The sequence below is a fragment of the Kitasatospora sp. NPDC114501 genome, from assembly GCF_055633695.1.
On the sequence record NZ_JBVKDS010000010.1, the window covers coordinates 64,718 to 122,388 of the forward strand.

40 protein-coding genes and 1 pseudogene are annotated in these 57,671 nt (G+C 74.6%); 18 read left to right on the forward strand and 23 right to left on the reverse strand.

The window, feature by feature from the left end; translation table 11 throughout:
- Positions 1-683 (forward strand): DUF8189 domain-containing protein (locus ACZ7RU_RS19865; protein ID WP_470342238.1); only part of this gene is annotated, 683 nt, incomplete at its 5' end.
- A gap of 86 nt (positions 684-769) precedes the next feature.
- A complete protein-coding gene (locus tag ACZ7RU_RS19870; protein WP_470342239.1) occupies positions 770-2,263 on the forward strand; it encodes a S1 family peptidase in 1,494 nt (497 codons plus the stop codon).
- Between the two features lie 552 nt (positions 2,264-2,815).
- Here ACZ7RU_RS19870 and ACZ7RU_RS19875 read toward each other — a convergent pair.
- Together ACZ7RU_RS19875 and ACZ7RU_RS19880 are read right to left on the reverse strand one after the other, a co-directional pair.
- Positions 2,816-6,532, reverse strand: coding sequence for an RICIN domain-containing protein (locus ACZ7RU_RS19875; RefSeq protein ID WP_470342240.1), 3,717 nt, complete (start codon positions 6,530-6,532; stop codon positions 2,816-2,818).
- 139 nt (positions 6,533-6,671) lie between these two features.
- The gene (locus ACZ7RU_RS19880) at positions 6,672-7,130 is read right to left on the reverse strand and encodes a peptidase inhibitor family I36 protein (protein ID WP_470342241.1); all 459 of its coding nucleotides are present in this window, start codon (positions 7,128-7,130) and stop codon (positions 6,672-6,674) included.
- 335 nt (positions 7,131-7,465) lie between these two features.
- Between ACZ7RU_RS19880 and ACZ7RU_RS19885 the strand changes: the two genes are divergently transcribed.
- Entirely contained in the window at positions 7,466-10,309 is a 2,844-nt protein-coding gene (locus ACZ7RU_RS19885; RefSeq protein WP_470342242.1) for a helix-turn-helix transcriptional regulator, read from the forward strand.
- Between the two features lie 48 nt (positions 10,310-10,357).
- On the opposite strand, the gene ACZ7RU_RS19890 is transcribed toward ACZ7RU_RS19885, so the two are convergent.
- Together ACZ7RU_RS19890 and ACZ7RU_RS19895 are read right to left on the reverse strand one after the other, a co-directional pair.
- Positions 10,358-11,620, reverse strand: a complete 1,263-nt coding sequence (locus ACZ7RU_RS19890) for a hypothetical protein (RefSeq protein WP_470342243.1) — start codon at positions 11,618-11,620, stop codon at positions 10,358-10,360.
- Between the two features lie 290 nt (positions 11,621-11,910).
- A complete protein-coding gene (locus ACZ7RU_RS19895; RefSeq protein WP_470342244.1) occupies positions 11,911-12,150 on the reverse strand; it encodes a hypothetical protein in 240 nt (79 codons plus the stop codon).
- Positions 12,151-12,345: 195 nt separating this feature from the next.
- On the opposite strand from ACZ7RU_RS19895, the gene ACZ7RU_RS19900 reads away from it, so the two are divergent.
- Together ACZ7RU_RS19900 and ACZ7RU_RS19905 are read left to right on the forward strand one after the other, a co-directional pair.
- A complete protein-coding gene (locus tag ACZ7RU_RS19900) occupies positions 12,346-13,566 on the forward strand; it encodes a sensor histidine kinase (protein ID WP_470342245.1) in 1,221 nt (406 codons plus the stop codon).
- Positions 13,563-14,303: a response regulator transcription factor gene (locus ACZ7RU_RS19905; RefSeq protein ID WP_470342246.1), complete on the forward strand. Its 741-nt coding sequence runs from the start codon at positions 13,563-13,565 to the stop codon at positions 14,301-14,303. The genes ACZ7RU_RS19900 and ACZ7RU_RS19905 overlap by 4 nt, the downstream gene beginning before the upstream one ends.
- Before the next feature lie 66 nt (positions 14,304-14,369).
- Here the strand turns inward: ACZ7RU_RS19905 and ACZ7RU_RS19910 are convergent, their stop codons facing one another.
- Positions 14,370-15,782 (reverse strand): amidase, encoded by a 1,413-nt coding sequence (locus tag ACZ7RU_RS19910; protein ID WP_470342247.1) that lies wholly within the window; start codon positions 15,780-15,782, stop codon positions 14,370-14,372.
- A gap of 119 nt (positions 15,783-15,901) precedes the next feature.
- Between ACZ7RU_RS19910 and ACZ7RU_RS19915 the strand changes: the two genes are divergently transcribed.
- The 7 genes from ACZ7RU_RS19915 to ACZ7RU_RS19945 all read left to right on the forward strand — a co-directional run bounded on the left by ACZ7RU_RS19915 (position 15,902) and on the right by ACZ7RU_RS19945 (position 23,770).
- The gene (locus tag ACZ7RU_RS19915; protein WP_470342248.1) at positions 15,902-16,531 is read left to right on the forward strand and encodes a TetR/AcrR family transcriptional regulator; all 630 of its coding nucleotides are present in this window, start codon (positions 15,902-15,904) and stop codon (positions 16,529-16,531) included.
- A 183-nt stretch (positions 16,532-16,714) separates the two neighbouring features.
- Positions 16,715-17,962 (forward strand): 3-phosphoshikimate 1-carboxyvinyltransferase, encoded by a 1,248-nt coding sequence (gene aroA, locus ACZ7RU_RS19920; protein ID WP_470342249.1) that lies wholly within the window; start codon positions 16,715-16,717, stop codon positions 17,960-17,962.
- Positions 17,963-18,045: 83 nt separating this feature from the next.
- Entirely contained in the window at positions 18,046-19,068 is a 1,023-nt protein-coding gene (locus ACZ7RU_RS19925; protein WP_470342250.1) for an RNA ligase family protein, read from the forward strand.
- A 179-nt stretch (positions 19,069-19,247) separates the two neighbouring features.
- The gene (locus ACZ7RU_RS19930) at positions 19,248-19,625 is read left to right on the forward strand and encodes a YciI family protein (RefSeq protein WP_470342251.1); all 378 of its coding nucleotides are present in this window, start codon (positions 19,248-19,250) and stop codon (positions 19,623-19,625) included.
- Positions 19,622-20,884 carry an RNA polymerase sigma factor gene (locus ACZ7RU_RS19935; RefSeq protein WP_470342252.1) on the forward strand — a complete coding sequence of 421 codons (1,263 nt, stop codon included), beginning with the start codon at positions 19,622-19,624 and terminating at the stop codon, positions 20,882-20,884. The genes ACZ7RU_RS19930 and ACZ7RU_RS19935 overlap by 4 nt, the downstream gene beginning before the upstream one ends.
- A gap of 193 nt (positions 20,885-21,077) precedes the next feature.
- Positions 21,078-21,989, forward strand: a complete 912-nt coding sequence (locus ACZ7RU_RS19940) for an AurF N-oxygenase family protein (protein WP_470342253.1) — start codon at positions 21,078-21,080, stop codon at positions 21,987-21,989.
- A gap of 62 nt (positions 21,990-22,051) precedes the next feature.
- Positions 22,052-23,770 (forward strand): 4Fe-4S binding protein, encoded by a 1,719-nt coding sequence (locus tag ACZ7RU_RS19945; protein ID WP_470342254.1) that lies wholly within the window; start codon positions 22,052-22,054, stop codon positions 23,768-23,770.
- Positions 23,771-24,231: 461 nt separating this feature from the next.
- Here ACZ7RU_RS19945 and ACZ7RU_RS19950 read toward each other — a convergent pair whose 3' ends face one another.
- A complete protein-coding gene (locus tag ACZ7RU_RS19950) occupies positions 24,232-25,224 on the reverse strand; it encodes an aromatic ring-hydroxylating oxygenase subunit alpha (RefSeq protein WP_470342255.1) in 993 nt (330 codons plus the stop codon).
- Between the two features lie 7 nt (positions 25,225-25,231).
- Positions 25,232-26,086: a class I SAM-dependent methyltransferase gene (locus tag ACZ7RU_RS19955; RefSeq protein ID WP_470342256.1), complete on the reverse strand. Its 855-nt coding sequence runs from the start codon at positions 26,084-26,086 to the stop codon at positions 25,232-25,234.
- A 167-nt stretch (positions 26,087-26,253) separates the two neighbouring features.
- Between ACZ7RU_RS19955 and ACZ7RU_RS19960 the strand changes: the two genes are divergently transcribed.
- Positions 26,254-27,417: a hypothetical protein gene (locus ACZ7RU_RS19960; RefSeq protein ID WP_470342257.1), complete on the forward strand. Its 1,164-nt coding sequence runs from the start codon at positions 26,254-26,256 to the stop codon at positions 27,415-27,417.
- A 4-nt stretch (positions 27,418-27,421) separates the two neighbouring features.
- On the opposite strand, the gene ACZ7RU_RS19965 is transcribed toward ACZ7RU_RS19960, so the two are convergent.
- The 5 genes from ACZ7RU_RS19965 to ACZ7RU_RS19985 all read right to left on the reverse strand — a co-directional run bounded on the left by ACZ7RU_RS19965 (position 27,422) and on the right by ACZ7RU_RS19985 (position 37,142).
- A complete protein-coding gene (locus tag ACZ7RU_RS19965) occupies positions 27,422-32,143 on the reverse strand; it encodes a DNA repair ATPase (protein WP_470342258.1) in 4,722 nt (1,573 codons plus the stop codon).
- A 29-nt stretch (positions 32,144-32,172) separates the two neighbouring features.
- A complete protein-coding gene (locus tag ACZ7RU_RS19970) occupies positions 32,173-34,191 on the reverse strand; it encodes a flotillin family protein (protein ID WP_470342259.1) in 2,019 nt (672 codons plus the stop codon).
- Between the two features lie 65 nt (positions 34,192-34,256).
- On the reverse strand, positions 34,257-34,955 hold the full coding sequence (locus ACZ7RU_RS19975) for a hypothetical protein (RefSeq protein ID WP_470342441.1): 699 nt from the start codon (positions 34,953-34,955) through the stop codon (positions 34,257-34,259).
- A gap of 226 nt (positions 34,956-35,181) precedes the next feature.
- Complete coding sequence (locus ACZ7RU_RS19980; protein ID WP_470342260.1) at positions 35,182-36,297, reverse strand: PucR family transcriptional regulator; 1,116 nt, start codon at positions 36,295-36,297, stop codon at positions 35,182-35,184.
- A gap of 77 nt (positions 36,298-36,374) precedes the next feature.
- Positions 36,375-37,142, reverse strand: coding sequence for a GntR family transcriptional regulator (locus ACZ7RU_RS19985; RefSeq protein WP_470342261.1), 768 nt, complete (start codon positions 37,140-37,142; stop codon positions 36,375-36,377).
- Between the two features lie 276 nt (positions 37,143-37,418).
- Here ACZ7RU_RS19985 and ACZ7RU_RS19990 point away from each other — a divergent pair, with 276 nt between their 5' ends.
- Positions 37,419-38,174: a tyrosine-protein phosphatase gene (locus ACZ7RU_RS19990; RefSeq protein ID WP_470342262.1), complete on the forward strand. Its 756-nt coding sequence runs from the start codon at positions 37,419-37,421 to the stop codon at positions 38,172-38,174.
- Positions 38,175-38,321: 147 nt separating this feature from the next.
- Entirely contained in the window at positions 38,322-38,885 is a 564-nt protein-coding gene (locus ACZ7RU_RS19995; RefSeq protein WP_470342263.1) for a DUF4291 domain-containing protein, read from the forward strand.
- A gap of 9 nt (positions 38,886-38,894) precedes the next feature.
- On the opposite strand, the gene ACZ7RU_RS20000 is transcribed toward ACZ7RU_RS19995, so the two are convergent.
- Positions 38,895-39,734, reverse strand: coding sequence for an ABC transporter permease (locus ACZ7RU_RS20000; protein ID WP_470342264.1), 840 nt, complete (start codon positions 39,732-39,734; stop codon positions 38,895-38,897).
- A complete protein-coding gene (locus tag ACZ7RU_RS20005) occupies positions 39,731-40,642 on the reverse strand; it encodes an ABC transporter ATP-binding protein (RefSeq protein ID WP_470342265.1) in 912 nt (303 codons plus the stop codon). Before ACZ7RU_RS20005 ends, ACZ7RU_RS20000 begins: the two co-directional genes overlap by 4 nt.
- 134 nt (positions 40,643-40,776) lie before the next feature.
- On the opposite strand from ACZ7RU_RS20005, the gene ACZ7RU_RS20010 reads away from it, so the two are divergent.
- Both ACZ7RU_RS20010 and ACZ7RU_RS20015 read left to right on the forward strand, forming a co-directional pair.
- Positions 40,777-41,991, forward strand: coding sequence for a sensor histidine kinase (locus ACZ7RU_RS20010; RefSeq protein ID WP_470342266.1), 1,215 nt, complete (start codon positions 40,777-40,779; stop codon positions 41,989-41,991).
- Complete coding sequence (locus tag ACZ7RU_RS20015; RefSeq protein WP_470342267.1) at positions 41,988-42,644, forward strand: response regulator; 657 nt, start codon at positions 41,988-41,990, stop codon at positions 42,642-42,644. Before ACZ7RU_RS20010 ends, ACZ7RU_RS20015 begins: the two co-directional genes overlap by 4 nt.
- Positions 42,645-42,665: 21 nt before the next feature.
- On the opposite strand, the gene ACZ7RU_RS20020 is transcribed toward ACZ7RU_RS20015, so the two are convergent.
- The 8 genes from ACZ7RU_RS20020 to ACZ7RU_RS20055 all read right to left on the reverse strand — a co-directional run bounded on the left by ACZ7RU_RS20020 (position 42,666) and on the right by ACZ7RU_RS20055 (position 52,376).
- Complete coding sequence (locus ACZ7RU_RS20020; RefSeq protein ID WP_470342268.1) at positions 42,666-43,340, reverse strand: hypothetical protein; 675 nt, start codon at positions 43,338-43,340, stop codon at positions 42,666-42,668.
- A gap of 127 nt (positions 43,341-43,467) precedes the next feature.
- The gene (locus ACZ7RU_RS20025) at positions 43,468-44,487 is read right to left on the reverse strand and encodes an N-acetylglucosamine kinase (protein ID WP_470342269.1); all 1,020 of its coding nucleotides are present in this window, start codon (positions 44,485-44,487) and stop codon (positions 43,468-43,470) included.
- Between the two features lie 172 nt (positions 44,488-44,659).
- Positions 44,660-45,949: a 6-phospho-beta-glucosidase gene (locus tag ACZ7RU_RS20030; RefSeq protein WP_470342270.1), complete on the reverse strand. Its 1,290-nt coding sequence runs from the start codon at positions 45,947-45,949 to the stop codon at positions 44,660-44,662.
- A complete protein-coding gene (locus tag ACZ7RU_RS20035; RefSeq protein ID WP_470342271.1) occupies positions 45,949-46,857 on the reverse strand; it encodes a carbohydrate ABC transporter permease in 909 nt (302 codons plus the stop codon). The genes ACZ7RU_RS20030 and ACZ7RU_RS20035 overlap by 1 nt, the downstream gene beginning before the upstream one ends.
- Positions 46,858-46,877: 20 nt before the next feature.
- Complete coding sequence (locus ACZ7RU_RS20040; protein ID WP_470342272.1) at positions 46,878-47,891, reverse strand: carbohydrate ABC transporter permease; 1,014 nt, start codon at positions 47,889-47,891, stop codon at positions 46,878-46,880.
- Positions 47,892-47,917: 26 nt separating this feature from the next.
- A complete protein-coding gene (locus ACZ7RU_RS20045) occupies positions 47,918-49,273 on the reverse strand; it encodes an ABC transporter substrate-binding protein (protein WP_470342273.1) in 1,356 nt (451 codons plus the stop codon).
- Between the two features lie 118 nt (positions 49,274-49,391).
- The gene (locus ACZ7RU_RS20050; protein ID WP_470342274.1) at positions 49,392-50,582 is read right to left on the reverse strand and encodes an ROK family transcriptional regulator; all 1,191 of its coding nucleotides are present in this window, start codon (positions 50,580-50,582) and stop codon (positions 49,392-49,394) included.
- Between the two features lie 624 nt (positions 50,583-51,206).
- Entirely contained in the window at positions 51,207-52,376 is a 1,170-nt protein-coding gene (locus ACZ7RU_RS20055; protein ID WP_470342275.1) for a mechanosensitive ion channel family protein, read from the reverse strand.
- A gap of 493 nt (positions 52,377-52,869) precedes the next feature.
- Here ACZ7RU_RS20055 and ACZ7RU_RS20060 point away from each other — a divergent pair.
- A pseudogene (locus ACZ7RU_RS20060) lies at positions 52,870-53,373 on the forward strand (HNH endonuclease); the annotation flags it as partial.
- A 299-nt stretch (positions 53,374-53,672) separates the two neighbouring features.
- On the opposite strand, the gene ACZ7RU_RS20065 reads toward ACZ7RU_RS20060, so the two are convergent.
- Positions 53,673-57,599: a beta-N-acetylglucosaminidase domain-containing protein gene (locus ACZ7RU_RS20065; protein WP_470342276.1), complete on the reverse strand. Its 3,927-nt coding sequence runs from the start codon at positions 57,597-57,599 to the stop codon at positions 53,673-53,675.
- Between the last annotated feature and the right edge of the window lie 72 nt (positions 57,600-57,671).

Here is a 57,671-nt window from a genome sequence, read left to right on the forward strand (position 1 = left end):
TCGCCCTGCGCAGCGACGGCGTCATGGCCCACCTCTACAACACCGACGGCGCGGGCTGGCACGGCCCGTTCGCCCTCAACCCCTCCGGCGCGTTCGTCGGCGCACCGGCCGTCCTCCACAACCCCGTCACCAATACCCTCGAGGTGTTCGCCGTCGGCACCGACGCCTCCATGTACCGGGCGACGTGGAGCCGTGCCGCAGGCTGGACGTCCTGGATCATGGCCGGCGACTGGAAGTACAACGGCGCCCCTGTCACGGTCTACAACCCGGACACCAGGACCGCCGAGGTCTTCGCCCTGCGCAGCGACGGCGTCATGGCCCACCTCTACAACACCGACGGCGCGGGCTGGCACGGCCCGTTCGCCCTCAACCCCTCCGGCGCGTTCATCGGCGCACCGGCCGTCCTCCACAACCCCGTCACCAATACCCTCGAGGTGTTCGCCGTCGGCACCGACGCCTCCATGTACCGGGCGACCTGGAGCCGCGCCACCGGCTGGACAGCCTGGGCCATGACCGGCAGCTGGAAGTTCCGTGACTCCCCCTCCGCGGTCTACAACCCGGACACCAGGACCGCCGAGGTCTTCGGCCAGGGCACCGACGGCGTCATGGCCCACGCCACCAAGGTCGCCGACGGGGCCTGGTCCGGCTGGTCCATCGTCGGCCAGATACCCACCACCGGCTGAGCCGATCCGTCCCGCGATCCCCGCGGGGCCGTCGGCGCGAAGCCGACCGCCCCGCGGCCCGCATACTCACCCGAAGAGGAAGTCCCATGACCCGCAGCACCCCGCCCCGCTCATGGCGGGCCGGTGTACTGGCCGCGACCACGGCCGCCGGCCTGCTGAGCACCCCCACCCCGGCCAGCGGCGTGGTCGGCGAGGCCGCCGCGGCGAACTCCTATGCCTTCACAGTGAAGCTGGACATCGGCGAGGGCAAACGCGCTTGCACCGGCGCCCTGGTCGACCCGTACTGGATCGTCAGCGCCGCCGCCTGCTTTGCCGACGACCCCGGCCGGCCAGGCACCGTCCCTGCCGGAAAGCCCGCGCTCAGGACCACCGCCACCATCGGCCGCACTGACCTCACCACCACCATGGGCCAGGTCCGGGACATCGCCGAACTCGTCCCCCGCACCGACCGCGACCTCGTCCTCGCCCGCCTCACCACCCCCGTCACCGACATCACCCCGCTCGCCGTAGCGGCCACCGCACCCGTCCAGTCGGAAAGCCTACGAGTCGCCGGATACGGCCGGACCCACACCGAGTGGGTACCCGACAAGCTCCACACGGCGACCTTCGGCGTCAACACGGTCACCACCACCGGAATCGGGATCACAGGCACCGCACCGGCCGGAGCCACGGTGTGCAAAGGGGACACCGGCGGCCCCGCCGTCCGCGGGAGCGGCAACACCGTCCAACTCGTCGCCGTCATCAGCGCCTCCTGGCAGAAAGGCTGCCTCGGCAGCACCGAAACCACCCACGACGGCGCCACCGCCACCCGCACCGACGACATCGGCGACTGGATCCAGCTCGTGCGGTCCCGCCCGTTGCCACCCCAGGCACCCGGCGTACTGCGCTGGTTCCTCTCCGACTCCGCCCAGTCGAACATCAACACCCGGCCGGTCTTCGACTTCGGGGAAAGCCCGATGATCCCGCTGACGGGCAACTGGGACGGCATCGGCGGGGACACCCCCGGCGGCTACGACCCCACCACCGCCCACTTCTACCTGACCAACTCCCTCGACGGCACCCCAAGCAGCACCGACTTCGGGTTCGGCAACCCCGGCGACCTCCCCGTGGTCGGCCGGTGGGACGGCGGACGCACCACCGAGGTCGGGATCTACCGCCCCAGCACCGCCGAGTTCCACCTCCGCCACCACGACGGCACCGTGACATCCTTCATGCTGGGCGACGGCGGCAACTGGAAGCCGATCGCCGGAGACTGGACACACAAGGGCTACGACACCCCGGGGCTGTTCAACCCCAACACCGCCACCTTCTACCTCATGAACTCCATCCACAGCGGCGATGCCGACATCAGGCTCACATTCGGCAACCCGGGGGACACGCCCCTCGCCGGCGACTGGAACGGCAGCGGCACCACCCAGGTCGGCGTCTACCACCCCGCCGGCAGCATCTTCCGTCTCCGCGGCGCCGCCCCCGACGGCTCCACCGTCTCCGTCTCCTACGGCGACGGTGGCCTCCCGGTCACTGGTGACTGGAGCGGAAGCGGCAAGTCGACCCAGGGCATCGTCGTCCCGGGCCGCTGACGTACGCGGCACGCCCGGCCGGGGCGGCCTGGTGGTCACGGCAGGCGGTCACTAAACCACCCGACAAGGAATCCCCATGTCCCGCAAGACTCCGTCCCGTTCCTGGCGGGCCGGTGCGCTGTTCACCGGCCTCCACGCCGGGCACCCTCGCCGTCCCGGCCGGTGAACAGCGGAAAGTGAGGAGAAGGCCCCACAGGCACAGCGCCCCTCAACACCATCGCCCGCCCAACCATCACCCACGAAACCAAGGACAGGGAGGGAAGCAACGGGAAGGCCCCAGGCGCCGGCATGCCGCTTCCGTCCGATGGCCGACCAGCTGAACGAGCGCCCCGGGAAAAGATCTCCGGCGACGTGGGAAGCGGTACTCGGTAGACCAGGCATCTCCGCAGTTCTACGCATTGTGCCGGTTGGCCACAGCGAACGGCCGGTCGATCTTCGGATCGCCCGGCCGTTCTGTTTACCCGCGCCCCGTACGGCACGGGTCGGACCGCACGGAGGCGGCCGGCCGATCCGGGGATCGGCCGGCCGCCGGGGCTCACCGGAGGGGGCGGGTCACTGGGTGGCCGTCCGGAAGATCCAGTGGAGCCAGGCGGCACCGGAGGTGGGGGCGGTGACCGTCGTCGTGTGGTTGAACACGCCGTCGCCGAGGTTCAGGTGCTCCTCGGGCGTCGTGTGGTTGGTCAGGAGCGTTCCGTTCGCGCCGTCGGGGGTGGCGCACCACAGGTAGCCGTCGTCGTTGGGACGGTAGCCGCCCATGGTGACGGCGCTGCCGTTCGACGGGTTCCCCGGACTGGTCGCCGTCGAGTTGACGTACTGCCCCTGGTTGATCAGGTAGAAGCAGTTGTCCGAGCCGCTCCGCCCCGCGGAGACGATGCCGAACTGCTGGGTGCTCCGGTGCGAGTCGGGGGACAGGACCACCGGGTGCGGCGCCGCCGCCTGGTCGTCGACGGAGAGCGCGGAGGCCCCCGCGCCGCTCTCCTGCGAGACGATCTCGCTGAGGTCCGCGGCCTCCCGCGGGTCCTGGAGGAACCAGCGCTGGTCGGGCGAGCCGTTGTAGTCGCGGCCCGCCAGCGGCTGCCCCTGGCCCGCCGCGGTGAGGAACTGCCGGGTGACGTAGTTCTGCAGGGTCCAGGTGCCGTCGCCCTGGGGGACCGGGGCCCAGAGCTGGTCCTGGGCCGCGTTCGGCCACACCACCGTCCGGGCGTCGCGGGCGCCGCCCTCCTGGCCGAGGTAGTGGCCGTAGTAGGGCGCGCTGTTGTTGACCAGGCGGTAGTAGCCGGTGTACTCCGGGTCGGGTTCGACCGAGTACACCTGCGTCGCGATGGTGGCCCGGTTGACCGGCTGGTCGGTGACCACGTGACTGGTGCGGGTCGGGGAGGCCACGTTGGTGCTGGTGGCACTGCGCAGCACGACGTGCGTCGACAGGCTCGGCGTCGGCGACGGGGTGACCGACGGCCGGGCCGGCAGGTTGTCGAGGGTGTACACGACGGGGTAGTGGTCCGACGAGTTGATGTTGGCGCGCTCGATGTCGACGACGCGGGGCTGCCGGGGGCTGTTGTTGGGCGCGACGGCGTAGTCCAGGACCCGGGGAGTGCCGCTGCCGACCCGGTCCGTGGGGTGCGTGGGCCGGTCCTGGGCGTGGACGGAGAGATCGGTGCCGATCGCCGCGCGCAGGCTGTCCGGGGCGCGGTTGTAGTCGCCCAGGGCGATCCAGGGCAGGTGTGCCTGGGACATCTGGTCCTGGATGTTGCGCAGCAGCATGGGGTCGTCGTTGCCGCTGCCCGACCAGCCGTGCACCGTGAAGTACACGACGCCGTCGACGTTGACGCCCAGCGCGGGCCGGGAGTCGTCGCCGTTGGTGAGGATGCCTTCCCGGGCGACGTAGACGTCGTTGCGGTCGACCCGGGTGCGGCTGTAGACGGCCAGGTTGACCCGGCCGTACTCCCCGTTGCCGGTGTCCGTGCGCAGCCAGTACAGCCAGCCCGTCGGGCGGCTCGCGGTTCCCAGCCGGTACTCCTGGACCGGGATGGTGTGGAGGCCGTCGTCCGTCCAGTAGTGGATGTTGGGGGTGTCGATGTTCTGCTGGAAGGTGGCACCGCCGGGCGGGGCGCCGGCCTCCTGGAGCGAGACGACGTCGGCACCGCCCTGCCGGCTGCCGCGCCCGAACAGCTGGGGCAGGTCGTTGGCGTACTTGTTGCCGTTCGCGTCGGCGGTGTTCGCGCCCTGCATGTTCCAGGTGGCGACCTTGCGCTCGTTGGCGCTGCGCGGTTCGAGACCGCCGGTGTCGGCGAGGAAGAGCGAGGGGCGCTTGCCCAGGTCGACCGGCACCACGCCCTGGCCGGTGTAGTCGAGGGTCTCCCGGCCGGTCCAGTCGGGGATGTTCTGGCCGCCCTGGGCCAGCGGCTGGAACTGGCCGGGGGCGCCGTTTGCGGAGCCGAACTGGTAGGCGGTGCCGGTCTGGCTGCCGTACGGCGCGTACGGCTCGAACGGGCCGCCGGGCGTCGCCTGCTTGACCATCGTGTTGTTGTAGAAGACGTTCTGCGGGCCCGAGGAGCCGGACCACTTGACCGCCTTGGGGCCGGCCGCCCACCACACCGGGTACCAGGTGCCCGCGTCGACCTCGCCGCCCTCACCGCCGCAGTTGGTCTGGCAGTTGCCGGAGCGGTGCTCGTACGGGACCCGCAGGGTGTTCTGCTCGAACAGGTTGTCGTGCTCCCACCCGCCGTGCAGGTTCAGGTCCGAGTCGAGGTCGTTGCGGAAGGCGACGTTGCCGCTGGCGGACCACTGGAAGGTGAAGTGGCGCAGGTTGCGGCTGAGGTTGTAGGCGTACAGCGAGTCCCAGACGCGACTGCCGCGCAGGTAGCCGTTGCCGCCCTTGCCCTTGTTCCAGGCGCCGTCGAAGCTGTTGCGCTCGATCTGCAGGTTGCGGGCGTCCTCGGTGACGATCGGGTGCGAGCCGGTCATCTCGGCCTTCAGCCCGCGCGCCCAGTCGTTGGCGGTCCACTTGAAGACGATGCCGTGCATCGCGTACTCGGGCGCCATGTTGCCGTAGTTGTGGACGGCCTGGGCGGGGGTCAGGTCGTAGGTGCCGCCGCCCAGCTTGGGCAGGCCGGTCATGTCCTGGGTGAAGGCGAAGTCCTCGAAGCCGACGCCCTGGACCACCTTCAGCGGGGTGACCTTGCTGGGGTACGGCTTGTCGCCCAGCGCGGGGGAGCCGTCCGAGGTGGAGTCGACCGGCACGTCCCACTCCAGCGGGCGGTCCAGGTTGACGGTCTTCGCGGTGCCGTCGAAGCCGGTGACCCGGAACATCTGCTGGCGCATGTGCAGGTTGTCCATCTGACTGCGGTCGGAGACGCCCTGCTGCTCGTAGAACTTGACGCTGTTGGCCGCGCCGACCCAGACGTAGCCGCCCGGGGAGAACTTCTTCATGTCGGCCTTGGCGTCCAACTGGACGGTGCTCTGGCCCTGCCGGGCCGCGTAGCCGGGGTCGTCGGCCCGGGCGGCCACCTTGATGCCCGAGGCCCAGTGCTGGTTGACGCTGCCCTCGAAGATGTCCTTGCGGTTGGCCGGGGACGCCGCCCAGTCGTCCTGGTAGCGCTCCGCGATGTCCCGGGTCTGCACCCGGAACATGCCGCGGCCCGGCCAGATCCAGCCACCGGTGCCGACGTCGCTGCCACTGCCGGCCTTCATGCCGTCCTGGTCCCAGCGGCCGTTGACCAGGGTGTCGTAGCGGGTGTTGACGTCCGGCCGGAACACCAGCCGGGTGCCGCCGTCGCCGGAGCCCTGGCCGCGCAGGACCAGGTAGTCGGCGTCGACGTAGACCTGCCGGGAGACGTCGATCCGGCCCGCCGGGAGGGAGATCAGCGAGAGCCGGTTGAAGCTGGCGTTCGGCGAGCAGTCGGCCTTGACGTCGTCGACGGCCTTCTGCAGGCCGGTGGTGTCGTCGGCGCCGTCGTTCGCCTTCACCCCGTACCTGGCGGCGAGCACGTCCGGGGTGATGCGGCAGCCGGGGGCGTCGGTCAGGTCGTTGTCGTCGGGCAGCTCCTGCCCGCCCCGGAAGCCGACGCGGGACCAGTCCGGCATGCCGGCGGCCGGGGAGGTGCGGTTGGCGTGGGTGAGGTCCGGTCCCTCGGCGCCGGGGCCGGCGGTCACCGCGGTGACGGCCGCCGGGGCCGCCTCGACGGCGGGTGCGGCCTCGGCGAGGGTGGGCAGTGCGGCGGAGAGCAGCAGGCCGGACAGGAGCGCGGCCGCTGGTCGTAGACGTTTCATGGGACTTCTTTCCGGGTCGTCGGATGGTCCGGCTGCGGATCGGGGAGCAGGGAGGGGGCACGGCGACGCCCCCGGCCCCTTGACGGGTGCCGGGGGCGGTGGGGCGGATCGGAGGCCGCGCCCTCGACCGGGGTGGTCGCTACGGGCAGTAGAACTGGATGGACGAGATCCGGTCGTTGACGTAGGACCTGGAGGTGCCGGGGCCGTAGTCGCCCTTCGCGCCCCAGTGCCAGGTCTCCGTGTAGTCCAGGTCGGACGGGTGGAGCTCGCCGTAGGGGTCGTCCATGAACTTGGCCGAGCACTGCGAGTTGTTGATCCAGGAGGACACCTGGTTGTCGGCGATCTCCCCGTTCAGGAAGTGGACCGAGTGGAGCCGCACGATCGCCGAGTTTCCACCGGCCGGGGGAGGCGTGACGATCGCCTTCGAACCCGTCCCGCCCTCGTGCTGGTAGAGGCAGAGCGCCCACGCCGGGCAGCCGTCGTAGGGGGCGTTCGCCGCGGCGGCCGGGGTCGCCGGGGCGGCCACGGCGAACAGCGCCGCGCCGGCGAGCGCGCTCGCCACGGCGGCGGTCTTCAGCCGGAGGGATTTCAGGGCCATGGTGGAACTCGCTTTCGGGGTCGGCCGGAATCGCCGATGCGGACGGGAAACCTGCGGTGCAACTGTGTTCGACGGTGCGGCGTCGGCGCATCGGTCATTCGACTGCACTGAGTGGACGACCGCTCGCATCCCCGCAGGTCGAGACGTAGGTCATGCGGCGCGGCGAGCGGCCGGAAACGGACCGGCAAGTCCGGAGAACGACTGCCCGTCGACCGTCATAATGGTGTGCGGCCGGGGCTGTTCACGGCCGTGTCGAAGCGATTTCCCACCGAGGAGATCCGGCCTCGGCGCGCGCGTGACGGTGGCCGGAATTGCGCGGGAGGGGAACGGTAGTGGTGGGCGGGGTGGGGACCGGCGTGCTCGGGGGCGGGCCGTTGGTCGGCAGGGACGGCGATCTGCGGCTGGTCCGGGACCGGCTCGGCATCGGGACCGGCGGCGGGGCGCTGCTGCTGTCCGGCCAGGCCGGCATCGGCAAGAGCGCCCTCCTGGACACGGTCGCCGCGACCGCGCTCGCGGACGGCGCCCGGGTGCTCAGGGCCTCGGGGGTGGAGTTCGAGGCCGACTGCGGCTACTCCGGCCTCCACCAGATCCTCTTCCCCCACCTGGGCGCCCTGGAGCAGCTCGACTCCGCGCAGCGCGACGCCCTGCGCGTCGTGCTCGGCTTCGAGAGAGGCCTGCCGCCCGAGCAACTGCTCGTCTCCAACGCCGTCCTGCGGCTGCTCCAGACCGTCGCCGGCGCGCAGCCGCTGCTGCTCGTCGTCGACGACCTGCACTGGGTCGACCCGGCCAGCACCGCCGTGCTCGGCTTCGTCGCCCGGCGGGTGACCGGCCTGGGCGTCGGCTTCGTGGCGGCCGCCCGCTCCGGCGAGCTGGGCCCCCGGGAGGCCGGAGCCTTCCCCACGTACGAACTCCCGCCCCTGGACGAGGAATCGGCGGCCCGGCTGCTCGCCGAGCGGTTCCCCGGCCTCGGGCGCGGAGTGCGCCGACGGCTGCTCGCCGAGGCGGGCGGCAACCCGCTGGCCCTGCTGGAGCTGCCGACCGTCGTGCCGCCGGCCGCCTCCGCCGACTGCCCGGCCGTACCGCCGCTCAGCAGCCGGCTGGAGACGCTGTTCGGGACCCGGATCGCCCGGCTGCCGGCCGGCTCCCGGCACCTGCTGCTGCTCGCGGCCCTGGAGGGCACCGGCGACCTGGGCGTGCTGCACGCGGCCGCCCGTCAGGCCGGGGCCGGGTACGGCCTGGACGACCTCGCCCCGGTCGAGCGCGACCGGCTGGTGGAGATCGAGGAGGGCGAGCAGCGGCTGCGGTTCCGGCACCCTCTCATCCGCTCGGCCATGGTGCTCCACGCGCTGAGCGGCGAACGGCGCGCCGCGCACGCGGCGCTCGCCCACGCCCTGGCCGACCGGCCGGAACGCCGGGCCTGGCACCTGGGCGAGGCCACCCTGGAGCCCGACGAGGAGGTCGCCGCGCTGCTGGAGCAGGCGGCCGGCCTCACCCTGCGGCGCGGCGACGCCGCCGGGGCCATGCGGACCCTGATCCGGTCGGCCTCGCTCTCGCCGGAGGGGCCGAACCGGGCCCGCCGGCTCGCGGAGGCGGCCTACCTGGGGGCCGAGTCCACCGGGGCGCTGTCCAGTGCCCGCAAACTCCTGGACGACGCGCGCCAGGCCGCCCCGGAGCGGGAGGACTCGCTGCACTCGGCCACCGCGTCGGCGCTGCTCGTGCTCAACGGGGACGGGGGCGGGAACCCGGCGGACGGAACCGTGGTCGGCGGGGGCGACGACGTGGCCACCGCGCACCGGCTGCTGACCACCGCCATCGAGTCCGCGGCCGGCGCCCACGGGTACCGGGCCGACGACAAGGCACTCGTCGACGCGCTGCACGTCCTGGCGGTGGTCTGCTTCTTCGGCGCCCGGCCCGACCTGTGGCAGTTCTACGACCGGGCCGTCGAACGCCTCACCCCGGAGCCGCCGGCCATCCTGACCGTCCTGGGCCGCACCTTCGCCGACCCGGCCCGCACCGGGGCCGCGGCGCACGGCCGACTCGACGCCCTCATGGCCTCGTTGACCCTGGCCGGGGAGGAGGCCGACCCGGTGCTGATCACCCGCGTCGGCACCGGGGCCCTCTACCTCGACCGCCTCGGCGAGATCCGCGACGCGGCCTGGCAGGTGGTGCGGTCCGGCCGCGACGGCGGCCCGGCCAGGCGCTACCTCTCCGCGCTCATCCACCTGTGCCTGGAGGACTACCTCACCGGACGCTGGGACGAGGCGCTCCACCTCGCCGGAGAGGGGTTGCAGGCCTGCGAGGACCACGGGTACCGCGCCTTCGCCTGGTACTTCCTGTTCATCAGGTCCATCGTCCTCGGCGCCCGCGGGCACACGGACGAGAGCCTCGCGACGGCCGGGTACGTCATCGACTGGGCCGCGCGCCACGGCGCCCCCTGTGCCGCCCACTACGCCCACCACGCCGCCGCCGTGGCTGCCCTCGGCCGCGGGGACCACCAGCTCGCGTACCGGCATGCCGAAGCCGTCAGCCCGGCCGGCACCCTGGCCTCCCACGTCCCCCACGCGCTGTGGGTGGCCGCGCACCTGGTGGAGGCCGCCGTCCGCAGCGACCGGCGCGAGGAGGCCGCCGCGCACGTCCGGGCGATGCGTGAGGCCGGCCTCGGCGCGGTGTCCTCCCGGCACGCCATGCTGCTGGAGGCGTCGGCCGCCCTGTGCACCGACGACGACCAGGAGGCGCTGCGCGGCTTCGCCCGCGCGCTGGACACCCCCGGCGGCGACCGGTGGCGCTTCGACCACGCCCGGATCCTGCTCGCCCACGGCGAACGGCTGCGCCGGGCCCGGGCCATGACCGAGGCCAGGGCCCGGCTCGGCGCCGCGCTGGCCGTCTTCGAGGAACTGGACGCCCTGCCGTGGGCCGAGCGGACCAGGAACGAGCTGCGGGCGACGGGCTGGAACCGGCCTCGGCCGGACGACTCGAACACCCACGGGCTGAGCGCCCAGAAGCTGGAGATCGCCCACCTCGCCGCCTCCGGCCTCACCAACAAGCAGATCGCCGAACGGCTGTTCATCTCGCACCGGACGGTCGGCGCGCACCTGTACCAGATCTACGAGAAGCTCGGCATCACCTCGCGCGCCATGCTGCGCGACGCCCTCGGCCCGCGGGAGCCGGGGCGGAACTGAGGACGGCCGGGCGGTCCGCGGACCGTCCGGCCGTCCGGCGGTGCGCCGTCAGCGGGTCCAGACGATGGGGCGGGCCGAGACCGGTTCACCGGCCGCGTCCAGCTCGACGGCGGTCCCGGCGACCACCCCGTCGTCGTTGATGAACCTGGCGTTGGCGTACGGGCTGAGCGGGGACGGCGGGAGCGGCACGGCCGTCCCGTCGGGCCGCCACAGCAGCGCCGTGGTCCGGTTCCAGTCCGGCCCCTGCGCGACGCCGACCGCGGTGCCCGCGCTGTTGACGGCCATCGCCTCGCTCTGCCGGCCCGCCGGGCCGTCGAGCAGGGTCCGCGTGCCGTCCGGGTTCCAGCGGGCGGCGAGCGTGGAGCGGGCGGCGTCGAAGGCCGCCCCGACGACGGTGCCCGCGCTGTTGACGGCCCTCGTCCGGCCGGTCCCGGCGTCCCGGACGGTGCCGTCGGGCGTCCAGACCAGCACCCGGTCGAACTCCGTGCCGCCCGCGCGCCGGCCCTGTGCGAGCACCACGCCGCCGTCGGTCATCCGGGCCACCCTGGCCCCGTCGACCCCCGGCGGCAGCGGGAGCGCGGTCACGGCGCCCGCCGGGTTCCAGAGCACCGGGGTCTCCTCGTAGCGGCCGTCGGCGAGGCGCCGCTCGGAGGTGCCGGCGACGACGCCCGCGTCGGTGACCGAGACGGCCGAGCCCATGGTGTCGCCGGGCAGCACCGGCAGGTCGACCCTGGTTCCGTCGGGCTGCCACTTCAACGGCTTGGACTGGTAGACGGCGTCGTACCAACCACCGACCACCACACCGGCGTTGTTGACCGCGCTGGCGCCGCCGCCGCGGGCCCCGGCCGGCAGTTCCAGGGCCGTCGGAGTGCCGTCCGGGGCCCAGCGGACCGGGTGGTTGTCGCCCAGCGCGCGGTAGGACTCCCCGACCACGGTGCCCGTGTCGTCGAACCCGGCCGGGCGGCTGGACAGGTCGCCGGGCAGTGCTGCCAGGTCGGTGTAGCCGAGGTGGTCGGGATGCCAGCGGATGGCGTGCGGGCCGACTCCACCGGGGGTGTTCCGGTAGTACTCGCCGACGACGGCGCCGTCGCGGCCCAGGCCCCACACCAGGCTCCAGGCGGTGTCCGGCGGGGTCGGCAGGAACCGCGGGGTGGGCAGCGGGGCGGATGCTGCGGCCGGGGTGGCCGCTGTTGTGGCGGGGGCGGCCGCTGCGGTGGGGGCGAGGCCGAGCAGGAGGGCGGCGGCCGTCGTTGCGGCGCCGAGGGCGGCGGGGCGGAGGGCGGCGGGGCGGAGGGCGCGTAAGCCGGTCATACGGCGGGCTCCTGGCTCATCGGGGTGGGGAGTCGGGTATGGACGAGGCGCGGCTCTGCCTGGGGTGGCTCTTCGTGGCATGGGGGAACCAGCCATCCGGAAACTCCTGTCTCGTGAACGATCTTTTGGATCAAGGGAGTTGGTTTTCCATCGGATACCACGGCTGGTCGGGTGCCCGGTCCGGTGGCCAAGTCTCGCCCACGTTCCGTTCGTTGGCAGGGGGATCGGCGGAACGGCCGGATCCCGTCGGCCGGTTCGCGCGCCGGCCGTCGGTCCCCGCCGGGACCTCGCTACCGGTCCGCGCCTCCCGGGCCGCCTCCGCCGCCGGTGCCCCGGACGTGCACGGTGAAGGAGGCCAGGCCGGGAGGCGGTGCCCAGGTGCCGGCGGCCCGGACGGACACCCGGTAGAGGTGCGGGCCGTCGTTCCGCTGGGCGGGTGCGGCCTGGGCGGTCGCCGCGGCCAGGGCGGTGAGGGTGGAGGCGGCTGTCGCCAACAGGCCCTGCCGGAACAGCTTCTGATTGATCGTCATTGCTGCGATGGTCTGGAACTCCGGAGCCGTGGAGGCGGCTTCGCGTCGGATTCATGCGAACGAGTGGTCGCGTTCCGGCCGAATCCGGGCCGGCGGCGCCGGGTCGGGGCTCGTCGCCCGACCGTCGAGGGCCGTCGGAGATCCTCCCTCGATCGGGGGAGGGCCGGGGCGGGGCGGCCGGTGATACTGACCAGCATGATCAAGGGAATGCGGTTGCTGCTGCGCAGGTCGACGTACACGGGAGTGCTGTTCGCGGTGCTCGGGGCGCTGGCGTCGCTGCCCGTGGCGATGGTGGCGCTCGGGGCGACGCTGGGGGTGTCCGGCCGGCCGGACGCGGTCTGGGCGGCCCTGCCGCTGTGGGCGGTGCTGATCGCGGCGGCCGGGCTGCCCCCGGTGGTGCGCCGGGTGCTGGTGAAGGCGGCGCGGCGGCTGCTGGGCGTCGCGGTGCCCGACCCGGTGAAGGGCGCCACGGGGGAGCGGTGGCGGACACCGGTCTTCCTGCTGGCGCACGTGGCGCTCGGGTGGACGGTGCTGGTCACCGGCAGCACGCTGCTGGTGATGGCGCTGGCACTGCCGGGGCAGTGGGCGTCCGGCGAGGCGCGGGTGAGCCTCTTCGGGTGGTCCGCCGAGGTGACGGGTGTCTGGAGCTGGGTGGCGGCGGTGCTCAGCCTGGCGCTGGCGGCGGCCCTGTTCGCCGGGGCGTCGGGCGCGCTGCGGGCGCTGGCGCCCCGGCTGCTCGGGCCCTCGCCGGCCGAGCGGCTCGCGATGGCCGCCGAACGGGAGCGGCAGCTGGCCGAACGCAACCGGCTGGCGCACGAACTGCACGACTCCATCGGGCACACCCTGACCGCCGCCACCATCCAGGCGGCCGTCGCGGGCGAGGTGCTCGCCGCCGACCCGGCGGCGGCGCGGGCCGCCATGCGCAGCATCGAGGAGTCCACCCGGGCCGCGCTGGAGGACCTCGACTACGTGCTGGGCGTGCTGCGCGAGGAGCAGTCGGGCACCGCCCCGACCCGGACCCTCACCGACCTGCCCGAACTGATCGACCGGCTGCGGCACGCGGGCGCGGTCGTGGAACCGCGCACCACCGGGGACCTGGCGCGGGTGCAGGGCACGCTCTCCCGGGCCGCCTACCGGATCGTCCAGGAGGGGCTGACCAACGCGCTGCGGCACGGCGCCGGCGGGCCGATCGAGCTGCGGGTGGCGGCGGGGCCGGAGACGCTGGAGCTGAGCGTGGTCAACGGGGTGGGCGGCGGCGAGGCCGGGCCGGGGTCGGGCGGCTTCCCGACCTCCGGCCACGGCCTGCCCGGCCTGGCCGAGCGGGTGCGACTGCTGAACGGCGAGTTCGAGGCCGGGCCGTACGGGGAGCGGCAGTGGCGGCTGGCGGTCCGGCTGCCGATGCGGTGGTCGGCGTGAACGGGCCCGGCGCCGGCTCCGACGCGGGTGCGCCCGGCTCCGACGCGGGTGCGCCCGGCCCCGACGCGGGCGCACCGCCCGACGTCACCGTGCTGATCGCCGACGACGACCCCGTCACCCGCAGCGGACTGGGCACCCTGCTGGGCGCCCAGCCGGGCATCACGGTGGTCGGGACGGCCGCCGACGGCGTCGAGGTGGTCGAGCAGGTCCGGCGGCTGCGGCCGGACGTGGTGCTGATGGACGTGCGGATGCCGCGCCGCAACGGCATCGACGCGACCCGCGAACTGCTGCGGGAGCACGCCGAGCCCCCCAAGGTCGTGGTGATCACCACCTTCGAGAACGACGCCTACGTCACCGCCGCGCTGAGCGCCGGGGCCAGCGGCTTCGTGCTCAAGCGGCGGCCCGTCCCGCAGATCGCCGAGGCGGTGCGGGTGGCGGCGGCCGGGGAGGCGGTGCTGTTCCCCGCCGCGCTGCGCCGGATGGTCGCGGCCCGGCCGCTGGACTCGGTCGAGGCGCTTCCCCGGGCGGCGCTGACCGGGCGGGAGGAGGGGGTGCTGCGGCTGATGGCGACCGGGCTGTCCAACCCGGAGATCGCCCAGGCCCTCGCGGTGAGCCAGGAGACCGTCAAGACGCACGTGGGGAACGTGCTGGGCAAGCTCGGCGCGCAGAACCGGACCCACGCGGTGGTGATCGCCTACGAGAGCGGGCTGGTGGTGCCGGGGCTGCCGGGGGCGTAGCGGCTCCGGTGCCATGGCCTTACGACCCCCTCACCGTCCCTCACGGCCTACGGCCCCGGCACCGCTTCACGGCCTCGGGTCGATCGGGGTGAGGGTGCCGAGGCGGCCCTCGACGGCCTGGGCGGCGGCGAGGCAGAGGTCCTCCCGGAACGCCCGGCCGACCAGCTGGACGCCGGTGGGCAGGCCGTCCGCGGCGAGGCCGGTGGGGACGGCGACGGCCGGGACGCCGACGAAGCTGGTCACCGAGCAGAGCCGCATGGCGGCGGCGACCCGGTCACGGCCCGCCTGGTCCCGGGACTCCAGACCGGGTTCGACCGGCGGCTCGGTGAACACCGGGCCCAGCAGCAGCGGGTACTCCTGCAGGAACTCCGTCCAGGAGCGGCGGATGCCCATCCAGGAGCTCATCAGCCGGATCAGGCCGGGGGCGTCCGCGGGCGGGGCGACGCGCATGGTCAGGTCGATGTAGCGGTCGCCGCCCTGGCCCAGCAGTTGCCGGACGACGGGCCAGCTCGGGGCGAACTCGGTGTTGGTGAGGCGGAGATAAGCGTCGAGCGCCTCGTCCAGCCGCGGGACGTCGGGGACCTCCCGGACGTCGTACCCGGCGTCGCGCAGCGCGTCGGCGGCGGTCTCGACGGCGCGGCGGACGGTCGGGTGGACGCCGTGGCCGCCGGGATCGGCGACGACGGCGACCCGGACCGGGCCGGCGAGCGGCTCCCCGTCCAGCGGGGCGGGCACGGCGCGCGGGTCGCGCGGGTCGGTGCCCGCCAGCGTCTCGTAGGCGAGCCGCAGGTCGGCGACCGTACGGGCCAGCGGGCCGTCGGTGACCAGGACCTGGGAGGCGGGGCCCGGGTCGTCCGGGCCGATCAGGCGCTGGTCGGCGGGGAAGCGGCCGGTGGTCGGCTTGAGGGCGGCGACCCCGCAGAAGGAGGCCGGGACGCGGACCGAGCCGCCGGAGTCGTTGCCGAGCCCGAGCGGGACCATCCCGGCGGCGACGGCCACGCCGTCCCCGCCGCTGGAGCCGCCGGGGGTGCGGGCGCGGTCCCAGGGGTTGCGGGTGTCGCCGTAGAGCTCGCTGCGGGTGTGCATCCCGGCGAGGATCAGGGTCGGCAGGTTGCTGTGGCCGATCGGGATCGCCCCCGCCGCGCGCAGCCGGGCCACCGGGACGGCGTCCGCGGCGGCGACGTGGTCGCGGAAGCGCGGGGTGCCGAAGGTGGTGGGCACTCCGGCGATCGGGGTGCACTCCTTGACGGTGAACGGCACGCCCGCGAGCGGGCCCAGCTGCTCGCCGGCGGCCCGGCGGCGGTCGAGCTGCCGGGCGTCGGCGCGGGCGCGGTCGGCGAGGAGCTGGGTGACGGCGTTCAGGCCGGGGTTGACCTCGGCGATCCGGGCCAGGTGGCCGTCCACCACGTCCAGGGCCGACACCTCGCCCGAGCGCACGGCGGCGGCGAGTTCGGTGGCGGGCTTGCTCCACAGGGGCATGGGGGTCTCCTCGGCGGCTCGTCGGCCTTGTACCGATGCGGTCGCATCGGTACGGAACCCTAACCCGGGAACCGATACGCTTGCATCGCAATACCGACGGCGGGACGAGGAGGCCGGCGATGCCGAAACAGGTGGACCACGAGGGCCGGCGCCGGCGGATCGCCGAGGCCGTCTGCCTGCTGGTGGACGAGCACGGCCTGGAGGGCGTCACCCTGCGGGACGTCGCCACCCGGGCGGAGGTCTCGATGGGCGCCGTCCAGCGCTGCTTCCGCACCAAGGAGGAGATGCTCCTGTTCGCGCTCACCCACGTCGGCGAGCGGGTCACCGAGCGGGTGCGCGGCCGGCTCACCGCAGACCCGGCGCAGTCGGCGGCCGGCGAACTCGGGCTGGTGGCGGGCGAGGTGGCGCTGCTGCGCGAGGAGCACCGGGCCGAGGCCAGGATCTGGCTCGCCTTCCTCGCCGGCGCCGCCGTCAACCCGGCGCTGGCGGCGGCCCTGCGGAGCAGCTACGCGGCACTGGAGGAGCTGTTGGTGCGGCTGGTCATGGAGGCCGCCGGCGGGGAGGTCGTCGGCGGATCGGTGATCGGCGGTGCCGCCGCGGGCGGGGCCGTGGTGGCCCGCACCGAGGCCCGGACGCTGCTCGCCCTCGCCGACGGGCTCACCGCGCACGTCCTGGTCGGGCACCGGACGGTGGCGGAGGCGGAGGAGGTCCTGCACGCGCACCTGGCCGGCCTCTGGGCGCGCTGCTGAACGGTCGCCCGCCGCCCCTCGGGTGTTCGGGCGGCACCTCGTCCGCCGAGCCTTCGCCCGCCGTTGTCGCCCGGTCGCCGTCCAGTCCGTGGATGGTCCCCGAAGGCGGCGGCCCGGTGGGGCAGGATCGGCCCCGACGTCATCGGAGACACCTGTCGGACACCCGTGTTGGGAGAGCCTGCCGTGACTGCTGTGGAGATCCCGGGATCCAAGTCCATCACCGCCCGGGCGCTGTTCCTGGCCGCCGCCGCCGAGGGTGTGACCACTCTGCGCCGCCCGCTGTCCTCGGACGACACCGAGGGCTTCGCCCAGGGCCTGGACACCCTCGGGTACCGGATCGAGCGGACGGCGGACTCGTGGCGGGTGGCGGGCCGCCCGGCCGGGCCCGCCGTGCCGAGCGCCGAGGTGTACTGCCGGGACGGCGCCACCACCGCGCGCTTCCTGCCCGCCCTGGCCGCCGCCGGCCACGGCACCTACCGCTTCGACGCCTCCGCCCAGATGCGCCGCCGCCCGGTCGCCCCGCTCACCCGGGCGCTGCGCGAACTGGGCGTGGACCTGCGGCACGAGGAGGCCGAGGGCCACCACCCGCTGACCGTCGTCGCCGACGGCGTCCGCGGCGGTGAACTCACCCTGGACGCCGGGCAGTCCTCGCAGTACCTGACCGCGCTGCTGCTGCTCGGCCCGCTCACCCGGGACGGCCTGCGGATCACCGTCACCCGGCTGGTCTCCGCCCCGTACATCGCGATCACCCTGGCGATGATGCGCTCCTTCGGCGTCGAGGTGAAGCGGGAGCGGACCCCCGTCGGCGAGGTGTTCGAGGTGCCCTCCGGCGGCTACCGGGCCGCCGACTACCCGATCGAGCCGGACGCCTCCACGGCCGGCTACTTCTTCGCCGCCGCGGCCCTGGCCGGCCGCGAGGTCACCGTCCCCGGCCTCGGCCGGGACGCGCTCCAGGGCGACCTGCGGTTCGTGGACGTGCTGCGGCGGATGGGCGCCCGGGTGGACGTCGGGCACGACCGCACGACGGTGGCCGGCGACGGCCCGCTCGGCGGGATCACCGTCAACATGCGGGACATCTCCGACACCATGCCCACGCTCGCGGCCATCGCGCCGTTCGCCACCGGGCCGGTGCGGATCGAGGACGTCCACAACACCCGGGTCAAGGAGTGCGACCGGCTGGAGGCCTGCGCCGACAACCTCCGCGCGATGGGCGTCACGGTGGCCACCGGGGACGACTGGATCGAGATCCGGCCCGGCACCCCGCGCCCGGTCGAGATCACCACCCACGCCGACCACCGGATCGTGATGTCCTTCGCCGTCACCTCGCTGCGCACCCCCGGCATCACCTTCGACGACCCGGGCTGTGTGCGGAAGACCTTCCCGGGCTTCCACGAGGCCTTCGCGGAGCTGCGGGCGGAGTGGGCGGTCTGAGCCCGCCCTGCGGAGCGTGACCCGATGGCCCGCGCCGGAATCCCGGTTGCCGGCCGGCGGGCCGTGCGGCGAGGATTCCGTTCGTGTCCGAGACGGTGTTCGAGACGGAGTCCGACGGCCCCGGGCTGCGGCCCTATCCCAAGATCCCCGCGCGCGGCCGCTCCGGCGGGCCGGGCGGCCGCGAGTGGACGGCGGCGGAGAAGGTGCACGGGGCGCACTTCGCCGTGGTCTGCGAGGGCGGTTCCGTCCGGGCCGCGAAACGGCGTGAACTGCTGGACGACGAGGGGCTGGACGGCTTCTTCGGCGTGAGCCGGATCTGGCCCGAAGTGTCCGTCGCGGCGGCCCGGTTCGCCGCCGCGGTGCGCGCGCCGTGGGGCGACGCGGCCGTGGTGACGGTCTACGGCGAACTGGCCGGCGGCCGCTACCCGCACCCCGAGGTGCCCGCCGCCCCCGGCGTCGACCCGGTGCAGACCGGCGTCTGGTACGCCCCCGGCCTGCGCTGGCTGCCGTTCGACGCCACCGTCGAGACACCCGAAGGCCGGTGGTGGATCGCCGACCGTACGCTGCGCGCCGCCGCGCGGGCCGCCGGGCTCACCTGCGTGCCGCTGCTCGGGCACGGCCCGCTGAACACCCTGCACGACCTGCCGGTGCGCTACCCCAGCCGGGTGCCCGCCCTGTTCGGCCTGCCGGAACTGCCGGACAACCTCGCGGAGGGGTACGTCCTCAAACCGGCCGGGGAGTGGCGCGAGCCGGGCCCGGCCCGACCGCTGGTGAAGGTGAAGCAGCAGGCCTTCGCCGAGGACGACCGTTACGACGGCGCCCGCCCGTACCTCCCCCCGCCGGAGGGCGCGGCCGGCGTCCCCGCCTGGCTCCTCGTCCGGGCCGCCGCCCTGCTCACTCCCGCCCGGGCCGCGGCGGCCGTCGGCAAACTCGGCCCCCGCACCCCGGCGGACGCCGTCGCGGCCGAGATCGCGGCGGACACCGCGGAGGAACTCGCCGAAGCTGTGGGCGGGTTGGAGCCCGCCGTCCTCGCCGCCCTGCGGCGCTCGCTCGAACCGGGCGCGCGCTCCCTGGCGGCCTTCGACGCGGCGGACCGGCGCGGCTGACCGACGCGGCGGACCGGCGCGGCTGAGCGGGATGCCGTACCTTGATCGTCCGCAGCTCCGGGGCACGGAGGAAGAAATCTCCGAGAAGTTCCCGGCCGATGTCGAGGCCGGGTTCCGTCGCTCCGACTGAGAGGTGACAACGCGCCGACGGGGCGCGCGAGGCGGAGGGGACACCCGAGATGAAGTACGTCGCGATGATCTACGGCAACCAGGCCAAGTGGGACTCCTTCCCGGCCGAGGCGTGGCCGGAGGCGATCGCCAAGCAGGAGGCGTTCAACGCGCGGTACCGGGAGAGCGGGGAACTGGTCGGCGCGTACGGGCTGGCGGACGCGGCGGCGGCGCAGCTGGTGCGGCGGGCGGAGGGGGTGCCGGTGGTCACCGACGGGCCGTACCTGGAGACCAAGGAGTACCTGGCCAGCTTCTACCTGCTGGACTGCGAGAGTCTGGAGCGGGCCCAGCAGATCGCGGCGGACATGCCGTTCGCGGACGTGGAGCCGGTGGAGCTGTGGCCGGTCATGCACGAGTCCGCCGCGAGCGAGCTCCCGGGGCGCGAGTGAGCGGCACGACCGTCGCCGTCGAGGGCCTGCTGCGCGAACTGGCGCCGCAGGTCCTCGGCGTACTGGTGCGGCGGCACGGCGGGGCGTTCGACGCCTGCGAGGACGCGGTGCAGGAGGCGCTGCTGGCCGCCGCGACGCAGTGGCCGGAGAGCGGGCTGCCGGTCAACCCGCGGGGCTGGCTGGTGACGGTCGCGGACCGGCGGCTGGTGGACCAGGTGCGCAGCGAGTCGGCGCGCCGCCGCCGAGAGGAGGCGTCGGCGCTGGCCACGCCGCAGTCGGCGCTGCTCGCCCCGCCGGCCGACGCGCCCGACCCGGCGGCGGACGACTCGCTCGCGCTGCTGTTCCTCTGCTGCCACCCGGTGCTGTCCGTGCCGAGCCGGATCGCGCTGACCCTGCGCGCGGTCGGCGGCCTGACCACCGCGCAGATCGCCGCCGCGTTCCTGGTGCCCGAGTCGACGATGGCGCAGCGGATCAGCCGGGCCAAGCAGACGCTGAAGACGGCGGCCGGGGCGGACGGCGGGCGGCTGGCCCTGCCGGTCGGGGAGGGTGACGCCGCGCGGCTGGCCGAGGTCCGGCACGTGCTGTACCTGGTCTTCAACGAGGGCTACACGGCGAGCGGCGGCGAGGAGCTGACCGCGCCGCAGCTGTCCGTCGAGGCGATCCGGCTGACCCGGATGCTGCTGCGGCTCACCCCCGGGGACGCCGAGACGGCGGGGCTGCTCGCGCTGATGCTGATCACCGACGCCCGCCGGCCGGCCCGCACCGGGGCGCACGGCGAGCTGGTGCCGCTGGAGGAGCAGGACCGCAACCGCTGGGACAAGGAACTGCTGCACCAGGGGCTGGAGTTGATCGCCGCGGTGCTGTCGCGCGGGCAGGCCGGGCCGTACCAGGTGCAGGCGGCGATCGCCGCGGTGCACGGGGAGGCGGTGACGGCGCGGGAGACCGACTGGCCGCAGATCCTGATGCTGTACGACCTGCTGCTGCGCCTCGACCCGAACCCGATGGTCGCGCTCAACCGGGCGGTCGCGGTCGCGATGGTGCACGGGACGGCGGCCGGGCTCGCGCTCGTCGCGGAGCTGGCCGAGGACAAGCGCCTGGCCCGCCACCACCGGCTGCTCGCGGTCCGGGCGCACCTGCTGGACCGGCTCGGCACCGACCCGGCGGGCGCCGCCCGCGCCTACCGGGAGGCGGCGGCCCGTACGGCCAGTGCTCCGGAGCGCCGCCACCTGGTGGCCCGGGCGCAGCGGGCGGCGGGGTGAGGGCGTAGGCGGCGGAGCGGAGGGAGGGGGCAGCGGGCGGGCGGCGGGCGGGCTGGGCTGGGGGGCGTGAGCCGCAGGGCCGCGCGCCGGGTCGCTGCTGCGCAGGGGGTTCTCGGCGACCGGCTCTTATTGTACTGTCCGTCTAATAAGCGGGTGAGCGGGAACCCGCAGGAGCAGGCACCTGGAGGCAGCGATGGCTCTCACCTGGCAGACGGGACACGGCCACACCGAGTCCGACGACGAGGTCTCGAAGCGGCTCCTGGAATCGGCCGCCACCCTCTCCTACGACCCCTCGGCCGAGATCGACTGGGACGCCCCCCTCCCGGAGGACCACTACGGCCTCAACCCGGAGTGGAGCACCCTCTACGGCACCCGGCTGTGGGACGAGATGACCGAGCGCCAGCGGGTCACGCTCACCCGGCACGAGGTCTGCTCGATCATGAACACCGGCATCTGGTTCGAGATGATCCTCCAGCAGATGGTGCTGCGCGACCAGTACCTCAAGAACCCCGCCAGCGCCGAGTTCCGGTTCGCGCTCACGGAGATCGCCGACGAGTGCCGCCACTCGATCATGTTCGCCAGGGCCTGCGAGAAGATGGGCGTCCCCGCCTACCGCCCGAACAAGGTGATCGCCCAGGCCGGGCGCGCCTTCAAGGCGCTCGCCAAGGGCGAACTCGCCTACGGCGGCATCCTGGTGGCCGAAGAGGTGCTCGACGTCATGCAGCGCGACTGGATGCGCGGCGAGAACGTGCTGGAGATCGTCCGCGGCACCTCCCGGATCCACGTGGTGGAGGAGTCCCGGCACATGAAGTTCGCCCGGCAGGAGATCCGCGAGCGGATGCGCCACGCCGGCCCGGCCCGGCGGCGCACCTCGGCCGCCGGCATCGCCGCGGGCGCGTACGTCATCGTCAGCAGCATGGTGCACCCGGGCGTGTACAGGGCCGCCGGGCTGGACGTGCCGCGGGCGCTCGCCGAGGTACGGGGCAACGAGCACCGCAAGGCGATGATGCGCACCAGTTCCCGGCACCTGATGGCCTTCCTCGCCGAGACCGGGCTGCTCACCAGTCGCGCGGCGGCCGTCTACCGCCGGGTGCACATGCTCTGACGGTCCGTCAGGAACCGTCCGCCTCCCATCCCCCAACGCGCAGCGAGGACCCCACCCCGGCCATGGCCTACGCGATCACCCAGACCTGCTGCAACGACGCCTCGTGCGTGTCCGTCTGCCCGGTCAACTGCATCCACCCGACCCCGGACGAACCGGAGTTCGGCACCACCGACATGCTGTACATCGACCCGCGGGCGTGCATCGACTGCGGCGCCTGCGCGGACGCCTGCCCGGTGGACGCGGTGTTCCCGGTCGACCGGTTGCGTGGACCGGACACCGTGTTCGGCGACCTCAACCGCGACTGGTTCCGCGACCACCCCAGCGACCACGCCTGGGGCGCGCCCAGCTTCCCGCGCAGCCTGCCGGGCGAACTCGGGACGCTGCGGATCGCCGTCGTCGGCACCGGACCGTCCGCCGGGTACACCGCCCAGGAACTGCTGCGCGGCACCAGCGCCGAGATCACCATGGTCGACCGGCTGCCCGTCACCGGCGGCCTGCTGCGGCACGGCGTCGCGCCCGACCACCAGTCCACCAAACGGATCGCGGACAGCTTCGCGAGCGTCTTCCACGACCCCCGGCTGCGGATGCACCTCAACGTGGAGATCGGCACGGACGTCACCCACCAGGAGCTCGCCGCCCACCACCACGCGGTGGTGTACGCGGTCGGCGCGGCCGCCGACCGCCGGCTCGGCATCCCCGGCGAGGACCTGCCGGGCAGCGTGCCCGCGACCGCCTTCGTCGGCTGGTACAACGCCGAACCGACGGTGCCCGCCGACGCGGTGGAGCTGTCGGCGGAGCGCGTGGTGGTGATCGGCAACGGCAACGTCGCGGTGGACATCGCCCGCATCCTGCTCACCGACCCCGACCGGCTCGCCGCCACCGACATCGCCGACCACGCCCTGGCCGCGCTGCGCCGCGGCCGGGTCCGGGAGGTCGTGCTGCTCGCCCGGCGCGGGCCGGAGCAGGCGGCGTGGAGCAGGGCGGAGTTCCTGGCGCTGCGGCAGCTGCCGGGCGTCGAGGTGGTGGTGGCGGACCACCCGGAGGTGCGGGCGGCGATCGAGGCGGCGCAGGCGGGCGCCGGGTCGGGCGCCGGTGCGGGTACGAGGTCCGGCGCGGGGGCCGGTGCGGGGGCCGGTGCGGCGCAGGCGGCGCTGCTGGCCGGGCTGCCGCTGGTGCCGTACGACGGGGCCGCGGAGCCCGGGCCGGGGCGGCGGATCGTGCTGCGGTTCCTGTCGGCGCCGGTCGAACTGTCCGGGGACGGGCGGGTCGAGGCCCTGACCGTCGAGCGGACCGCCCTGGCGGCGGACGGCCGGGTCGAGGGCACCGGGGTGACGGACGTGCTGCGGGCCGGGCTGGTGGTGCGCTCGATCGGGCACCGGGGCGTGCCGCTGCCCGGACTGCCGTTCGACGAGCGGAGCGGGACGGTCGCGCACCGGAACGGGCGGGTCGTCGACCCGGCGACCGGCCGGCCGCTGCCCGGGACGTACGTGGTGGGCTGGGCCAAGCGCGGGCCGTCCGGCGGCATCGGCGCCAACCGGGCCTGCGCGCGGGAGACCGTGGACGCGCTGCTGGACGACGCCGTCGCCCTGGCGCTGCCCGCCCCGGCGGCGGGTCGCCGGGACTTCGAACGGCTGGTGCGGCGCCGGCGGCCGGACGCGGTCGGCCTGCGGGAGCTGCGGGCGGTGGACCGCGCGGAGCGCGAGCGGGGCGAGGCCGAGGGGCGGCCGCGGGTGAAGCTCGCCAGCGTGCCCGAGCTGCTGGCGGCGGGGCGCCGACGGTAGCGGGGCGGACCTCGGACCGGCGCCTCGGGCCGGGCAGGACGTGCGCAGGAAGTCGGGTGGGCCGACTTCCTGCGCACCCGGCCGGTCCCGCAGGGGGTTGACCTGCGGCGCGCCGGGTTGACGTGGCCGTGTCCCGGCGCGGGCGGGGTGCGTTGGGTGGGTGTGAGTGGTTTTGGGAGGCTGCCGGTACCCGAACGACAGCCAGGTGAAGAAACGATCCTGCGCGGCATTCCGGACGGACCGCAGCAGCAGCCATTGACGCCCGCGACGGCGCCCGGTCCGCCCGTGGCGGCGCCCGGCCCGCCGGCGCCTGGTCTGCCGGCGCCCGGCCCGCCGGTGGCGGCGCCCGGTCCGGAGGCGCCCATCTACGCCGAGCTGGCCCGCCGCTGGCAGGCCGAGGGGCGCGCCGTCCCCGGGCTGCCCGACCCGGTCTGGGAGTCGCTGGCCGCACCGGCCGGGGCTCAGCCGGCGGCGGGCTCCGAATGGAACCCGGGGTAGAACTGCTGCGCCCAGCGGCGGAACAGCCCGATCGAACGCTCCCCGGGCACGAGCCGAGGCTGCGCCAGGTACCGCTTGTGGGCCAGCACCGGGCGGTCCTGCCCGATGATCCGCACCGACGCCCGCAGCGCCGCCCAGGAGGCCGCCCGGTCGACGGCCCGCACCGCGCCGACCCCCGGCACCGGTGCCGTGGCGGTCACCGCCATGCGCACCCTGGTCCGCCAGGGCGCGACCGGCGTCGCCAGCACCCACACCCGCAGGCTGCTGCCCAGCTGCGGCAGCTCGGCCACCAGCCGCATCATCCCGAGCCCGACCAGCGTCACCGGCTGCTCCAGGCTCACCGCGCCCAGGCCCGGGAACCGGGTCGTGGTGCGCTGGTGGACCGTGAACAGCGGGCCGTCCGGTTCCGGCGGGGCGGTCTCCCGGGTGTCCAGGCCGTGCAGCACCCGGACGTGCCGGAAGTCGACACTGTTCTCCATCACCTCCTGCGGGTGGGAGAGCACCTCCCCGCTCCACCACGCCAGCGGCCGCACCCCGACCGCCGGCGGCAGCTCCCACGCGGGCGGGCCGCCGCCCGGCCCGCCGTCGGGGCCGCCGCCCGGAGCGCACCAGACGAACAGCGCGCCGTCCCGCTCGCACAGGTGGCGCCGGGCCAGCGAGGCCCGGAACCGGACGCCGTCCGGGGAGCCGGTGCACGAGCCGTCCGGGCCGAAGGCGAAGCCGTGGAACGGGCAGACCAGCTCCTCGCCCCGGACCCTCCCGCCCGCCCCGAAGTGCGCGCCCAGGTGCGGGCAGTGCGGGCCGACCGCCCGTACGGCGCCCCGGCGGGTCCGGTACAGCACCACGTCCTCGCCCATCAGCCGGACCGTGCGCACCCGCCCGGGCGGCAGGTCCCGGACCCGGCCGACGCAGAACCAGCCGCTCGGGTACGGCAGCGGGGCGGAGCGGTCCTCCACGGCGGGTTCACCTCGTTGGCTTGACGGCCGTGTGAACGTACCAGGCGACGTACTCCCGCACGGCGTACATCTCCACCGTGGAACGGAGGTTGATCCATTTGGCCGGATCGCCGAAGCGCCGCAGCACCTCCCAGGGCAGCCGGAAGTACGCGTACACCGCCTCCGAGGTGGGCAGGTAGTACGGCGTCGCGTCCAAGGCCTCCTCCACCTCGAACCCGGCCTCGCCGAGCAGCCGGGGCAGGTTGCCGGCGTGGTAGATCCTGGCGCCGGTCATCGTCATGGCGTCCAGGAACGGTTCGAGCAACCCCCGGGCGTGCGGCGGGAGTTCCTCCAGCGGGCCGGTGCTCATCGGGCCGAGCAGCACCAGCCGCCCGCCCGGGCGCAGCACCCGGTGGAACTCGGCCAGCGCCCGCGCCGGGTCGTAGGAGTGGACCAGCGTCTCCATCGAGTACGCGCCGTCGAACTCCCCGTCGCCGAACGGCAGCCGGTGGAAGTCGCCCCAGTGGAACGCCGTCCGCCCGCCCATCCGTGCCCGGGCGCTGAGCCGGCGGGCCTCGGCGAGGTGGAAGTCCAGGACGTCGACCCCGGTCACCGTCAGCCCGAACCGCTCCGCCATCGCCCGCGCCACGACCCCGGCCCCGCACCCGGCGTCCAGCACCCGCGCCCCGGCGGGCAGCGCCAGCTTGCGGCCCAGCACGTCCTGCAGCCGGCGCTGCGCCCGCCACAGCCGCCACTTCGACTGCCCCGGTTCCGTCCACCCCCAGTGCCGCGCGTTGCGCGCCACCCGGGTGTAGAACCACCGGCTCCCGGGCCGTCCGTACACCCTGCGCAACCCGGTCAGATCGAGTCCCTGAGCGCCCATGCCGGCTGGGTTACCCAGTCCCGGCCACCGCTACCCCGCCCCGGGCGGATGCCCCCGATGAGGGGAATCGTAGGGTCGTAGGGCAAACGGATCGGCGGCGGCGCTTTTCAGCCGACCGGGACGGCCGCGCGCCGCAACCTGACCGCCCGCGCGGCGTTGAACCGGCCATGGACAACAACCACGTGCCGATCACTCCATGGCCGGGGATCTCATGGGCTGCCGACACCCCGCCGGCCCTCGACCGCCACATCCTCCGGGCACACCACGCCGTGCGGATCGGCAGCCACTGGACCGCGCTGGTCGCGGCGAACGAGTTGGCCGTGCTGGCCGAACGGCCGGACGCGGCCGACGTGCTCGGGGCGCGGCGGGGCTACCTGCCGGACAGCGCGGTGAACCGGTCCTTCGCCGACGTGCTCCGTGAACGGCCCGAGGAAGCGGGGATCTTCGGGCCGCCCGTCGTTCTCAGTGCGCGGAGCCTGTACTGGGATCCCGACCGTACGGGCGGAGCCGGGCGGCTCGGGCTGGTGGGCGTCCGATGCGTCAACGGGTTCCAGCGCATCGTGGAGGCTGCCCACCAGTCGCGTGAACTGTCCCCGGAGCAGCTCGGCAAGGCCCTGCTGTGGGTCGCCGTCGTCGAGGAGGAGGACGCCGACCGGGTCCGCGAGGTGTGCGACCGGGCCGCTCACTCCTTCAACCCCTTCGAGCCGCAGGACAATCTCGCGCTCTGTCCGCACCTCCTCCGGGCCAAGGAGGAGTTCAGGAAGGAGGGGAGCTACTTCGATCCCCGACGCGGGGTCGTGTCCGGACCGCACCCCGTCGGATTCACCCCCGCGGACGTGTTCCGCGCGCTCGCCGCGCTCTCGCCCGCGCCGCACCCGGACCTGAGCAACCAACTCCAGACGCCGGACGGTCTGAACGCGCTCTGGTCGGACATGTCCGGCCGGGCGTACCGCAGTCTGGTGAACGAAGGCCTGCACGCCATCGGCATCCAGCGCGCGGTGGAGGCCCGGCGGGAGACCCAGCGGGTGATCGCCCGGATGCTCAAGCGGAACAGCAGGGGCCACTGGAAGCTGTTGGAGTACGCGCCCGAGCTGGTCACCTGGACAGCCTGCCGGATGCTGCCGCTGGAGACGCTCCACGACGGGGGCAGGACCTCGCCGAAGTGGACGGACCTCATCCACCGCGATCTTCCGGGGGAGACCGAGCGGGTCTCGCACCTGCTGGTCGCCAGCTACGCCCGGCTGCACGGTTCGGACCGCACCTTCAAGTCGACAGCACCCACGCTCGGCCTCTGGCTGGAGCTCCAGGCCGCCGTCCTCGGCAGGGGGTGACCGCTCACGCCCGCCAGGAGAGCTTCAGGGCCGCCCAGCGGGTGGCCTGCTCCTCCGTCAGGGTGCCGCGCAGTTCGGCGAGCTTGAGGAGCTGGGCCTCGGCGTCGGCGCCCAGGGGCTGGGCCTCGGCGCGGTAGTGGTCGGTGAGCAGGGCGTCGAGTTCGGGACGGGTGAGGGCGGGGTCGAGGCGCTGGGCGAGCTTGGCCATGTTGCGGTAGGAGCCCTGGAGCAGGAAGGGCGGCTCGGTGCGGGTGCGGTCGTCCTGGGCGGCAGAGGCGAGGTAGGCGCGGTTGACGGCCAGGACGGTGGAGCGCAGGTGGAGCAGGCCGGCGAGGACGGCGGTCATCCGCTCGACCTCGGCGGCCGGCCAGGCGCCCGCCAGGGTGCCGCCGGGCAGGCCGCCGGCGCGGGCGAGCAGGGTGTCGAGGTCGCCGCGCTCGGCGGTGGCGAGCGGGGCCAGGTGGGGGCTGGCGGGCAGGGCGTTCTCGACGAAGCTGAGCGCGAAGAGGTCCTCCCGCCCGGCGACGGCGTCGCCGAGGTTCCACACGTCGGCGCGGTTGGCGAGCATGTCGGGCAGCCGGAAGAGGCGGCCGGACTCGGTGTACGGGTTGGCGGCCATGACGACGGCGAAGCGCTTGCCGCGCAGGTCCCACTCGCGGGCCTCACCGTCCCACACGCCGTCGATTCGGCGCTGGGCGTCGCACAGCGGGATGAAGCGCTGGAGGAACTCGGGTGAGGTGTGCTGGACGTCGTCCAGGTAGAGCAGCACGTTGTCGCCCGCGTGCAGGGCGAAGTTGAGCTTCTCGACCTCGCGCCGGGAGGTGGCGTCGGGGGCTTCGGCCGGGTCCAGCGAGGTGACCCGGTGGCCGAGCGCGGGGCCGCTGACGGAGACCAGCAGCAGGCCGAGCCGCTCGGCGAGGTACTCCACCAGGGTGGTCTTGCCGTAGCCGGGCGGGGAGACCAGCAGCAGCAGGCCGCTGCGGTCGACCGGGCCGCCGGGCCCGGCCGTGCCGAGCTGCTTGGCGAGGTTGTCGCCGACCAGCGGCAGGTACACCTGGTCGATCAGCCGGTTGCGGACGAAGCCGTTGAGCGGGGCGGGCCGGTACTGGTCGAGCCGCAGCCGGGCGTGCTCGGCGGCCAGCAGCTCGCCGCGCAGCCGCCGGTAGGCCCGGTAGCCGGGCACCTCGACCTGCTCGAACTCCCGTACTTCAGCGAGCAGTTCGTCGAGCCGCAGGTCGAGCGCGCCGCCCGCGAGCCGGGGGTGGTCGCCGAGCAGCCCGGTGATCCGGGTGCCCACGTCCCCCTCGGCCGGCCGGCGCGGCAGGTCCGGGCAGAGCAGGGCGGCGGCGGCCTCGGCGAGGTCGGCCGGGTCGGCGTCGGGGGCGCCCGACGCCAGCCAGGCGGCGGCGAGTTGGCGCCGTACGGGCAGGAGCTGCGGTTCCTCGGGCAGGGCGGCCAGCGCCTCGGTGAGGCCGGCCGACTCGGGGGCGGCGCGGAACTTGTCGAGCAGGGCGGCGGCGCCCGTGGACTGGACGAAGCTGGGCGCGGCGGCGGTCAGTTCGGCGACCAGGTAGGGGCCGGCCGGCTCCGCGCCGGGGACGAAGTCCGCGACGGCGCGGGACAGTTCGGCGGCGAGCGCGTCCATCGCGGCCTGCGCCGGAGCGCCCCCGAAGGCGTCCCGGGCGAGGCCCAGCGAGCGGGCCCGGGTGTGCCAGAGCAGCCGCTGCCGTTCGTCGGCGCCGTGCGCCCAGTACAGCTGGGCGGCCGCCCGGGCGCCCGCCGGGTGGCGCAACAGCCCGGCCCCGGCGCCGAGTCGGAGCAGCGCGCGGAGCAGCAGCGCGGCGTCGTGGTCGTGCACGCCACGCTGGTAGCCCTCGTCGGGGCGCTGCTCGGCGGCCCGCCGGACGTACTCGAGCAGGTCGGCGTCGGTGGCCGGCGCCGCCGCCTCGACGGCTGGCAGCAGGCTCGCCGCGAGGTACTCGGCGCGGTACAGCTGCGGGGTCTCCGAGGGCAGCGGGCGGTCCCAGTACCGCTCGGTGGCGGCGAAGGCCGGGTCGGTGACGGGGGAGCGGTAGTCGGTGCCGGTGAGGGTGAAGGCGGGGCGTCCGCGCCAGGGCACCAGCGCGAGTTCGGGCCGCTGGGTGGTGACGGCGAACAGGTGCCGGCCCAGCCGCAGGGTACCGGGGCCGTCCCCGGCGAGTTCGGCGCGGTCGCGCAGGGCCCGCTGGGCGCGGCCGCGCGCGGCGCGCAGCCGTCCGGTCAGCTCCTCGGCCCGGACCCGGTCGCCGAGCGCGGTCAACTGCCCGGCCAGGTCGCGGATTTTGACGGCCGTCGGGTCGGCGGCGAGGGCGGCGTCGATCTCGGCGGCGGTGTCCAGCCCGGCCAGCCGGCGGTGCAGGGTGTCGAGGACGCGCTCGGCGGAGGCGGCCAGCCGGTCGGCGCGCCGGGCCCGCTCCTCCAGCAGGTGCTGGCGGCGGGCGGTGAGCGCGTCGTGGATCTCGGTGCGCCGGCCGGTGAGCTGCTCGCCGAGGGCCGGGTCGGCGTCGGCGAAGCGGGTCTCCAGCTGCTCGATCCGCAGCAGCAGCCGGTCGAGCTGTTCGTCGCAGGCCTCGGGGGTGTCGGCGGCGGCGAGCGCGGCGGTGGTGGCCTGGCCGAGCAGGGCGGTCTCGGCGGCGAACTCGGCGGCGGCCTCGCGGGTGCGCAGCTCCCGGCGGCGCACGGTCAGCGCGGCCCGGGCCCGGTTGAGCAGCCCGAGGACGTCGGCGAGCCGGTCGAGGATCGCGGTACGGGTGGTGGCGTCGGCCAGGTCGAGGGTGCCGACCAGCTCCGAGACGGTCTGCAACGCCTCGCTCTGGGCACCCAGTTCGAGGCCCAGCGGCTCGGCCTCGGCGGCGGTGGCGATGGCGGCGCACCGCTCGGCCAGCTGGCCGGCCCGCCGCCGGTGCGGCTCGAAGGCGGTCGGCTCGGCGAGCCGCTCGACGGCGCGGTCGGCCGCCTCCGCCAGGCCCCCGGCGAGGTGCGCGGCGAGCGCGTCGATCCGCTCCGGGTCGGCGCGCGGCAGGTCGCGCAGCGCCTCGACGCGGCCCTGGGCGCGGCGCAGCCCGGCCAGCCGGTCGACCCACTCGGTGGCGTCGGCCGGGGTCTCGCCGCGGGCGGTGCGCAGCAGGCCCTCGACGTGCTCGGCGGCCTCCTCGGCCTGCCGGGCGGCGTGCGCGGTGAGCTGGGCGACCGCCTCGTACTCGGCGACGACCTGCCGGGCGGTGTCGCGGATCTCGGCGAGCGGCGCGGCGAGGTCGCCGAGGCCGCTCTGGCCGAGCCAGTGGTGCCGGTCGGCGGTGCGGGTGCAGGCGGCGAGGACGGCCTGGTGGCCGGCCGGGGTGTCGGCGCCGGCCGCGGCCAGCCGGGCCAGGGCCAGGCAGTCGGCCAGGCCGCGGACCAGGTCGGCGTTGCCGATCCGGGCCAACGGCCCGTTGCCGGGCGGCTGTTCGGCGGCGAAGCGCTCGCTGGTGAACGGGGTCCGCCAGAGCTGGACGGGGTGCAGCCGGGTCGGCCCGTCCTCGGCCGGGCGCAGCGCGACGAGGGTGCCGTCGGCGAGCAGCGCGTAGCCCTGGCAGGGCAGCGGGGCGGCGGCCTCCTGGCGGACGCTGTTGTACGGCTGGAGCAGGGCGCGGCCGTCGGCGGGGGAGCGGAACTCGTACAGCACGTCCTCGCCGTTGGGCGACAGGACGGTGCGCTCGTACACCAGGCCGTCGACCGGCTGGTCGAAGGTGCGCACGGTGCCGTCCACCAGGTGGCAGCCGCCGGGGAAGGCGACGCCCTGGTCGGCGGGCAGCCGCAGGCAGGCCTGGCCCAGCGCGTCGATCCGGGTGACGGCGCCGGTGGGCAGGTGGACCACCAGGTGCCGCTCGGTCTCCTCCTGGTACGGGCGCACCCGCACCAGCAGCAGGGTGCCGAGCCGGGCGTGGGCGATCCGGGCGTCGGCGAGGGTCTGGAGGGCCTCGGCCAGCGGTTCGCGGTGCAGCTCCCGGCCGTCCGGGGCGGCGATGGTCAGCCGGCCGCCGTCGACGCCGACCAGCAACTCGCCGTCCAGGTCGGCGCGGGGCGGGCGGCCGGGGCCGGCGGGCAGCTGGTCGTCCCGGGTGACGGCGGTCCAGGGCAGCTGCTGGCCGTCCGCGGGGGTGTGGTCGCGCTCGCCGCGCCCGTCCAGGTAGCCGGGCCGGGTGTCCTCGGGGGAGCCGTCGTCCAGGCGCCAGCGCAGCACCCGGACGTCGGCGGCGGCCGGGCCGGTACGGAAGACGGCGAGCAGCCGGCCGTCCACCGGGCGCAGCCGCTCCAGCCGGGCGTCGCGGAAGTAGCGCCGCAGGTCGGCGAGGTCCTGGCGCAGCCGGGGCTCGTCCAGCAGGGTGCCCTCGGCGGGCGCGGGGGAGAGGTCGGGGTGGTGCAGGCCGAGGACGTCGGTGAAGTCCTCGGCGCCGTCGGCGGGTCCGGCCGGGCGGGTGCCGAGCAGCAGCAGCCCGCCGGCGGCGGTGAGGTCCTGCGGCAGGCAGGCCCGGGCGGTGGTGAGCCGCCCGGTGCCGGCCAGCCGCAGTTCCCCGCCGCCGAACTCGGCGACCCGGCGGGCGTTCAACGCCTGGGCCCGGTCGGCGAGTTCGGCGGCGGCTCGGGCGAGCCGGTCGCGCAGGACCTCGTAGGTGCCGGCGTCGAGCCGGGCGTCGAGGGCGTCCACGGTCAGTTCCTCTGGTGCTCGGTGGGTGACTACTTGGAACCGTTCATCGAGGCCAGCGCCCCGATCGGGGTCTCCGCGAGGCCCAGCTGCCGCGCCGACTCCAGCAGTTGGCGCAGCTGCCCGGCCTGGTCGCCGGCCCCCGAGCCGATCAGCCTCATCAGCAGGGCGGACACCGTCAGGTTCTGCACGTCCGCCGTGGAGACCGAGGAGAGCACCCTGGTGAGGTCCTCGGTGAAGTCGGCCCGTCCGTCCAGCCAGGGCCCGGCCAGGGCCTGTGCGGTCTGCGAGTGTCCGACGAAGGCGTCCACGCTCTTGCCGGCCGTCACCGACTGCACCAGCCTGTCGAAGAACACCGAGTCCCCGCCGACGATGTCGATCTTCGCCTTCTCCAGCCCGGCCGCGACCAGCGCCGCCTGGGCCTCGGCGATCTGCCGCTGGGCGTCCAGCCCGGCCAGCCGGACGTCCTTCTCGGCGGCCAGCCGCAGCCGGTACTCCTCGTGGCCGCGCGAGGCCTCGTCCAGCTTGGCCATCGCCGCGGCCTTCTCGGTCAGGCCCTCGGCCTCGGCCTTCAGCCGGCCGCCGATCTCCAGCGCGGCGGCCTTGGCCTTCTCGGCCTGGACGACGGCCTCGGCGCGGCCCACCTTCTCCACCGCCGCGGCCTCCTGCTCGCGGACCTGGACCCGGGCCAGCCCCTCGGCGGCGGCCTCCGCCCGGACGCCCTCGGCCATCCGGATCTTGGCGGCCGCGTCCAGTTCGGCGGCCTGCTGCCGGGCCTGGGCCAGCACCAGCGCCTCGCGGGCCTTGTGCCCGGCGGCCTGCTCGGCGGCCTCGGCGGCCTTGATGTCCTTGACGAGCTTCTCCTGCGCCTCGGCCTCGGCCTGGATGACGACGGCCTTGCGGACGCGCTCGGCCTCCTCGGTGGCGCGCAGCGTCTTGACGGCCTCCTCCTGCTCGGCGACGGTGCGGTCCACCGCGACCCGCTCGCGGACCACGTCGGCGACCTCGCGCTTGGCGGACTCGACCTCCTTCTCCTTGGCGATCGTGGCGAGCTGGGTCTCCCGCTCGCGGCCGACGACCTCCAGCAGGCGGTCCTTCTCGATCCGCTCGTTCTCCACCGCGATCACCCGCTCGCGGTTCTTCTGCGCCACCGCGACCTCGCGGGCCTGGTTCTCCCGCTGCACCCCGAGCAGTTCCTCGGTGCGCAGGAAGGCGGTCTGGGCGTTCAGCCGCTCCTCCTCCTGCACCCGGGCGATGACCGCGTCCTCCTTGGCCCGCAGGGTCTCGATCTCGCGGCGCTGGCGGATCTCGGCGTCGGCCTGGCGGCGCTCCAGCTCCAGGACGGTCTCCCGGGCGTCCACGTTCTGCCGGGTGATCTCCTTCTCCTCGGTGCGCTGGTACTCGTTGGTGCGCACGTGCTCGATCGCGGTCAGCTCGGTGATCTTGCGGATGCCCTGGGCGTCCAGGATGTTGTCGCCGTCCAGCTGGCTCATCGGGGTCTGTTCCAGGTGGTCGATGGCCGCGTCCTCGAGCGTGTAGCCGTTGAGGTCGGTGCCGATGACCGCGATGATCTGGTCCCGGAACTCGTGCCGGTGGGTGTACAGGTCGGTGAAGTCCAGCTGCTTGCCGACGGTCTTGAGCGCCTCGGCGAACTTGGCGGCGAAGAACTCCTGAATCGCCTGCGGGTCGCTGGCGCGGGCGGTGCCGATCGACTGGGCGACCTTGACGACGTCCTCGACGGTCTTGTTCACCCGCACGAAGAACGAGATCCGGATGTCCGCGCGGATGTTGTCCCGGCAGATCAGGCCGTCCCGGCCGGCCCGGTGGATCTCCACCGTCTTCGCGGTGATGTCCATCAACTCGGCCTTGTGGAGCACCGGGAGGACGACCGCGCCGGTGAAGGTCACGTCCACCTTCTTGGTCCGGGAGACGATCAGCGCCTTGCCCTGCTCGACCTTCTGGAACAGACGGCCCACGAACAGCAGCATGGCGAGCACGATGAGCAGCACGACGGCGACGAGCACGCCGAAACCCACGGCGATGGTGTCCATCACGGAGTCCTTTGACGAGATGGCGAGTTGGAGCGAAAGGGAGGTGCGAAGGCGGGGACCGGGGATCAGACGAGCCCGGACGGCGGGTCGAAGGGCGCCACCAGGAAGTGCTCGCCCTCGGCGTCGTAGTCGAAGATCAGGGCGGTCCGCCCGGCCGTCAGGTCCGGTTCGGGCTGTGGGGTGCGGACCTGGACGGTCGCGGTGGAGCCGTCCTCCGCGGTGACCTCGGCCTGCCCGAAGTCGGCCGTCACCCGGCCGGTCCGGATCACGCAGACCCGGCCGACGAAGTCCCCCCGGGAGACCGGCCGGTCCTGCGGGAACAGCCGCGACAGCGGCCGGACGAGCACCCGGGTGCCCGCCCAGGAGGCGACCAGCGCGACGGCGAACACGCCGCCGCGCGCCGGTGCCCCCGAGGTGAGGACGGTGCCGGCCAGGCTGACGAACCAGGCGAGCGCGACCAGCAGCGACACCGCCACCGTCACGGGCACCCCGCCCAGCCCCAGCGCGTCCAGCACGCCCGCGTGGTGGCCGGGCCCGTTCCGGTCGGACCCGTCGTCGCCACCGTGCCCCCCGGCACCGTGCCCCGCGGGTCCGACGTGCCCGTGCCCGACGTCCGCGTGGTGCCCGCCGCCGTGCCCCCCGTGCACGGCGCCGGGCACCAGGCCGCCCAGCAGCATCAGCAGCCAGTACCCGACCACCACCACCAGCGCGAAGCTGAACAGCGCCGTCGGGAAGGCCAGCGCGGCCGCGAAGAATCCCCCCAACCCGGCCACGCTCCCCCGTCCTTCCCCCGGCACCGCGCTTCGGCGCCGGGGAGATCATGGCAGTGCCTGGCCCCGTCGCACATTGCCAGGATCCGGCAATCTTTACGCCCTCTTGACACCCTGGTCCGCGCGGCCCGCGTGACACTGCAACAGCCGGGCAACAGGACGGCCCCGGGACGGTCCCGGGACGGTCCCGGCGCCATGGCGCGGGTTCGCCGCGGCGGTACTACAGCGGTCGTTCCGGCCAGTTCAGCAGCCGCGCGCCGATGGCCGCCGTCTCCAGGGTGAAGCGCTGGAGCGCGTCCGAGGGGTCGTAGCCGGTGAGCGCCTTGATCCGCTCCAACCGGTAGCCCAGCGTGCGCACGCTCAGGCCCAGCCGGCGCGCCGCCTCCGCGTTCACGTACCCGGCCTCCGCCTGCACGGCGATGGTGTCCAGCAGCGGACGGGCGCCGCCGCGGGCCTCGGTCAGCGGGCCGAGCACGCTGCGCACCAGGTCGGCCATGGCCGAGCGGTCGCGCATCAGCACCGGGAAGACCAGCAGCTCCTCGGCCCGCAGCTGCCGGGCCGGCAGGTTCAGCCGCTGCGCGTAGTCCAGCGTGTCCAGCGCCTCCTCGTAGCTGCGCGGCACCCCGCTCGGGCCCGAGTGCCGACGGCCGGTGGCCACCCGCCGCACCGGCTGGCCACCGGGGCCGGGCCGCAGCGTCAGCTCGGCGAAGGCCTCCAGCACGGCCCGGTCGGAGTCCGGAGCGACGCACACCAGCCGGCCGTCCTTGCCCGCCAGCAGCACGTTCCGCTCGCCGAACCGCCCGGCCAGCTCCCGCTCCACCCGGTGCACCAGCGGATGCACGTCCGGGAACGGCTCGTCGCCCACCGCGACCGCCACCGTGTACGCGCCCGCCAGCCGCAGCCCGAACCGGTCCGCGCGCTCGGCGAGCTGTCCGAGGTCGCCGCGGCCGAACAGCAGGTCGTCGACGAACTCCCGCCGGGCCGCCTCCTCCTGGCGGACGGCCAGGCGCTGCGCCCGCTCGTGGCCCTCGCCCAGCGCGGCCAGCGCGGCGTCGGTCGCGGCCAGCACCGCGTCGCCCGTCCGGCGCAGCTCGTTGACGCTGCTCGCGGCGGTCGTCCCGGGCAGCGTCTGCCAGGCGCGCCGGGTGGCGGCCAGGCAGTGCGACACCACCTCGCGCAGCCCGTACCCGGCCTCGGCGCAGTGCTCGCCGAGCCTGCGCAGGCGCTCCAGCTCCTCACGGCGCAGCAGCCGGCCGGTACGGGAGACGTCGGCGAGCAGGACGAGGTGGACCTCGGCCAGCTCGGCGGGTATGTCGTGGTCGAGCCCCTCGGTCACCGTGTCCTGCCAACCCCCGTGCGGCCTGGTAATTCCGGCGCCGAACCTATCAGGGCGGGGCCGCGGACCCGCCCGCGCTACCGGTCGCGGAAGTGCAGCACGAAGCGCGCGCTGCTGCCGTCGATCCGCCGCCGCACGTACAGCGCCGGGGCGCCGTCCGGGGTGCAGCTGACGCCCTCGCGCACCAGCAGCGCGGTGCCCGGCGGGACGCCCAGCAGCTCGGCGTCCGCGAGGTCCGCGCCGACCGCGCCGAAGGCCCGCCAGTCGTACTCCAGCTCCACCCCGGCCGCCCGGGCCAGGGCCGGCACCAGGTTCCCGGGGCGGTCCGGCCGGAGCAGCTCGGCGGGCAGCGGGCCGAACGGCACCCAGTAGCTGCACGCCGCCCGGGGCCGCCCGCCCAGCCGGATCACCGAGTCCACCCGGGACAGCTCCTCCGGGGCGCGGCCCAGCTGGCGGGCGGCCTCCGCGTCCTGCGCCGAGCCGAGGACGGGCGGGGCGGCCACCACGAACTCGCCGTCCGTGCGGGCGTCGTTCGGCAGCGCGGTGGGCACGCTGCCGAGGTCGAAGCGCTGGCTGCGCGGGTCCACGGCGATCGACACCCGGACGGCGGGCGGGCGGACGAAGGTGCCCACGCCCCGGCGGATCTCCACCACGGCCGCCCGCTCCAGCTCCGCCACCGCCTGCCGCACGGTCAGCCGGTTCACCCCGAACTCGGCGCTCAGCTCGGGCTCGCTGGGCAGCCGGGCGCCCGCCGGGTAGGTGCCGGCGTCGATGCGCTCCTGGAACCGGCGGGCCAGGCGGCGGTACACCGGGGTGTTCGGGGAGCTCGGGGGGGTCGTCGCCACGGGACCGATCCTACGGAGCCGACCGGGCCGGTCGGGCGCCGTGCGGCCCGGGTCGCCGTGGCCGGGCGATGGGAGTGGGATGGAGGGACGCACCGGTCGAGACCCGCGAGGCCCGCACTGCCGGGGGCCGCCCGCCGGGCCCGTACGGCCGAGACCTGCGCCACCGAGGCTTGCCCGGCGGCCGTCCGAGGGGTTACACATCTAGACGTCTAGATGTCTCCGCCCTCCGGATGTCCCGTCGCGTCCCGGGTGCGGCCCCACCGAAAGGCCTCCCGCATGTCCCTGGTCAACTTCCGCGACGCCGCCGTCCTCGGCGACCCCGAGGGCCGACGGGTCCGCCCCGGTGTGCTGTACCGCTCCGCCCAGCCGTTCCCGGCCGCCGACGAGGCCACCGTCGGCCAGCTGCGCGGCTGCGACATCCGCACCATCGTGGACCTGCGGGACCCGCGCGAGACCGACCCCCGGGACTGGGCCGCCGCCGAGGCCGCCGGGATAGCCGTCGTCGCCGCCCCGGTGAACCCCGCCACCGACGTCCTCACCGCGCGGATGAGCACCATGGCCACGGCCGCTGACCTCGGCGACTTCTACGTCCTGCTGGCGGAGTCCGCGCCCGAGGCGGTGGCCGTCGCCGTCGACGCCACCGTCCGCCCCGGCGCCGTCCTGCTGCACTGCGCCGCCGGCAAGGACCGCACCGGGCTGCTCACCGCCCTCCTGCTGGACCTCCTCGGCGTCCCCGCCGAACGCATCGTCGCCGACTACACCCGCACCGCCGACGCGCTCCCGCAGATCTTCGCCGGCCTCGCCGAACGCCACCGCACCGCCCTCAACGACCGCTCCACGTCCCGCGTCACCGACTCCCGGGGCCGTAACCTCACCATCCCCGCGCCCCTCCTGGAGGCCCCGGCCGAGGCCATGTCGGTCTTCCTCGACCGCGTCCGCACCCACCACGGCGGCGCTGCCTCCTTCCTCCCCGGCTGCGGAGTCCCGGCGGCGACCCTCGGTGCCTTCCGCACCAAGGCGGCCGTGGCCTGAGCCGGGGCGTCCGCACCTGCCGCGGCTCGTGGGCCACCTCGCCGTCTCCGTGCTCCGACCTGCCACAGGCCGTCCCCGCCGCCGGGTAATCCCGTTGCACCGCGCCGCCCGCCCTGGCAGCGTGCCGGGTCGAGGGGGTGCCGCGAGATGACCGCGCTGCGCGAGATCCGTGCCGACCACGACGACCGGACGATCGTGCTCTACCAGGCCTACCCGCCGACCGTCGCCGACGCGGCGCTGGCGGCGGGCCGGTTCGTGGCGCCGTTCGGCTTCCACCGGATGACCTGGATCAAGCCCTCGTTCCGCTGGCTGATGCACCGCAGCAACTGGGCGCAGAAGCCCGGCCAGACCAGGGTGCTGGCGGTCCGGATCACCCGGGAGGGCTGGGAGGAGGCGCTCGCCCGCGCCGTGCTCACCACCGCGCACCCGGACGAGGTGGCGGGCGCCGCCGTCCATGTGCAGTGGGACCCGGAACGCTCGCTGCGCGGGGCGGCGCTGAACCACTACAGCATCCAGGTGGGCGTCGGCCGGTCATTGATCCGGGCCTTCGCCGAGGAGTGGGTCGTCGACCTCACCGACCTCACCCCGCAGGTGCGGCGGATCGCCGCGCTGGTCCACGGCGGGCAGGCGGCGAAGGCGCAGCGGCTGCTGCCGCCCGAACACCCCTACCGGCCGGCCGCCGCGACCGCGCGGCGGCTCGGCCTCGGCTGAGCGGGCGGATCACACGTCCCGCCGCCGCACCACGACCACCGTCACCACCACGGCGGCCGCGCCCCACACCCCCATGGTGATCCAGGAGTCCAGCACGCCCGGTGCGTACTTCCCCATCGTGGCCGTGGAGCCGGGCCTGATGGTGAGCCGCTGCACGGTGGCCAGCGGCAGGTGGGTGCCGATCTCCTTCAGCCACCGGTAGCGGTCCCCGCCGAACACCATCGGCAGCACGAGCAGCAGCAGCACCAGCGACACGATCGAGGCGGTGGCGTGCCGCAGCAGCGCGCCCAGCGCCATCCCGATCAGCGCGCAGACCGGCACGATCGCCGCGTAGCCGAGCACCGCCCGCAGGCAGCCCGGGTCGGTGACGGAGAGCCCGAGGTGCCGGGAGGCCAGCATCGCGTTGACGGCGAGGAAGGAGCCCGCCGAGACCACGGCCCCGGCGAGGGCGGTGATCCCGCCGATCAGCAGCACCTTCGCCGCGATCACGCCCCGCCGGTCCGGCACGGCGGCGAAGGTGGTGCGGATCAGGCCGGTGGTGTACTCGCCGAACACGGTGATCGCCCCGAGGCTGCCGGCCGCGATCGCCATCAGGTCGCTCGCGATGCCGCCGAGGCCGTGGAACAGCGGGTCGTACGAGTACGGCGCCCCGCCGGGCGGCAGCGGCGGGTGGTCGAGGTAGGTCAGGTCGTTGTGGACGGCGTTCACGTTGACCGCGATCGCCACCAGCGAGGCCAGCGCCAGCACCCAGTAGGTGGAGCGCAGCGAGCGGAGTTTGATCCACTCGGCGGCGAGCAGGTCGAGGAACCGGGGTGCGGGTTCGGCGGACGCCGGGGTCACGGTGCTCATCGGGCCTCTCCTGCGGGGTACTCGACGCTGTCGGCGGTCAGGGACAGGAACGCCGACTCGAGCGAGGACGCCCGTACGGCCAGCTCGTGCAGCACCACGCCGTGCCGCGAAGCGAGTTCGCCGATCCGCGCGGCCGGCATGCCGGTGACGATCCCGAACCGCGGCTCCACCAGCCGCACTTCCGCCCCCTCCACGCGCAGGGCGTCGGCCAGCGTGGGGAGTTCGGGCGACCGGACGGCCACCGAGGTGGCGGCGTCGCGGGCCGAGAACTCCGCGAGGCTCTGGTCCGCGAGCAGCCGGCCGCGCCCGATCACCACCAGGTGGTCGGCGGTGTGCTCCATCTCCGCCATCATGTGGCTGGAGACGAACACCGTCCGCCCCTCGTCCGCGAGCCGCCGGAACAGCCCGCGCACCCAGAGCACGCCCTCCGGGTCCAGCCCGTTCAGCGGCTCGTCGAAGAGCAGCACCGGCGGGTCGCCGAGCAGCGCGCCGGCGATGCCCAGACGCTGCTTCATGCCCAGCGAGTAGCCGCCGATCCGCCGCCCGGCGGCCGCGCCGAGCCCGACCTCCGCCAGCACCTCGTCCACCCGCCCGAGCGGGACGCGGTTGGCACGGGCCAGCGCCGACAGGTGCGCCCGGGCACTGCGCCCGCCGTGCACGTCGCTCGCGTCCAGCAGGGCCCCGACGTGCCGCAGGCCGCGCGGCCGGTCGGCGAAGGGCACACCGTCCACCGTGACGGTGCCCTCGGAGGGGGTGTTGAGGCCCAGGACCATCCGCAGGGTGGTGGACTTGCCGGCGCCGTTGGGGCCGAGGAAGCCGGTCACGGCGCCGGGCCGGACGGTGAAGCTCAGCCGGTCGACGGCCGTGGTGGCGCCGTACCGCTTGGTCAGTCGTTCGATCTCGATCACGGGGACCACGGTGGCGGACGGCGCCCGGCCCGGGCATCGGGCCGCGGGCCACAACCGCCGGCCGCCGTACTGGCCCCGGGGATTACGCCCCCGGGCCGATGCGCCGCCGTCCGGACCGCGGCTACCATCGCGCCATGATCACCGAACCGCGCCCACCGCTGCTCAGACGCCTGCCCGCGGGCGTGTGGGTGGGGGCGCTGTGGACCACCGTGATCGTCCACCGCTTCTTCACCCGCGAGGAGGAACTGCGCCACCTGCTGTCGTACCACGGCAACGTGGAGGACATGCCGATGCTGGTCACCGCGGTGGTCACCACCCTGGTCGCGGCGCTGCTGGTCCGGCTGCCGCTGGCCGCCGTCGTGGTGGCGCTCGCGGGCGGCGTCCTCGCGCTCGGGATGCGGCAGGTCCCGGAGACCGCGCCGCTCCAGTTCCTGATCGCCGACGGGGTGGTCGCCTACTGCGCGGCCACCCGCTCCCGCCGCGTCTCGCTGAGCGCCCTGGCGCTGCCGATCGCCACCCTCACGGGGCTGTTCCTCCACGGTGTCCTCGGCGGGTACTCCGCCAACCCGGTCGCCTATGCGGGCCTCGCCGCCACCGTGCTGATCGCCTGGCTGGTCGGCAACACCGTGCACCAGGGCCGCGCCCACGCCGAGGCGTTGCGCGGCCGGGCCTCCGAGCAGGCCATCACCGCCGAACGGCTGCGGATCGCCCGGGAGTTGCACGACATGGTGGCCCACGACATCGGCATCATCGCGATCCAGGCCGGCATGGGCAGCCGGGTCATGGACACCCAGCCCGCCGAGACCCGGGCCGCCCTGGAGGCGATCGAGGCCACCAGCCGGGAGACCCTGGCCGGGCTGCGCCGGATGCTGGGCGTGCTGCGGCAGGGCGAGGGGGAGTCCGCCCCGCTCGAAGTGGCGCCCGGGGTGAGTGAGTTGGACCGGCTGGTGGCGACGGCGGCGGGCGCCGGGGTCCGGGTGGCGCTCACCCGGCGCGGCACGGCCCGTCCACTGCCGCCCGAGGTGGACCTGGCCGCCTACCGGATCGTCCAGGAGGCGGTCACCAACGTGGTCAAGCACTCCGGTACCCGCGACTGCCGGGTCACCGTCGAGTACGGCGCGCGGGAACTCGCCGTCACGGTGGCCGACCTGGGCGCCGGAGCGGCGACCGGCGGCACCGGCACCGGCTACGGCCTGGCCGGCATGCGCGAGCGGGTCGCCCTGCTGCACGGCGAGTTCAGCGCCGGCCCGTGCTCCGGGGGCGGCTTCCTGGTCGCCGCCCGACTGCCGCTCCCGGACGGGGCCGCGGCCGACACCGCCGTCGAGACCGCCGTGGAGGTGGGACCGTGATCCGCGTCGTCCTGGTCGACGACCAGCCGCTCATCCGCACCGGCCTGCGGGTGCTGATCGCCGACGCCCCCGACCTGGAGGTGGTCGGCGAGGCCGGCGACGGCGCCGAGGCCGTGGAGCTGGTCACCCGGCTGCGCCCCGACGTCGCCGTGATGGACATCCGGATGCCGGGCACGGACGGCATCGAGGCCACCCGCCGGATCACCGCCGACCCGGACCTGCCCACCCAGGTCCTCGTCCTCACCACCTTCGACGACGACGACTACGTCCACGGTGCGCTGCGGGCCGGGGCGAGCGGCTTCCTGGTCAAGGACCTCGCCCTGGAGACCATCCTGGACGGCATCCGGGTGGTCGCCGCCGGCGACGCCCTGCTGGCGCCAGGCATCACCCGCCGGCTGATCGGCGAGTTCGCCGCCCGCCCGGCCGGGGCGACCCAGCCCCGCAGACCCGTCGCCGAGGCCGTCACCGGGCGCGAGCGCGAGGTGCTCACCCTGGTCGGCCGGGGCCTGTCCAACGCCGAGATCGCCGCGGAGCTCACCATCAGCGTGGCCACCGCCAAGGCCCACGTCGCCCGGCTGTTCACCAAGCTCGACGCCCGGGACCGGGTCCACCTGGTCATCCAGGCCTACGAGTTCGGCCTGGTCACACCGTAGGGCCTGAGCCGCGCACCACCGTCAGGGGCCCTCGACCTCGGCGATCCGCATGATCCGGCCGTGGGAGTCCAGCACCACGTCGTAGGCGTTCCCGTGGCAGCCGTACGGGTCGTCCTGCTCGCGTTCGGCGAGGCAGTCGGCGATGTGGGTGATCAGCTCGTCGAGGGAAACGTTCCCGGCGGGGTCGCCCTGCGGGGCGCCGACCAGGGTCGCGGCCACGCCGGCACTCGCGAAGCCGTAGTGGACGGGGTTGCCGGCCGGTTCGTAGCGGCCGGAGCCGCAGCTGAACCGGCCGGGGCCCGCGGTGACTTCGGCCGGGCCGGTGGAGACGACGAGCAGGACCTCGTGGCCGGGGCGCGGGGTGGGGGTGGCGCACCCGGGGTCGGCGGAGGGCGCGGCGAACGGCTCGTCGGAAGACCCGTCGGGGGCGTCGGAGGGGGTGTCGGAGGAAGCGGTGGACGAGGCGGAGGCGGCGGGCCCGGACGGTCCGTCCGCGGCGGAGGAGGACTCCTCGTCCTCCTCGTAGAAGAGGTCGTCGTCCTCGTCCAGCAGGTCGTCCGCACCCTCGTCGGCCATCGCGGCGGCGGAGGCGGCGGCCACCGTGGAGCCGGAGTCGGCGGGCGTGCAGCCGGTCAGGACGGCTGCGCTGCCGCAGGCCAGCAGGGCGGCGGCGAGGAGGATGCGGGGCGGGGCCATGGCACAAGTCTCCCCGGGCGACGGCGGTTGTCGGTACCCGGTTGACACGATCGGGGAGCCGCCCGCGGTTCCCTCCCCCCGTCGGACGTGCGGGTCCGGCGGGGGGAGGGAGGTCGGTGGGCGGGCGTCAGGCAGCCACCGGCCGGCCCGTCTCGTACGCCTCGCGCACCCGGGCCTGGGCCCGCTCGCCCGCCGCCAGGTGGTCGAGGCCGAGCAGCGCCGCGCCGAGCACCGGCGGCGCGACGACGACGCGCGGCTCGGCCAGCGGCGCGGCCTCGGCGAGCCGGGCGGTCAGGTTGTCCAGCAGCAGCGGCTGCCGGGAGGCGAGCACGCCGCCGCCCAGCACCACCGGGGTCGGGGTGTCCAGCAGCTCCAGGCGGCCGAGCGCCACGACCGCGAGTCGGACGATCTCGTCGGCCTGGCGGTCGAGCAGCCCCAGCGCCACCTCGTCGCCCTCGCCGGCGACCGCGAACAGCACCCGGGTGATCTCGTGCAGCCGCGCGGTCGGCAGGTGCCCGAGGTGGACGGCCTCGGCGACGGCGCCGGCGCTGGGCAGGCCGAAGTGCTCGGCGATGGCCCGGGCCAGCCCGGTCGGCCCGCCGCGCCCGTCCTCGGCGCGGACGGCGTGCCACATGCTGGCGACGGCGAGCCCGGAGCCGCCGCCCCAGTCGCCGGTGAGCTCGCCGAGGGCGGGGAAGCGGGCGGTGCGGCCGTCCGGCAGCAGGCCGACGCAGTTGATCCCGGCGCCGCAGACCACCGCGACCCCGCGCGGGCCGTCGGTGCCGGCCCGCAGCAGGCCGAAGGTGTCGTTGACGACGGTGTTGCTGGCCCCCCACGGGTGGGACTCCAGCGCCGCGCGCAGCGCCTCCTCCTCGACCGGCAGGTCGGCGTTGGCCAGGCAGGCGCTGACGTGGCTGGTGAGCACACCGCGCCAGGACGGGTGGCCGGCCGCGGCGGCGGCCTGCTCGACCAGCGGGACGAGGCCCGCCACGGCCGCCGCGCCGCCGATCTTCTGCGGCTCGAAGCCGCCGCCGCGGGCGGTGCCGAGGACGCTGCCGTCGGTGCCGATCAGGGCGACGTCGGTCTTGGAGTTCCCCGCGTCGATGGCGAGGACGCCGGGCAGGAGTGGTTCGGGCTGGTGGGTCATCAGGTCCCCGCGGCTCGTACGTGGCCCGGGCCGTGGTCGTCGGCCGGGTGCCCGGCCGTGGTCGCGGCCGGGGAGCCCGGCCGGAGGGTCCCCGGCCGGGGGTGGACGGTCTCCTCGCGCTGCCCGCCCGGCGGCCTTCCACGGTCGCCGGGCGGGGGAGTCGCGGGCCGGGTCAGGCCCAGGCGAGGTGCTCGCGGTTGTGGGCGAGCAGCCGGTCCGTCAGCTGGTCGGCGAGTTCGATCTGGCCGACCAGCGGGTGGGCGAGCAGGGCGTCGAAGACCCGGTCCCGGCCGCCGCGCAGGGCGGCGTCGAGGGCGAGGTGCTCGTACGCGGTGACGGCGGCGATCAGGCCGGCGTACAGCGGTTCGACGGGCCGCTGCGGGAGCGGGCGCACCCCCCGCGCGTCCACCTCCGCCGGGACCTCGATGACGGCGTCGTCCGGCAGGAAGGGCAGCACCCCGTCGTTGCGGGTGTTCACCACCTGCACGGACGTCCCGCCGCCGGTGCCGAGCAGCGCGGCGATCAACTGGACGGCCGCCTCCGAGTAGAAGGCGCCGCCGCGCTTGCCGAGCAGCTCGGGCTTGGTGTCCAGGGCCGGGTCGGCGTACAGCTCCAGCAGCTGCCGCTCGATCTCGGCGACCTGCGCGGCGCGCGAGCCCTGCTCCCTCAGCTCGGCCACCACCGCGTCGTGCTGGTAGAAGTACCGCAGGTAGTAGGACGGCACCACGCCGAGCCGCTGGACGAGGGCCTGCGGCAGGTGCAGGTCCTCGGCGATCTCCTTGCCGTGCGAGGCCAGCAGCTCCGGGAGCACCTCGCGGCCGGTCGCGGCGCCGGGGGCGTCCAGCAGGGTCACCCCGCGCTCCCAGGTCAGGTGGTTGAGCCCGACGTGGTCGAGCCGGACCAGCTCCGGGTCCACGCCCAGGTGCCCGGCGAACTTGCGCTGGAAGCCGATCGCGACGTTGCACAGCCCGACGGCCTTGTGTCCGGCGCTCCGCAGGGCCCGGGTGACGATGCCGACCGGGTTGGTGAAGTCCACGATCCAGGCGTCCGGGTTGGTGCGGCGCACCTGCTCGGCGATGTCCAGCACCACCGGGACGGTGCGCAGCGCCTTGGCGAGGCCGCCGGCGCCGGTGGTCTCCTGCCCGACGCAGCCGCACTCCAGCGGCCAGGTCTCGTCCCGGTCGCGCGCCGCCTGCCCGCCGACGCGCAGCTGGAGCAGTACGGCGTCGGCGTCCGCGACGCCCGCCGCCAGGTCCGTGGTGACGGTGACGGTCGCGGCGTGGCCCTGCCGGGCGAAGATCCGCCGGGCGAGGCCGCCGATCAGCTCCAGGCGGTCGGCGGCCGGGTCGATCAGCACCAGCTCGCCGATCGGCAGGGTGTCGCGCAGCCGGGCGAAGCCGTCGATCAGCTCCGGGGTGTACGTCGAACCGCCGCCGACGATTGCCAACTTGAGTGCGGACATCAGCCCTTGACCCCTGTCAGTGTCACGCCTTCGATGAAGGCCTTCTGAGCGAAGAAGAAGAGGATGATCACCGGCCCCATCACCAGCAGGGTGGCGGCCATGGTGAGGTTCCAGTTGGTGTGGTGGGCGGCCTTGAAGGACTCCAGCCCGTAACTGAGCGTCCAGGCTTCGTGGTTGTTGCTGGCGTAGATCTGCGGGCCGAAGTAGTCGTTCCAGCAGTAGAAGAACTGGAACAGCGCGACCGCCGCGATGGCCGGCCTGGCCATCGGCAGGACCACCCGCAGCAGGGTGCGCAGGTCGCCGCAGCCGTCGATCCGGGCGGCCTCGATGTACTCCTTGGGGATGGTCATCAGGAACTGGCGCAGCAGGAAGATGGAGAACGCGTCGCCGAAGGCCATCGGGATGATCAGCGGCCAGAGCGAGCCGTCCATGCCCAGCTGCTTGGACCAGAACAGGAACATCGGGATGACGGTGACCTGCGGGGGCAGCATCATCATCGCGATGACCCCCATCAGCGCCAGGTTGCGGCCGCGGAAGCGGAACTTGGCGAGGGCGTAGGCCACCGGGAGGCTGGAGACCACGGTCAGCAGGGTGCCGAACCCGGCGTACAGCAGGGTGTTGCGCCACCAGGTGAGGAAGCCGGGGGTGCTCCAGACCTCGCTGTAGTTGCCCCAGTGCCAGTCGGTCGGCCAGTAGTCGGTGGTGAGCGCCTGCCCGTCCGACATCACCGAGGTGAGGAAGACGAAGACGAAGGGCAGCAGGAAGAACAGCGCGGCGGCGATCGCCACCGTGTGCACGGCCACCCAGTTGAGGAACGCGCGGCGGCGGGCGGCCCGGGCGGCGGGGCCGCCGGACCGGGAGGGGACGGCCGTGGCCGGCCCCGTGGTGAGTGTGGTGCCAAGGGTCATGATCGGGTCCTCCCGGGCCGCTAGTCGTCGCTCGCCATGAAGCCGGAGCGGCGGCGGAGCAGGATCGAGGTGACGGCCATCGAGATGGCGAACAGCACCAGGGCGACGACGCAGGCCGCGCCGTAGTTGTAGCTCTGGAAGCCGAGCTTGTAGACCAGCTGCGGCAGGGTCCAGGTGGAGCCGCCCGGGTAGCCGGGCTCGAACTGCTGCCCGGAGTTGCCCGCGATGCCGCTGGCGACCTTCCCGGCGACGTACGCCTGGGTGTAGTACTGCATGGTCTGGATCACCCCGGTGACCACCGCGAACATGATGATCGGCGAGATGTTCGGCAGCGTGACGTACCGGAACCGCTGGAAGGGGCCGGCGCCGTCCAGCTGGGCCGCCTCGTACTGCTCCCTGGGGACGTCCAGCAGCGAGGCCATGAAGATGACCATCAGGTCGCCGACGCCCCACATGGCGAGCAGGGTGAGCGCGGGCTTGGACCAGTCCTCGGAGGCGAACCAACCGGGCTGCGGCAGACCGAGATCGCCGAGCAGGTGGTTGACCGGGCCGGTGCCGGGGTTGAACAGGAAGGCGAACGCGACGGTGGCGGCCACCGGCGGGGCCAGGTAGGGCAGGTAGAACGCGGTGCGGAAGAAGCCCGCGCCGGTCTTCACCCTGGTGATGAGCATCCCGATGCCCAGGCCGAAGGCGACCCGCAGGCTCACCATCACGACCACCAGCCACAGGGTGTTGCGCAGGCCCTGCCAGAAGGTCGGCAGGTGGTTGAAGACGTAGTCCCAGTTCTTCAGGCCGTTGAAGGTCGGGTTGCCGAAGCCGTTGTAGGAGGTGAAGGAGAAGTAGACGGTGGAGATCAGCGGGTAGGCGAAGAAGACGCTGAAACCGATCAGCCAGGGGGAGAGGAAGGCGAGGGTGCGGGCCGCCTCCCGGCGGCGCTTGCGGCGCAGCAGGTGCTGCGTGCCGGGCGCCGCCGGGCCGGTCGGTGCCGCGTCGGCCTCGTCGTTCCCCTTGCGGGTGCCGAACGCGAGTGACATGGGAGCTCCGTGGACCGGTGCCGGGCCTACTTGGCCTGGGCGATGTCGGTGTCGATCTGCTTGGCCGCGGCGGCCAGGCCCGCCTGGAGGTCGGCCTGCTTGCCGGACTCGTAGTCGTAGCCGAGGTTCTGCAGGGTGGTGATGTAGGCGCCGCCGTTGGCGGCCGGCGGGGTGGTGCCGGAGTGGGGGTTCCTGGCGACGTCCAGGAAGGTCTTGAAGTTCTCGTCGGAGACCAGCTTCGGCGAGTTGAGCGCGTCGAGGGTGCTCGGCACGTTGTGGATCGCGTTGGCGAAGTTCACCACCGCGTCGGTGTCCGTGGTCAGGTACTTGACGAACTCCCAGGCGGCGGCCTGCTTCTTGCTGCTGCTGGCGATGCCGACGATGGTGCCGGTCTGGTAGCCGCGGCCGTAGGTGTCCGCCTGGTCGTCCGGGACGGGGAAGGCGGCGGTGGCCCACTCGAAGCCGGGCTTGTTCTCGGCGAGCGAGGCGGTGCGCCACTCGCCGTCGAGGATCATCGCGACCTGGCCGGTGTGGAAGGGGTTCTTGGCGCTGAACTCCTCGCCGAAGGTGGCGCGGTACTTCTCCAGCTTGTCGTAGCCGCCGAGCTGGTCGACCAGGCCCTTCTGCCACTTGAGCATCGCGGCGACCTTCGGGTCGGTGGCGATGCTCGACTTGCCGTCGGCGCCGAAGTAGCTCGGCCCGTACTGGCCGAGGTAGTGCTCGGTGGTGGACTCGTAGCCGTGGTACAGCGGCATGAAGCCGAGCTGCTTGTACGAGTCGCCGTCGGCCTTGGTCAGCTTGGCGGCGTCCTCGGCGAACTCGCTGAAGGTCTTCGGCGGGTTGGCGATGCCGGCGTCGGCGAAGGCCTTCTTGTTGTAGTACAGGCCGTACGCGTCGCCGAGCAGCGGCAGCGAGCACTGGTTGCCCTTGAACTGGGTGTAGGCGAGCATCGCGGCCGGGAAGGTCTTGGCCGGGTCGATGCCGCTCTTGTCGAGCATCGGCTTGAGGTCGGCGAAGGCCTTGGTCGAGCAGAACATGCCGACGTTGTTGGTGGTGAAGGAGGAGACCACGTCCGGCGCGCTGTCGCCGCCGGCCCGCAGCGCCTGGTTGACCTTGTCGTCCGGGATGTTGCCCACGGCCTTGACGTGGATGTTCGGGTGGGCCTTCTCGAAGGCGGCGATGTTGTCGTTGATCGCCTTGGTCTCGTTGTCCTGGCTCCAGCCGTGCCAGAAGGTGATGGTGACGTCCTTGCCGCTGGCCGATTCGTCGTTGCCGCCCGAGTCGCTGGAACCGGTGCAGGCGGAGGCGAGCAGGGCCAGGACGGCGCTGCCGGCGACGGCGGCGATCGTGCGACGGCCTCGACGGGAGGTGGTGGCGTGCACTTCGGGATCCTCCTGGGAGTGCGCGGGCAGGCCTCGTTGCCTCGGGTCCCGCGTTCGGGGGTTGGGGAGAGGTGGGTGCAGGTGGGCGAGGTGACGGGGGAGCGTCGGTGGGTGGACGTCAGTGGGTGGAGAAGACCGCCTCGCGGGCGTCGGACAGGGCGCGTTGCAGGGCGCCGAGCAGGACCGGTGAGCCGGGCAGGACGCTGCTGCGGACCGTCGGCCGGGCGATGGAGATCCGTGCCAGTTCGTCCTCGACGAGGGCGCGCAGCCGCTCGCCGCCCGCGCTCGGCACCACGCCGGAGAGGACCACCAGCTGGGGGTCGACGACGGCGACGATCACGGCCAGCCCGACGGCGAGCCGCCCGGCCAGCTCGGCGAGGAAGGCGTCGCCGGCGCCGGGGGTGGCCAGCGCCTTGGCGATGGACTCCTGCGCGGTGGCCGCGCCGAGCCCGTGCTCCCGGGCCAGGGCCCGGACGGCGGGGGCGCCGACCAGGGCCTGGAACCCGCCGAACTTGCGGCGGCGGGCGTCCCACTCGACCGGGGAGTCGGGCAGCGGCATGTAGCCGACCTCCCCGGCGCCGCCGGTGAAGCCGCGGTGCAGCCGCCCGGCGATCACGATCGCCGCGCCGACCCCCGCCCCGGCCCAGAGCAGGACGAAGTCCTCGAAGCCGGCCGCGGCGCCCGAGGACTGCTCGGCGACGGCGGCCAGGTTCACGTCGTTCTCGATCGTCACCGGCGCGCCGATCGCCGCGGTCAGCTCCTCGACCAGCCGCGGCGAGTGCCAGCCCGGCAGGTGGGAGGCGTAGCGCAGCCTGCCGGTGACCGGGTCGGGGGCGCCGCCGACCCCGACCGCGGCGGTGCGCAGCGAGCCCTCGGGGAGGCCGGCGGCCCGGACGGCCGCGGCCACCGCGGCGGCCACGGCCGGGACGGTCCCGGCGGCCGGGACGCCCTTGGTGGGCACGGTGTGCTCGGCCAGCGTGGTGCCGGTGATGTCGGCGACGGCGACCCGGATCTCGCTGTTGGTGACGTCCAGTCCGGCGACGTACCCGGCGGCCGGATTCACCTGGTACAGCTGGGCGTTGGGCCCGGGTCCACCCGCCGTGGTGCCGACCGGCAGGACCAGCCCGGCCGCCTCCAGGCGGGCCAGCAGCTGGGAGGCGGTGGGCTTGGACAGCCCGGTGAGGGCGCCGATCTGGGTGCGCGAGAGCGGCCCGTTCTCCAGCAGCAGTTCGAGGGCGGCGCGGTCGTTGATGGCGCGCAGCAGACTGGGGGTGCCGGCGAGGGGGGCCTTGGCGGTGCTCTTGGTCATGCCCGGAATCCTCCTCTTTCGGCTGGTCGGGTGAACTGTTAGGAAACTTTCCAGTCGCTTGCCAAGGACCGTAGGGCCGCCCCAGCGGGGTGTCAATGGTGGGTGGAGCGGAGGATGCCGAAGCGTTACCGGACAGCGCGAAGGCCCCGCCCTACGACCAGCGGGAGCGGCAGTGCGAGCGGTCTGTCGGAAGCTCCCTGCCCGTCAGGGCTCGTCCTTGGCATTCCGGCGGTTCCCCCGGCAGAGGGAGGCCTTGGGGATTCTCCCGCCCGAGAGAAGAAGGAAAGAAAAAGGGCACCGACCTCCTCCAGTGAGGAGGCCGGCACCGGAAAACAGCAGTGATATCGATTGATGAAAGTTCGCCCGCCCCCGATCGAGGCTCCGGCACGGCCGAAGCGGCGACGGCAGCGTTCGGTCTTTGCGCAGGAAGTCGGCCAGACCGACTTCCTGCGCAAAGGGCGGAGGTTGTGGGCCAAGGAACACCGAACCGATCGAGTCCGCGCAGGCCGCACTCGACCGGGCCGATCTGCGACCGGGCTCCGCGTATGCTCACGAACCTTCCGCCGGTCCCTCGGCAGGGAAGGTAGGAGCGGGGCTCCCGTCCCTTCGCGGAGGCTGCCTCCGCTACGGGGCCGGCTCCGGCTTCGTCGCCGGGATCGGCTCGGTGGCCTTGAAGCGGGCCGAGTTCGGGTCGGCCAGGGCGGACGGCGCCGCCTGCTCGGCGGCGGGCACCGGGGAGGGTGCGATCACCACGCCGGTCGCCCCGGCCGCAGCGGCCGCCGGGACCTCCTCCTTGACCTTGATCCCGGCCCGGTCGAAGGCCACCTTCAGCCGCTGGCGCAGCGCCCGGGAGACGGAGAGGGCCTTGCCCGGGGCCGTCCGGGCCTCGATCCGCAGCACCACCGAGTCCGGGGCGACCGACTCCACGCCCAGGATCGACACCGGCGCCCAGATCAGCTCGTCGTACGGGGCCTCCTTGGCCATCAGCTCGGCCGTCGCCAGGATCAGGTCCTCGACCTGGACGAGATCCTCCTTGTACCCGACCTGCACGTCCACCGAGGCGGTCGCCCAGCCCTGGCTCATGTTGGCGATCCGCTTCACCTCGCCGTTGCGGATGTACCAGATCTCGCCGTTCGCGCCGCGCAGCTTGGTCACCCGCAGGCCGACCTCCAGCACGGTGCCGGTGGCCACCCCGGTGTCGATCTCGTCCCCGACGCCGTACTGGTCCTCCATGATCATGAAGACCCCGGAGAGGAAGTCGGTGACCAGGTTGCGGGCGCCGAAACCGATCGCCACACCGGCCACACCGGCGCTCGCCAGCAGCGGCGCCAGGTTGACCCCCAGGGCGGACAGCACCATCAGCGCCGCCGTGCCCAGGATGGTGAAGGAGGCCACGCTGCGCAGCACCGAGCCGATCGCCTCCGAGCGCTGCTGGCGCCGCTCCGTGTTCACCACCCCGGTGTTGGCCAGCAGCCCGCCCAGCCGGCTCTCCTCCTGGTGCTCGGAGGTGCGCGCCATCCGCCCTATCAGCTGGGTGATGAGCTTGCGCACCATGGCCCGCAGCACCAGGGCCAGCACGATGATGAAGACGATCCGCAGCCCGGAGGCCAGCCAGCCCTGCCAGTGGGTGTCGAACCAGCTGGCGGCCTGCCGGGTGGTGTCCGAGACCTCCTGCGCGCTGGTCGGGATCCGCAGGTCGAACTGGGGCAGCTGCGCGGTGGGGCTTGGGGTCGGCGTCGGGGTGATGAGCGCGGCGGACGCGTCGGACGGACCGGTGGCACCGGAGCTGAACACGTGCGGACCTTCCTGGCTGGGTGCGTGGCGGTCCGCACCGCCGACGAGCGGCCCGCGGACCGTGAGCGCTAGCCTATCCGCCGCAGGATGCCCGCCAGGACGCGCCGGGAACCTCCCACGAGCGTGCCCGAGGGGGGACGGAGCATCCCGAACGCCCCGTCAGCGCCCCCGTACGCTCCCCCTGCACCCGGGCCGCCAGGCGGCCCGGGGCCGTCGGGGCGCTGCTCCGGACGGCCGAACCCTGCCCCCGGAGGGCCACCCGGCAGGGTCACCGGGGCGGGCCGCACCGCCACCCGGGTGCAACCCGACCTTCCCCCGGGCATACCGGCTATGACAGAGACCACACCCGGAGTTCGCGTCAGGTCCGTTACACAGGAGTGGTGGCGCCGTACAAAGGCGTAAGGCGACACTGGGGGAGATCGCGCACGCGTGGCGCGGTCCAACCGCTCGTCCCGGCGCGAGCCACGCGCCGCAGGCGTCCAAGGAGGCATCCGTGCCGCATGTCCTGGTCCTCAACGCGTCCTACGAGCCACTCGGCGTCGTATCGATGCGCCGCGCACTCATCCTGGTCCTCAACCACAAGGCGGTCAGCCTGGAGGACTCGGGAGTCACTCTGCACAGCGCCACCAGCGCCCTTCCGGCGCCGTCCGTCGTCCGTCTGACCCGCTTCGTACGGGTCCCGTTCTGCGGGCCCGTCCCGCTCACCCGCCGGGCGCTGTTCGCCCGCGACCACGGCCGCTGCGTCTACTGCGGGGCCGCCGCCACCAGCGTCGACCACGTCATCCCGCGCAGCCGCGGTGGCCAGCACCGGTGGGACAACGTGGTGGCGGCCTGCCGCCGCTGCAACCACACCAAGGCCGACCGCCACCTCACCGAGCTCGGCTGGCGGATGAAACGACCACCCGCGCCGCCCAGCGGCCTGGCCTGGCGCATCATCGGCACCGGGATCAAGGACCCGCGGTGGCGGCCCTACCTGGAGCCCTACGGCGGCGGTGACCAACTGCGCGCCCCGCAGTGGGGCGAGTACGAGCACCACGACCGTACCGAGCAGCCGGTCCACCCCGTCCCGCTCGGCCGGGCGCACCCCGCCCACCCCGCCCCTGTCCGCCGCGGCGAGCAGCCCGCACCGCTCTCCGCCTGACCCCAGCTCCACAAGGGCCCGCCCGTCACACCGTCGGTACGCGCCTCATGGGCCGCCGAGCCCCCCGCACCGGGGAGCCGGCGGCCCGCCGCGTTCGCGGGGCCTTTCCAGGGGGCGGCCTACCGCCCGGGCCCCGGCTACTGCCCCGGCCCCGGCTACTGCTTGGGCGCGGTCCCGCCCGCCGGTGGTACCGCGGGGGCGACCGGCGCGCCGCCCGGCTGGGCCGGCTGCCCGGCCGGGGGCTGCGGCGCGGCCGGCGGGGTCACCGCGTACAGCTCGACGCCCCACAGCGAGTAGCCGTACTTGGTCGCCCGCGCCACGCCCTGCACCCGGACGTACCGGACCCCGGGCGCGTCGAAGCGCACCGTCTCGTCGCCGCCCTTGCCGCCGTCCACCGTCGCCGCGTCGGTCCAGGTGTTCCCGTCCGCCGAGACCTGGATCCGGTACGAGGCGGCGTACGCGGCCTGCCAGTGCAGCACCGCCGCGCCCAGCCGGGTCGCCTGCGGCAGCTCCAGCCGCACCCAGGCGTCGTCCTTGGCCGGCGAGGACCAGCGGGTCTTCGGATCGCCGTCGGTGACCGCCGAGGCCGGGAAGTTCGCCGTCTCGTCGCCCGAGGAGGTGGCCTTCGCGCCGACCGCCAGGTCCGGACCGCCGGTGGGCGGCACCACGTGCACCTGGAGCACCTGCCGGACGGTGGTCCCGCCGGCCACGAACTGCACCGGCACCTGGTACGTCCCGGACGGCGTCTCCGCGGTGGCGCTGACCAGCAGCGGCACGCCCACCCGGCCGCCGCGCGGCACCGTCACCGGGCCGGCCGGGGTCACGGTCAGCCCCTTGGCGGCGGCCGGCACCTCGGTGCGCAGCTCGCCGGTGGTGCCCTCGGGGCGGCCGGCCTCCACGGTGGCGCCGGTCCGCACGGGCGCGGAGGCGCCGGTGACCACGTCCACGGCCGGGTCGGAGAGGCTGAGCCGGGCCGCCGGGGCGTCCGCGTACCAGGGGATCACCTGGTTGACCACCGGCGGGTCGCCGCCGGGCCGCCAGGTCAGCCGGAAGGCGTCGGCGGCCAGCCCGCCGGCCGGCAGCTCGTTGTAGCCGGGCTGTACGGTGCCGATGTCGGCCCAGGTGCCGTCGGCCCGGCGCACCGCGACGGTGGCGGTGGCGCGCACGCCCGGGTCGGTCAGCACGGTGAGCCGGTCCAGCGGACGGGCCGCGCCGAGCTCGACGACGAGCGGCTCGTCCAGCGCGGTCGGCGCGTTGGCGGCCCGGTACGCGGTGTCCGGGTTGCCGTCCAGCACGGCGGCGGCGGAGGAGCCGGGCGCCGCGTCGGGACCGCCGCTGACGCTGGCCGGGGACTCGTCCGGGGCGGTGACGGTGAACTCGCGCACCGCGACGGCGGTCTTCTGCGCGGCGGTGGCCCGCAGCCGTACGGCCCGTACCACGGTGCCCGGCGGGAGCTGGGCGCTGACCGTCTTCTGGTTCCGGACGGTGGCGAGCTGCTTCCAGCCGCCCTCGCCGGTGGAGTACTCCAGCACGCCGTCACGGATGTAGTCGTCCGTGGCGGTCCGGGCGTCCGGGCCGTTGCCCCAGCCGCCCATCAGCACGGTCACGCCGCTGACCGGGCGGCCGGCGCCGAGGTCCAGGCCGACCGCGTCACCGGGCTGCGGGGGAGTGGAGCTCCAGTAGAAGGTGTCGGCCACGCCGTCGGTCATCAGCGCGGGCAGGTGGTCCTGCGCGGTGCCCATGGTGGTGGTCGGGGCGACCGCGCCGCCGCCCACGCCCGACCAGTTGTCGGCGGCGCGCACGGCGCGCTCCAGGAACGGGCCGAGCACCCCGGCGCCGACGGTGGCCGGGGCCCGGTCCAGCTGCTCGCGCAGCCGGTTGAGCTCGACCCGGGCCTTCCAGGCCGCGGTGCCGTCACCGCCGTGCTGCGCCAGCAGCATGTCGAGGGCGGCCTGGCCGGCCAGCCCGTAGTCGCGCAGCGGGCCCAGCCAGGGCGCGGCCTCGGCGGCCAGCTGGGTGGTGGCCGGGGTGCCGGCCAGGGTCTGCTGGGCGGTGGCCATGGTGGCGAAGGCGTCCCGCAGCGGGGCGGCGGCCTCGATCAGCCTGGCCAGGTCGGGGGTGGCGCCGGAGGTGGGCTCGGCGGCCGCCCAGAACCGGTCCAGCAGCGGCGTCAGATAGCCGGACTCCTGCTTGGACAGCGGCGAGGAGGTGCTGTTCCCGGCCAGCGCGGTGACCGCGGACAGCGCCGTCCCGGCGGGCGTCGGGGCGGCGCCGGTCGGCCCGGCCAGCGAGCGCACGGCGGCCTGCCAGGACTCCTGCGGCTGGTACCCGGCCGGGTTCCAGGCGAAGTCGCCGGCCGTCGAGACGGCGATCCGGGAGGCCACCGGCTGCCGCATGGCGCCGGTCAGCAGCGCCGCCGAGCGGGTGGCCACCTCCGGGTCGCGCCCGCTGTAGGCGCCGAGGAAGAGCCGGTCCGGGCTGGCGTCGTTGACCGGGTAGTTGTCCATGGTGAGCAGCGGGCGCCCGTACAGCCCGGCGGTGTCCGAGGCCTGGGCGCCGGTGATCTTCTCCGGGATCACCCCGACCCCGCTCCAGGCCACCTGAACGCCCTCCGGCAGCGCCGCCGCCAGCGCCTTGCGGTACGGGGTGGAGCCCTGCTGGTGGTACTCGGTGGGGACGACGGACAGCGGCGCCAGGCCCGGGTTCCGCGCGATCAGCCGGTCCTGCACCTTCCGCACCAGCGCGGCCTGCGCCTTGGCGGCCGCGGCCGGCCCGGTGCCGTACTCGTCGCTGTCGTCGTCGCAGTGCCACTCGTCGTAGCTGACGTCCAGGAACTGCAGCTGGAAGGCGGTGAAGCCGAGCTTGCGCAGCCCGTCCAGCTTGTTCACCAGCGCGTCGACGTCCTTGCCGGAGCTGAAGCAGAAGGACTGGCCCGGGTCGATCGCGTAGCCGAGCGTGACGTGGTTCTGCCGCGCCCGGAAGCCCAGCTCGCGCAGCTCCTCGGCCTGCGCCTCGGGGTAGGCGTTGCGCCAGCGGGAGAGCCGGTACGGGTCGTCACCGGGGGCGTAGAGGTAGAAGTTCTGCTTGGAGCGGCCCAGGAAGTCGACCTGCTCCAGCCGCTGCTGGGCGGTCCAGGGGGTGCCGTAGAAGGCCTCCGCGGTGCCGCGCACCGGGGCGCCGGCCGGCCAGTCCCGCAGCGTGATCCCGGGCAGGCCGAGCCCGGCCGCACCCGGTGCCTGCCCCTGCCCGGCCGGTACGGCGGCGAGCAGCTGACGCAGGCTCTGCGCGGCGTAGAAGGTGCCGGTGGCGTCCACGCCGGACAGCACCACGGCGCCGTACGTCCCGCCGCCCTGGGCGGGCAGCTGACCGGCCGCCAGCACGTAGCCGCCGGCCGGCATCCCCGCGGTCGAGGGCGCGGCGTCCTCCCTGCCGCCCGCCGCGGCCGTCAGCTGCCGCAGCACCCGGCCGCTCTCCCCGTCGGCGCCCTCGGCGGGCCCGCCGACGTACACCACCAGCGCGCCGGCGGCCGGCGTCCCGCCCTCCGGCTGCGGCGTCACCTCGCCCGCCCCGGCGACCTCCAGCACCTCCCGGACGGCGTGCACCGCGCCGAGGTCCACCTTGGGGGCGGTCACCAGCGTCACCGCGGCCGGCACCGCGACGGGCCTGCCCGCCACGGTCTGCTGCTGCGGCTTCGGGAACACCTTCGGGTCGGTCACGCTGCCCAGCGGCGTCTGCGGCGCGGTGCTCACCACATCGGGCGCCGAGGCCGCCGCGTACGCCGTCGACGGCAACGAGCCGGCCAGCAGCCCGCCGACCACCGCCGCGGCGGCGACCCCGGCGGCGATCTGCATCGTCCGCCGGCCCGGCCGGGCCTCCCGCACCGACGCCAACAGCGGCTCCGTCCCCTTGAGATCGGCGATCAGCCGGTCCGCCGTCCGCGGCGCCAGCTGACGGCACGTCCGCGCCGTGGCCCGCCGCGCCACCACCGCCGCGGGGTGCTGCAACACCTCCCGCAACGCCGGACTCTGCTCCAACTGCGACCGCAGCCGCCGCCCGGCCACAACGGACACTCGGGCTTGCACAGGAGCCTCCTCGCCAGGCCACGACCACATCGCCGCAACCCCACCAGCTGGCCGACCCGGTGTCAACGCCGC

Bases quoted from the DNA above. Each gene is read 5' to 3' on its own strand.
- ACZ7RU_RS20010 (WP_470342266.1), top strand. From the start codon at position 40,777: ATGATCACCGAACCGCGCCCACCGCTGCTCAGACGCCTGCCCGCGGGC.
- ACZ7RU_RS19870 (WP_470342239.1), top strand. From the start codon at position 770: ATGACCCGCAGCACCCCGCCCCGCTCATGGCGGGCCGGTGTACTGGCC.
- ACZ7RU_RS19915 (WP_470342248.1), top strand. From the start codon at position 15,902: ATGCCGAAACAGGTGGACCACGAGGGCCGGCGCCGGCGGATCGCCGAG.
- ACZ7RU_RS19900 (WP_470342245.1), top strand. From the start codon at position 12,346: ATGATCAAGGGAATGCGGTTGCTGCTGCGCAGGTCGACGTACACGGGA.
- ACZ7RU_RS20020 (WP_470342268.1), bottom strand. From the start codon at position 43,340: ATGGCCCCGCCCCGCATCCTCCTCGCCGCCGCCCTGCTGGCCTGCGGC.
- ACZ7RU_RS19995 (WP_470342263.1), top strand. From the start codon at position 38,322: ATGACCGCGCTGCGCGAGATCCGTGCCGACCACGACGACCGGACGATC.
- ACZ7RU_RS19895 (WP_470342244.1), bottom strand. From the start codon at position 12,150: ATGACGATCAATCAGAAGCTGTTCCGGCAGGGCCTGTTGGCGACAGCC.
- ACZ7RU_RS20030 (WP_470342270.1), bottom strand. From the start codon at position 45,949: ATGTCCGCACTCAAGTTGGCAATCGTCGGCGGCGGTTCGACGTACACC.
- ACZ7RU_RS19955 (WP_470342256.1), bottom strand. From the start codon at position 26,086: ATGGGCGCTCAGGGACTCGATCTGACCGGGTTGCGCAGGGTGTACGGA.
- ACZ7RU_RS19970 (WP_470342259.1), bottom strand. From the start codon at position 34,191: ATGGACACCATCGCCGTGGGTTTCGGCGTGCTCGTCGCCGTCGTGCTG.
- ACZ7RU_RS20025 (WP_470342269.1), bottom strand. From the start codon at position 44,487: ATGACCCACCAGCCCGAACCACTCCTGCCCGGCGTCCTCGCCATCGAC.
- ACZ7RU_RS19880 (WP_470342241.1), bottom strand. From the start codon at position 7,130: ATGGCCCTGAAATCCCTCCGGCTGAAGACCGCCGCCGTGGCGAGCGCG.
- ACZ7RU_RS19940 (WP_470342253.1), top strand. From the start codon at position 21,078: ATGGCTCTCACCTGGCAGACGGGACACGGCCACACCGAGTCCGACGAC.
- ACZ7RU_RS19875 (WP_470342240.1), bottom strand. From the start codon at position 6,532: ATGAAACGTCTACGACCAGCGGCCGCGCTCCTGTCCGGCCTGCTGCTC.
- ACZ7RU_RS19930 (WP_470342251.1), top strand. From the start codon at position 19,248: ATGAAGTACGTCGCGATGATCTACGGCAACCAGGCCAAGTGGGACTCC.
- ACZ7RU_RS19910 (WP_470342247.1), bottom strand. From the start codon at position 15,782: ATGCCCCTGTGGAGCAAGCCCGCCACCGAACTCGCCGCCGCCGTGCGC.
- ACZ7RU_RS20000 (WP_470342264.1), bottom strand. From the start codon at position 39,734: ATGAGCACCGTGACCCCGGCGTCCGCCGAACCCGCACCCCGGTTCCTC.
- ACZ7RU_RS19990 (WP_470342262.1), top strand. From the start codon at position 37,419: ATGTCCCTGGTCAACTTCCGCGACGCCGCCGTCCTCGGCGACCCCGAG.
- ACZ7RU_RS19960 (WP_470342257.1), top strand. From the start codon at position 26,254: ATGGACAACAACCACGTGCCGATCACTCCATGGCCGGGGATCTCATGG.
- ACZ7RU_RS19945 (WP_470342254.1), top strand. From the start codon at position 22,052: ATGGCCTACGCGATCACCCAGACCTGCTGCAACGACGCCTCGTGCGTG.
- ACZ7RU_RS20040 (WP_470342272.1), bottom strand. From the start codon at position 47,891: ATGTCACTCGCGTTCGGCACCCGCAAGGGGAACGACGAGGCCGACGCG.
- ACZ7RU_RS20035 (WP_470342271.1), bottom strand. From the start codon at position 46,857: ATGACCCTTGGCACCACACTCACCACGGGGCCGGCCACGGCCGTCCCC.
- ACZ7RU_RS19890 (WP_470342243.1), bottom strand. From the start codon at position 11,620: ATGACCGGCTTACGCGCCCTCCGCCCCGCCGCCCTCCGCCCCGCCGCC.
- ACZ7RU_RS20050 (WP_470342274.1), bottom strand. From the start codon at position 50,582: ATGACCAAGAGCACCGCCAAGGCCCCCCTCGCCGGCACCCCCAGTCTG.